The 52,544-nt window shown below is 72.0% G+C and carries 65 protein-coding genes, 1 pseudogene and 1 riboswitch (1 of these 67 running past the window's edge); of the genes and pseudogenes, 38 read left to right on the forward strand and 28 right to left on the reverse strand.

The annotated features are described in order from the left end of the window. The 11 genes and pseudogenes from ACM9LD_RS10760 to ACM9LD_RS10810 all read left to right on the forward strand — a co-directional run. Positions 1-30, forward strand: the end of a protein-coding gene (locus ACM9LD_RS10760) for a hypothetical protein (protein ID WP_415676653.1). The gene continues 324 nt to the left of window position 1, outside the view; the window shows 30 of its 354 coding nt (coding positions 325-354); the start codon falls outside the window, past its left edge; the stop codon is at positions 28-30. After that, on the forward strand, positions 27-287 hold the full coding sequence (locus ACM9LD_RS10765) for a hypothetical protein (RefSeq protein WP_415676654.1): 261 nt from the start codon (positions 27-29) through the stop codon (positions 285-287). The genes ACM9LD_RS10760 and ACM9LD_RS10765 overlap by 4 nt, the downstream gene beginning before the upstream one ends. 259 nt (positions 288-546) lie before the next feature. After that, positions 547-864 carry a hypothetical protein gene (locus tag ACM9LD_RS10770; RefSeq protein WP_415676655.1) on the forward strand — a complete coding sequence of 106 codons (318 nt, stop codon included), beginning with the start codon at positions 547-549 and terminating at the stop codon, positions 862-864. After that, entirely contained in the window at positions 861-1,241 is a 381-nt protein-coding gene (locus ACM9LD_RS10775) for a hypothetical protein (protein WP_415676656.1), read from the forward strand. The genes ACM9LD_RS10770 and ACM9LD_RS10775 overlap by 4 nt, the downstream gene beginning before the upstream one ends. Next, positions 1,238-1,489: pseudogene (locus ACM9LD_RS10780) on the forward strand (helix-turn-helix domain-containing protein); the annotation flags it as partial. The gene ACM9LD_RS10775 and the pseudogene ACM9LD_RS10780, both read left to right, overlap by 4 nt. Before the next feature lie 507 nt (positions 1,490-1,996). Then, the gene (locus ACM9LD_RS10785) at positions 1,997-2,755 is read left to right on the forward strand and encodes a hypothetical protein (protein WP_415676728.1); all 759 of its coding nucleotides are present in this window, start codon (positions 1,997-1,999) and stop codon (positions 2,753-2,755) included. Positions 2,756-2,795: 40 nt separating this feature from the next. Next, positions 2,796-3,323, forward strand: a complete 528-nt coding sequence (locus ACM9LD_RS10790; protein WP_415676657.1) for a hypothetical protein — start codon at positions 2,796-2,798, stop codon at positions 3,321-3,323. Next, positions 3,320-3,769 (forward strand): hypothetical protein, encoded by a 450-nt coding sequence (locus ACM9LD_RS10795; RefSeq protein WP_415676658.1) that lies wholly within the window; start codon positions 3,320-3,322, stop codon positions 3,767-3,769. The genes ACM9LD_RS10790 and ACM9LD_RS10795 overlap by 4 nt, the downstream gene beginning before the upstream one ends. 3 nt (positions 3,770-3,772) lie before the next feature. After that, positions 3,773-4,171, forward strand: a complete 399-nt coding sequence (locus ACM9LD_RS10800) for a hypothetical protein (protein ID WP_415676659.1) — start codon at positions 3,773-3,775, stop codon at positions 4,169-4,171. Between the two features lie 9 nt (positions 4,172-4,180). Continuing rightward, complete coding sequence (locus ACM9LD_RS10805; protein ID WP_415676660.1) at positions 4,181-4,330, forward strand: hypothetical protein; 150 nt, start codon at positions 4,181-4,183, stop codon at positions 4,328-4,330. Further along, positions 4,327-4,605, forward strand: coding sequence for a hypothetical protein (locus ACM9LD_RS10810; protein WP_415676661.1), 279 nt, complete (start codon positions 4,327-4,329; stop codon positions 4,603-4,605). The genes ACM9LD_RS10805 and ACM9LD_RS10810 overlap by 4 nt, the downstream gene beginning before the upstream one ends. 4 nt (positions 4,606-4,609) lie before the next feature. Here ACM9LD_RS10810 and ACM9LD_RS10815 read toward each other — a convergent pair whose 3' ends face one another. Then, positions 4,610-4,879 (reverse strand): hypothetical protein, encoded by a 270-nt coding sequence (locus ACM9LD_RS10815; RefSeq protein WP_415676662.1) that lies wholly within the window; start codon positions 4,877-4,879, stop codon positions 4,610-4,612. A 246-nt stretch (positions 4,880-5,125) separates the two neighbouring features. Between ACM9LD_RS10815 and ACM9LD_RS10820 the strand changes: the two genes are divergently transcribed. Next, entirely contained in the window at positions 5,126-5,308 is a 183-nt protein-coding gene (locus ACM9LD_RS10820) for a hypothetical protein (RefSeq protein WP_415676663.1), read from the forward strand. Continuing rightward, positions 5,305-5,997, forward strand: a complete 693-nt coding sequence (locus ACM9LD_RS10825; RefSeq protein WP_415676664.1) for a hypothetical protein — start codon at positions 5,305-5,307, stop codon at positions 5,995-5,997. The genes ACM9LD_RS10820 and ACM9LD_RS10825 overlap by 4 nt, the downstream gene beginning before the upstream one ends. Before the next feature lie 133 nt (positions 5,998-6,130). Here the strand turns inward: ACM9LD_RS10825 and ACM9LD_RS10830 are convergent, their stop codons facing one another. After that, positions 6,131-7,000, reverse strand: a complete 870-nt coding sequence (locus tag ACM9LD_RS10830; RefSeq protein ID WP_415676665.1) for a hypothetical protein — start codon at positions 6,998-7,000, stop codon at positions 6,131-6,133. A gap of 179 nt (positions 7,001-7,179) precedes the next feature. Between ACM9LD_RS10830 and ACM9LD_RS10835 the strand changes: the two genes are divergently transcribed. From ACM9LD_RS10835 to ACM9LD_RS10850, 4 genes are read left to right on the forward strand one after another with little or no spacing between them, the layout of a single operon-like run. After that, positions 7,180-7,749: a recombinase family protein gene (locus tag ACM9LD_RS10835; RefSeq protein WP_415676666.1), complete on the forward strand. Its 570-nt coding sequence runs from the start codon at positions 7,180-7,182 to the stop codon at positions 7,747-7,749. Beyond that, a complete protein-coding gene (locus tag ACM9LD_RS10840) occupies positions 7,746-8,060 on the forward strand; it encodes a hypothetical protein (RefSeq protein ID WP_415676667.1) in 315 nt (104 codons plus the stop codon). The genes ACM9LD_RS10835 and ACM9LD_RS10840 overlap by 4 nt, the downstream gene beginning before the upstream one ends. Positions 8,061-8,062: 2 nt before the next feature. Continuing rightward, the gene (locus tag ACM9LD_RS10845) at positions 8,063-8,653 is read left to right on the forward strand and encodes a hypothetical protein (RefSeq protein ID WP_415676668.1); all 591 of its coding nucleotides are present in this window, start codon (positions 8,063-8,065) and stop codon (positions 8,651-8,653) included. Positions 8,654-8,674: 21 nt separating this feature from the next. Then, complete coding sequence (locus ACM9LD_RS10850; RefSeq protein WP_415676669.1) at positions 8,675-8,920, forward strand: hypothetical protein; 246 nt, start codon at positions 8,675-8,677, stop codon at positions 8,918-8,920. 4 nt (positions 8,921-8,924) lie between these two features. Here the strand turns inward: ACM9LD_RS10850 and ACM9LD_RS10855 are convergent, their stop codons facing one another. The 6 genes from ACM9LD_RS10855 to ACM9LD_RS10880 form a co-directional block, all read right to left on the reverse strand. Further along, positions 8,925-9,416, reverse strand: a complete 492-nt coding sequence (locus ACM9LD_RS10855) for a hypothetical protein (RefSeq protein ID WP_415676670.1) — start codon at positions 9,414-9,416, stop codon at positions 8,925-8,927. Then, complete coding sequence (locus tag ACM9LD_RS10860) at positions 9,413-9,694, reverse strand: hypothetical protein (protein ID WP_415676671.1); 282 nt, start codon at positions 9,692-9,694, stop codon at positions 9,413-9,415. The genes ACM9LD_RS10855 and ACM9LD_RS10860 overlap by 4 nt, the downstream gene beginning before the upstream one ends. A gap of 211 nt (positions 9,695-9,905) precedes the next feature. After that, positions 9,906-11,483, reverse strand: a complete 1,578-nt coding sequence (locus tag ACM9LD_RS10865) for a VWA domain-containing protein (protein ID WP_415676672.1) — start codon at positions 11,481-11,483, stop codon at positions 9,906-9,908. 30 nt (positions 11,484-11,513) lie between these two features. After that, positions 11,514-11,711 (reverse strand): antitoxin, encoded by a 198-nt coding sequence (locus ACM9LD_RS10870; RefSeq protein WP_415676673.1) that lies wholly within the window; start codon positions 11,709-11,711, stop codon positions 11,514-11,516. A gap of 10 nt (positions 11,712-11,721) precedes the next feature. After that, positions 11,722-12,822 (reverse strand): MBL fold metallo-hydrolase, encoded by a 1,101-nt coding sequence (locus ACM9LD_RS10875; protein ID WP_415676674.1) that lies wholly within the window; start codon positions 12,820-12,822, stop codon positions 11,722-11,724. Between the two features lies 1 nt (position 12,823). After that, positions 12,824-13,558: an enoyl-CoA hydratase gene (locus ACM9LD_RS10880; protein WP_415676675.1), complete on the reverse strand. Its 735-nt coding sequence runs from the start codon at positions 13,556-13,558 to the stop codon at positions 12,824-12,826. 23 nt (positions 13,559-13,581) lie between these two features. Between ACM9LD_RS10880 and ACM9LD_RS10885 the strand changes: the two genes are divergently transcribed. After that, positions 13,582-14,685 carry an NAD(P)-binding domain-containing protein gene (locus ACM9LD_RS10885; protein WP_415676676.1) on the forward strand — a complete coding sequence of 368 codons (1,104 nt, stop codon included), beginning with the start codon at positions 13,582-13,584 and terminating at the stop codon, positions 14,683-14,685. A 552-nt stretch (positions 14,686-15,237) separates the two neighbouring features. On the opposite strand, the gene ACM9LD_RS10890 is transcribed toward ACM9LD_RS10885, so the two are convergent. Then, a complete protein-coding gene (locus tag ACM9LD_RS10890; protein WP_415676677.1) occupies positions 15,238-16,047 on the reverse strand; it encodes an aldo/keto reductase in 810 nt (269 codons plus the stop codon). Between the two features lie 66 nt (positions 16,048-16,113). On the opposite strand from ACM9LD_RS10890, the gene ACM9LD_RS10895 reads away from it, so the two are divergent. Next, a complete protein-coding gene (locus ACM9LD_RS10895; RefSeq protein WP_415676678.1) occupies positions 16,114-17,622 on the forward strand; it encodes a carboxyl transferase domain-containing protein in 1,509 nt (502 codons plus the stop codon). Here the strand turns inward: ACM9LD_RS10895 and ACM9LD_RS10900 are convergent, their stop codons facing one another. Both ACM9LD_RS10900 and ACM9LD_RS10905 read right to left on the reverse strand, forming a co-directional pair. After that, positions 17,623-18,147 carry a DUF4333 domain-containing protein gene (locus ACM9LD_RS10900; RefSeq protein WP_415676679.1) on the reverse strand — a complete coding sequence of 175 codons (525 nt, stop codon included), beginning with the start codon at positions 18,145-18,147 and terminating at the stop codon, positions 17,623-17,625. Positions 18,148-18,262: 115 nt separating this feature from the next. After that, positions 18,263-19,465, reverse strand: coding sequence for an Nramp family divalent metal transporter (locus ACM9LD_RS10905; protein ID WP_415676724.1), 1,203 nt, complete (start codon positions 19,463-19,465; stop codon positions 18,263-18,265). A gap of 138 nt (positions 19,466-19,603) precedes the next feature. On the opposite strand from ACM9LD_RS10905, the gene ACM9LD_RS10910 reads away from it, so the two are divergent. Next, positions 19,604-20,404, forward strand: coding sequence for a HugZ family pyridoxamine 5'-phosphate oxidase (locus tag ACM9LD_RS10910; protein ID WP_415676680.1), 801 nt, complete (start codon positions 19,604-19,606; stop codon positions 20,402-20,404). 7 nt (positions 20,405-20,411) lie between these two features. Here ACM9LD_RS10910 and ACM9LD_RS10915 read toward each other — a convergent pair whose 3' ends face one another. The 5 genes from ACM9LD_RS10915 to ACM9LD_RS10935 form a co-directional block, all read right to left on the reverse strand. Beyond that, positions 20,412-22,082: a hypothetical protein gene (locus ACM9LD_RS10915; RefSeq protein ID WP_415676681.1), complete on the reverse strand. Its 1,671-nt coding sequence runs from the start codon at positions 22,080-22,082 to the stop codon at positions 20,412-20,414. A 403-nt stretch (positions 22,083-22,485) separates the two neighbouring features. Continuing rightward, a complete protein-coding gene (locus ACM9LD_RS10920) occupies positions 22,486-22,845 on the reverse strand; it encodes an FKBP-type peptidyl-prolyl cis-trans isomerase (protein WP_126194976.1) in 360 nt (119 codons plus the stop codon). 51 nt (positions 22,846-22,896) lie between these two features. Continuing rightward, complete coding sequence (locus ACM9LD_RS10925; protein ID WP_068524148.1) at positions 22,897-24,189, reverse strand: citrate synthase; 1,293 nt, start codon at positions 24,187-24,189, stop codon at positions 22,897-22,899. Between the two features lie 87 nt (positions 24,190-24,276). Next, on the reverse strand, positions 24,277-25,164 hold the full coding sequence (locus ACM9LD_RS10930; protein WP_415676682.1) for an aldose 1-epimerase family protein: 888 nt from the start codon (positions 25,162-25,164) through the stop codon (positions 24,277-24,279). An 88-nt stretch (positions 25,165-25,252) separates the two neighbouring features. Further along, a complete protein-coding gene (locus tag ACM9LD_RS10935; protein WP_415676683.1) occupies positions 25,253-25,915 on the reverse strand; it encodes a TetR family transcriptional regulator in 663 nt (220 codons plus the stop codon). 114 nt (positions 25,916-26,029) lie between these two features. Here ACM9LD_RS10935 and ACM9LD_RS10940 point away from each other — a divergent pair, with 114 nt between their 5' ends. Beyond that, the gene (locus ACM9LD_RS10940) at positions 26,030-26,944 is read left to right on the forward strand and encodes an SDR family NAD(P)-dependent oxidoreductase (protein ID WP_415676684.1); all 915 of its coding nucleotides are present in this window, start codon (positions 26,030-26,032) and stop codon (positions 26,942-26,944) included. Next, the gene (locus tag ACM9LD_RS10945; RefSeq protein ID WP_415676685.1) at positions 26,944-27,318 is read left to right on the forward strand and encodes a DUF2255 family protein; all 375 of its coding nucleotides are present in this window, start codon (positions 26,944-26,946) and stop codon (positions 27,316-27,318) included. The genes ACM9LD_RS10940 and ACM9LD_RS10945 overlap by 1 nt, the downstream gene beginning before the upstream one ends. A gap of 1 nt (position 27,319) precedes the next feature. Here ACM9LD_RS10945 and ACM9LD_RS10950 read toward each other — a convergent pair whose 3' ends face one another. Continuing rightward, positions 27,320-28,546 (reverse strand): MFS transporter, encoded by a 1,227-nt coding sequence (locus ACM9LD_RS10950; protein ID WP_415676686.1) that lies wholly within the window; start codon positions 28,544-28,546, stop codon positions 27,320-27,322. Positions 28,547-28,612: 66 nt separating this feature from the next. Between ACM9LD_RS10950 and ACM9LD_RS10955 the strand changes: the two genes are divergently transcribed. Beyond that, entirely contained in the window at positions 28,613-30,025 is a 1,413-nt protein-coding gene (locus ACM9LD_RS10955) for an amidohydrolase (RefSeq protein ID WP_415676687.1), read from the forward strand. Here ACM9LD_RS10955 and pdxH read toward each other — a convergent pair. Next, positions 30,022-30,642 (reverse strand): pyridoxamine 5'-phosphate oxidase, encoded by a 621-nt coding sequence (pdxH, locus tag ACM9LD_RS10960; protein ID WP_415676725.1) that lies wholly within the window; start codon positions 30,640-30,642, stop codon positions 30,022-30,024. The two genes, ACM9LD_RS10955 and pdxH, sit on opposite strands and share 4 nt — an antisense overlap. 46 nt (positions 30,643-30,688) lie before the next feature. Here pdxH and ACM9LD_RS10965 point away from each other — a divergent pair, with 46 nt between their 5' ends. From ACM9LD_RS10965 to ACM9LD_RS10990, 6 genes are all read left to right on the forward strand, one after another. Beyond that, on the forward strand, positions 30,689-31,792 hold the full coding sequence (locus ACM9LD_RS10965) for a citrate synthase 2 (RefSeq protein WP_415676688.1): 1,104 nt from the start codon (positions 30,689-30,691) through the stop codon (positions 31,790-31,792). A 3-nt stretch (positions 31,793-31,795) separates the two neighbouring features. Beyond that, the gene (serC, locus tag ACM9LD_RS10970) at positions 31,796-32,920 is read left to right on the forward strand and encodes a phosphoserine transaminase (RefSeq protein ID WP_415676689.1); all 1,125 of its coding nucleotides are present in this window, start codon (positions 31,796-31,798) and stop codon (positions 32,918-32,920) included. A gap of 25 nt (positions 32,921-32,945) precedes the next feature. After that, complete coding sequence (sepH, locus tag ACM9LD_RS10975; protein ID WP_415676690.1) at positions 32,946-33,746, forward strand: septation protein SepH; 801 nt, start codon at positions 32,946-32,948, stop codon at positions 33,744-33,746. 3 nt (positions 33,747-33,749) lie between these two features. Then, on the forward strand, positions 33,750-34,490 hold the full coding sequence (locus ACM9LD_RS10980; RefSeq protein ID WP_415676691.1) for a DUF6928 family protein: 741 nt from the start codon (positions 33,750-33,752) through the stop codon (positions 34,488-34,490). A gap of 61 nt (positions 34,491-34,551) precedes the next feature. Further along, the gene (locus tag ACM9LD_RS10985; protein WP_224650021.1) at positions 34,552-34,782 is read left to right on the forward strand and encodes a hypothetical protein; all 231 of its coding nucleotides are present in this window, start codon (positions 34,552-34,554) and stop codon (positions 34,780-34,782) included. After that, the gene (locus ACM9LD_RS10990) at positions 34,775-35,203 is read left to right on the forward strand and encodes a TA system VapC family ribonuclease toxin (RefSeq protein WP_415676692.1); all 429 of its coding nucleotides are present in this window, start codon (positions 34,775-34,777) and stop codon (positions 35,201-35,203) included. The genes ACM9LD_RS10985 and ACM9LD_RS10990 overlap by 8 nt, the downstream gene beginning before the upstream one ends. 127 nt (positions 35,204-35,330) lie before the next feature. On the opposite strand, the gene ACM9LD_RS10995 is transcribed toward ACM9LD_RS10990, so the two are convergent. The 4 genes from ACM9LD_RS10995 to ACM9LD_RS11010 form a co-directional block, all read right to left on the reverse strand. Further along, a complete protein-coding gene (locus ACM9LD_RS10995) occupies positions 35,331-35,744 on the reverse strand; it encodes a hypothetical protein (protein WP_415676693.1) in 414 nt (137 codons plus the stop codon). Positions 35,745-36,020: 276 nt separating this feature from the next. After that, positions 36,021-37,280, reverse strand: a complete 1,260-nt coding sequence (locus ACM9LD_RS11000) for an MFS transporter (RefSeq protein WP_415676694.1) — start codon at positions 37,278-37,280, stop codon at positions 36,021-36,023. Positions 37,281-37,316: 36 nt separating this feature from the next. Further along, entirely contained in the window at positions 37,317-37,598 is a 282-nt protein-coding gene (locus ACM9LD_RS11005) for a DUF2537 domain-containing protein (protein ID WP_415676695.1), read from the reverse strand. Continuing rightward, a complete protein-coding gene (locus tag ACM9LD_RS11010) occupies positions 37,595-38,401 on the reverse strand; it encodes a TrmH family RNA methyltransferase (protein ID WP_415676696.1) in 807 nt (268 codons plus the stop codon). The genes ACM9LD_RS11005 and ACM9LD_RS11010 overlap by 4 nt, the downstream gene beginning before the upstream one ends. Before the next feature lie 24 nt (positions 38,402-38,425). Here ACM9LD_RS11010 and ACM9LD_RS11015 point away from each other — a divergent pair, with 24 nt between their 5' ends. Next, positions 38,426-39,577 carry a GNAT family N-acetyltransferase gene (locus ACM9LD_RS11015; protein WP_415676697.1) on the forward strand — a complete coding sequence of 384 codons (1,152 nt, stop codon included), beginning with the start codon at positions 38,426-38,428 and terminating at the stop codon, positions 39,575-39,577. Positions 39,578-39,676: 99 nt separating this feature from the next. Here ACM9LD_RS11015 and ACM9LD_RS11020 read toward each other — a convergent pair whose 3' ends face one another. Beyond that, positions 39,677-40,117 (reverse strand): MarR family winged helix-turn-helix transcriptional regulator, encoded by a 441-nt coding sequence (locus tag ACM9LD_RS11020; RefSeq protein WP_415676698.1) that lies wholly within the window; start codon positions 40,115-40,117, stop codon positions 39,677-39,679. A gap of 55 nt (positions 40,118-40,172) precedes the next feature. On the opposite strand from ACM9LD_RS11020, the gene ACM9LD_RS11025 reads away from it, so the two are divergent. Continuing rightward, complete coding sequence (locus ACM9LD_RS11025) at positions 40,173-40,442, forward strand: DUF2530 domain-containing protein (protein WP_415676699.1); 270 nt, start codon at positions 40,173-40,175, stop codon at positions 40,440-40,442. Here ACM9LD_RS11025 and ACM9LD_RS11030 read toward each other — a convergent pair. Genes ACM9LD_RS11030 through ACM9LD_RS11040 form a run of 3 tightly spaced genes read right to left on the reverse strand, consistent with a single transcriptional unit; the run spans position 40,381 to position 44,223 of the window. Further along, the gene (locus tag ACM9LD_RS11030) at positions 40,381-40,977 is read right to left on the reverse strand and encodes a phosphatase PAP2 family protein (RefSeq protein ID WP_415676700.1); all 597 of its coding nucleotides are present in this window, start codon (positions 40,975-40,977) and stop codon (positions 40,381-40,383) included. The two genes, ACM9LD_RS11025 and ACM9LD_RS11030, sit on opposite strands and share 62 nt — an antisense overlap. Further along, complete coding sequence (locus ACM9LD_RS11035; protein ID WP_415676701.1) at positions 40,971-43,493, reverse strand: sacsin N-terminal ATP-binding-like domain-containing protein; 2,523 nt, start codon at positions 43,491-43,493, stop codon at positions 40,971-40,973. The genes ACM9LD_RS11030 and ACM9LD_RS11035 overlap by 7 nt, the downstream gene beginning before the upstream one ends. Position 43,494: 1 nt before the next feature. Beyond that, positions 43,495-44,223, reverse strand: a complete 729-nt coding sequence (locus ACM9LD_RS11040) for a DUF3027 domain-containing protein (RefSeq protein WP_415676702.1) — start codon at positions 44,221-44,223, stop codon at positions 43,495-43,497. A gap of 86 nt (positions 44,224-44,309) precedes the next feature. Between ACM9LD_RS11040 and ACM9LD_RS11045 the strand changes: the two genes are divergently transcribed. Further along, positions 44,310-46,025 (forward strand): MFS transporter, encoded by a 1,716-nt coding sequence (locus ACM9LD_RS11045; protein ID WP_415676703.1) that lies wholly within the window; start codon positions 44,310-44,312, stop codon positions 46,023-46,025. A 2-nt stretch (positions 46,026-46,027) separates the two neighbouring features. Beyond that, positions 46,028-46,558 carry a DUF2771 family protein gene (locus ACM9LD_RS11050; protein ID WP_415676704.1) on the forward strand — a complete coding sequence of 177 codons (531 nt, stop codon included), beginning with the start codon at positions 46,028-46,030 and terminating at the stop codon, positions 46,556-46,558. Positions 46,559-46,572: 14 nt separating this feature from the next. Here ACM9LD_RS11050 and ACM9LD_RS11055 read toward each other — a convergent pair whose 3' ends face one another. Then, positions 46,573-47,961: a DHA2 family efflux MFS transporter permease subunit gene (locus ACM9LD_RS11055; RefSeq protein ID WP_415676705.1), complete on the reverse strand. Its 1,389-nt coding sequence runs from the start codon at positions 47,959-47,961 to the stop codon at positions 46,573-46,575. A gap of 44 nt (positions 47,962-48,005) precedes the next feature. Here ACM9LD_RS11055 and ACM9LD_RS11060 point away from each other — a divergent pair, with 44 nt between their 5' ends. Then, positions 48,006-48,611, forward strand: a complete 606-nt coding sequence (locus ACM9LD_RS11060; RefSeq protein WP_415676726.1) for a TetR/AcrR family transcriptional regulator — start codon at positions 48,006-48,008, stop codon at positions 48,609-48,611. On the opposite strand, the gene ACM9LD_RS11065 is transcribed toward ACM9LD_RS11060, so the two are convergent. After that, positions 48,608-49,030, reverse strand: coding sequence for a cold-shock protein (locus ACM9LD_RS11065; protein ID WP_415676727.1), 423 nt, complete (start codon positions 49,028-49,030; stop codon positions 48,608-48,610). The two genes, ACM9LD_RS11060 and ACM9LD_RS11065, sit on opposite strands and share 4 nt — an antisense overlap. 79 nt (positions 49,031-49,109) lie before the next feature. On the opposite strand from ACM9LD_RS11065, the gene ACM9LD_RS11070 reads away from it, so the two are divergent. The 4 genes from ACM9LD_RS11070 to ACM9LD_RS11085 all read left to right on the forward strand — a co-directional run bounded on the left by ACM9LD_RS11070 (position 49,110) and on the right by ACM9LD_RS11085 (position 51,546). Further along, on the forward strand, positions 49,110-49,331 hold the full coding sequence (locus ACM9LD_RS11070) for a hypothetical protein (RefSeq protein WP_415676706.1): 222 nt from the start codon (positions 49,110-49,112) through the stop codon (positions 49,329-49,331). Then, on the forward strand, positions 49,328-50,317 hold the full coding sequence (gene moaA / locus ACM9LD_RS11075; protein WP_415676707.1) for a GTP 3',8-cyclase MoaA: 990 nt from the start codon (positions 49,328-49,330) through the stop codon (positions 50,315-50,317). Before ACM9LD_RS11070 ends, moaA begins: the two co-directional genes overlap by 4 nt. 3 nt (positions 50,318-50,320) lie before the next feature. Further along, positions 50,321-50,560: a MoaD/ThiS family protein gene (locus tag ACM9LD_RS11080; protein WP_415676708.1), complete on the forward strand. Its 240-nt coding sequence runs from the start codon at positions 50,321-50,323 to the stop codon at positions 50,558-50,560. A 151-nt stretch (positions 50,561-50,711) separates the two neighbouring features. Continuing rightward, positions 50,712-50,873, forward strand: a riboswitch (cyclic di-AMP (ydaO/yuaA leader). Positions 50,874-50,883: 10 nt separating this feature from the next. After that, entirely contained in the window at positions 50,884-51,546 is a 663-nt protein-coding gene (locus ACM9LD_RS11085; RefSeq protein ID WP_415676709.1) for a transglycosylase family protein, read from the forward strand. Positions 51,547-52,544 lie beyond the last annotated feature (998 nt).

Genomic DNA, 52,544 nt, shown 5'->3' on the forward strand with positions numbered 1-52,544 from the left:
GCACGCCGAGACCTCGGAGGTCCGTCGTGATCGACCACCAGGCGCGGGTCCGGCGCGCGTTGGCCGCTCTCGTCGACGAGGGCCGGGAGTTCCTGCCCGACGACGTCCACGCCCGGGTACCGCGTTCAACGAGGGCGTGGCTCGACGCGCGCCCGTCGCACCTCGGTGCCGTGATGAAGCACCAGCACGAGGCGGGAGTCATCGAGCACGTCGGCTGGGCCGACAGCCCACGCCGACCCGGCTACAGCTCGCGCGTGTGGCGGCCGGTCGACACCGGCGGCGGGTGATGTGTACGGGGGCGGGCCCCGCCTTTCAGGCGGCCCTCTGCGATCGAGCTGGGCAAGGCACCGCCCCGCATCGCCGACGGTACGCGCAGCGACCCAAGCCGCGCCACGTCAATACATTCCCGCTCGGACCGGACGCGGTAGCCTATACGGACACGCTGCTGGCTTTGGACCGAGCACCCGCCGAGGTTCCCACGTCCATGCCACCAGCACACAATTCGCCGCTGGCGCTGGGCCGGGCCTCCCACAGCAGGAGCCCCACATGCCCGCACCCACCACCCTCACGCCGCAGCAGAAGGCCCTGACGCCGCTCCTCGAGAACCACCTCGTCCGCCCCTGGCCGGACTTCGGAACCGCCGTCGGCGTCGGCTCCGCGTCCGCCGCCCACCGAGCACTCAAGACCCTCGAGGCCGCCGGCCGGATCACCGTCGTGCGCACCGGGCACAGGCTCCTCGTCCCGACGGCGGACATCCTCCAGCTGCTCGGCCTCACTCACGCCGAAGCCGCGGAGATCGTCTACGGCCCCGGCGGTGCCGCCGCGACCGGCACCTCGGACGCCACCTCGGGCGGTGCGAAGTGACCAGCGAGAGTGGGAAGACCCGCCGCGTCGAGATGTGGGACAACCGGGCGTTCGCCGTCGACGCCGCCGGGTACGTCAACATCTTCCGCGACGGCGAGAAGTACTTCACCGAGCCCGTACCCGGGTGGATCACACAGGAGTGGACCGAGACGTACGTGTCCTACGTCAGCGCTGACGGCTTCCCCAAGAGCTACGTCGACCGCCCAGACCGCCCGGGCATCATCCGCGTGATCGCCGCCTGCGTCGACGAGGGCGGCCAGCTCGAACCGGTCAACGACCGGACCGACTTCGTCGACACCGTCTACAGCGCGCAGGCCGATCGGTACATCGCCTCCATGGAGAGGCACACGGCGCGTCGAGCGGGTGAGACGCAGTGACCGAGCACCAGCCCGGCGAACCGCCCGGCTACCGCCACCCCACCACGTCGTACGAGTGGGCCAAGCTGGTCCACCGTGGCGGCGGGCCGAAGCTGCCAGCGAAGGCCCGAGCGGTCGCGTGGGCACTCTGCGACCGCGCACACCTGGAGAACGGCCGGTTCATTGCCTATCCGTCGCTCCGTCGACTCGCGGGCGACGCCAACGTGACTCAGCGGACCGTGCAGCGTCAGCTCGTCGAGATCGAAGCGGCCGGGTGGATCATTCGGGTGCCCGGTGGCCCGAAGACCGTGACGCGGTACTTCCTGGTGATACCGAGCACCGCCGAACTAGGGACCGACGAGTCCCTAGTGGCGGGCGACGAGGTAGAGACGCACGTGTCCCTACCCGTAGAGACGCAGACGTCCGTAGAGACGCACGTGTCCCTAGGGTTCGAACGCGCTGAATCCCGCTCTGGGGTAGAGACACCAGTGACCGCGGTAGAGACGCACACGTCTCTAGGTAGAGACGCACATGTCGTGGGGGTAGAGACGCACACGTCCTCCGAAGGACCCATAGAAGGACCCAATGAAGTACCCACCGACGAAGGGCCGCTCTCTTCTCACGTAAGTAACGCGCGGGCGGGCGCGAGCAACCCCACCAACCCGAAACCCCAACCGGCAGCGGCACCCCGACTGCTCGACAACGCCGTCGCCCGCAACCGGCTCCCGGACGCCTTCCCCGACCTCCTCGGCCGGCGCGGGCAGCCGCTCGCGCACATGCACGGCATCACCGAGGCCGACGGTCGCCGGATCCTCGACGACTACAGCCGCTCCCACGCTGAGCAGACGCCCAGCGCGTTCACGGCGTATCTCCACGACCTCAACCGCACCGCGGCGGCCGCGGCGCCGGGCGAACCGTGGTGCACGCCCGTACCTGCCGACGGCACCAGCCCGGCAGACACCGCCACTGCAGAGCCGCACGGCCCCGGCAACGGAACAGCAGCTACAGCGGCGGAGCCCGGCAGCGGCGACGGTGAGGAGCCCGACACCGGTACGTCGGTGGAGTCGGCCGTGCTCGACGGCACCGTATCGGCGGCGCGTTCGCCCGTGGGCGGCCCGGAGAGCGCCGAAGGCGCCCGCGGTGCCCCCAACGCCGGAGAATCGCTCACAGGGGCGCACAGCGCCGAACGAGGGACCGGCGGCCGTGCGGGCCGCGGCGGGCGAGGCAGCACGACACCCGAGGAGCGCCAGCAGCGTGCCCTCGCGCTCATGCACACGATGACCGAGGACTCGCAGGCCGCGGCGATGCAGCGCGGCCGCACGCGGGTGCAGAAGTACCTCGACGACGGGCCGCAGACCGAGGGCCAGATCCGCGACCGGTTCAAGGGCTCGACGTTCGCCACCGGCACCGGCGACCGGATCAACGCGCCGCTGCTCGTGCCGGTGTTCCTCGCCGACCTCGTGACGCTCGGCCAGATCACCCAGCAGCACGACGGCCGATACCACCTCGCCACCAACACCAGGAGGTCCGCGTGATCGACGACGACCCGCTCGCAGTCGACGAACCGAGGACGCCATGAGCGGTGAAATCAGCGACGGTGCAGACGAGGAGGTGACGATCGTGCGCCCAGACCAGGTGGAGGACCATCTGCGTGCCGTCGAGGCCGCACGGATGCGACGCGACGGTGCCCAGTGGGCGGACATCGCCGAGCAGGTTGGCTACGCGAGCCCTGGCAGCGCACACAGGGCAGTGACTCGCCTCGTGCGGCGCGAATCCACGGAGTCGGCCGCCGAGTACCGCGAGATCGCCCTGGAGCGTTACGAGTACCTCTACGGGGAGGCTGTGCGGCGGATCCAGGCCGCGGACGACCGTGCGCTCGTCGGGTCCGCGCAGATGATCTCGACCGCGCTCAAGGCGCAGGACCGGATCGTCGCGTTGCTCGGTCTCGCCGTCGACGGGCAGCTCGCGCCGACGGTGCAGGGCCGCGAGCAGATCGACCGGGACGTCGCCGTGATCCGTCAGCGGCTGCAGCAGCTCACCGCGGGCGAGGACACCACCACCGTCGAGGCCATCGACGTCGAAGCCGAGGAGACACCATCATGAGCGACACGCCCAGCACCACAACGATGATCGACGTCGGCGAGGTGATCCAGCTCGCGCACACCGTCGCCCGCGACTACCTCGCAACGATCGCGGCCCGGGCCACCGCGGAGGAGATCGCCGACGGCCGGCGCCGGGTCGACGAGGTCGCCGAGATCGTCGTCACCGTCAGTGGACTCCTCGACGATCAGATCGCGACCGGCCAGCTCGAGGACACCGTCGCGGTCGACCGGATCCGGCACGTCGTGCGGATGTACGCGGACCTCGCGCGGTTCGACCCTGCCACCGTCGAGCGCGACGACCGGGCTGCCGAGCACGCCGCGGTGCAGCGTCTCCTCGACGGCCTGCAGCCGCTCGCCCAGCGCGACGGCACCCGCGCGTTCATCGACGGCGCCCGCACCGCCACCGAGCTACTGACCGGCCACGCGGCCACCACCGAGGAGGACTGACCAGTGAACGGCACCGACGCCATCAAGTACCTCGCTGCCCGCCTCGCCGAGCGCACCGACTGGGCCATCGACTCGATCGGCGGATCCGGCTGCGACCACGATCACGACGACGAGCTCAACGCCCTCATGGACGCCGTCGCGGAGGTCCGCACGTTCGCGGCCGAGTTCGCCGGCGACCCGCACCACTACAGCGACGGGCGGCTGGTCAAGTCCAGCGCTCAGATCGACGACGGCCTGTACACGAGCGTGGTGTGGCACCCGATCGTCGAACGCGACGAGGCCCGGTCCTGGCGAGGTGCGTTGCTCTCCGGTGCCCCTGGCGTGCCTTCGCCCGGCCTGTACGAGGTCGAGACCGATCCCACCACGCAGATGATCACCGTCCGGGTCGTCCGAGCGGTGTAGCTTGCGCTCATGAGCAAGACCGCCAGCTTCTACGTCATCACGCCCCGCGCGAACGCGCGCAGGGCGTACGACGTTGTGGCCGCGGACGCTGAGTCCGACGCGTTCTACGCGGCCAGGGCCGCGCACAGGTCCGCCGCCGCCGAGGTCCGCCGGCGATGAGACACGAAGTCGAGACCATCTGCATCGAGACCGGCCCCCGGCTCGAGCACGTGCAGGCTGCGGTCGACGCATTCCTCAGGAACTACCCGCGGACCTGGCCCGAGATCGACGACGACGGTTACAGGTGGTCAGGGGAGTGGACCTACGTGCTCGACTTCCCGAACGGCGCCGTCGTAGACGACCCACGCGCATTCGAGCGCGAAGCGATGGCGTACCTCCGCTCGAGCCTCCGCGTGCGGGTAGAGCGAGCGATCGACCTGAAATTCGCGCGCTGACCCGCTACAGCGCGTCGTACTCGCCCTCGGTGAGCACCGGGTAGCCCAGCGGTCGAACCTTGTCCATGAGAGCGGCGATCACGACGTCGAGGTCAGCGCGGTCGACGTCCACGTCGACGTCAACTTGGATGGTCTCTTCGCCGGCGTCGGCCCAGGGCTCCACGATGATGAGCCGGATGGGTCCGCGGTCGGGGATGCCCGCGCGGACGTGTGCCTCGACGTCGGCCAAGGCCGACGGCGGGGCCATGACGACGAAGGTGCAGGTCTCAATCATGCCAGGCAGCGTACCGACGTCCGGCCGGGCTCAGAGGGGGATCCGGCTGTGATCACCGAATCCGCCCTGACGTCACGGTGCGCGTATCCCGGGCCACCTGGCTGGCCCGGCCTAACGAACGCGCTGGCCCCATCCCCATCCGCCCAAAAGATGTCGGTGACCGCTGGTACAACCTGGGCATGTTGGTCCCGAGATCGGGCGATGCCTTGCATAATGTGGATGAGAACGAGACGGAGAGGGTCGGCCATGTCGGTGACGATCGAGCACACAAAGGTTCCTGAGCTTCACGAGCGCATGCAGGGCGTACTTGCGGCGATCGGCATGGAGTACGAGGAACTCGCCGACCTCGCGTCCCGGCACGTGCTCACGCCGGAGGAGCTGGCTGCGTGGGACGAGGTGCGCTCAATCCGGTACCTCCTCGGGGAATGACCGAACTCACCCCTGTCGAACTCGAACAGCGCATTAAGCAGTTCGCCGAGGACGTCCTCACGCGGGTCCTCATGTGTCTAGAAGGCGAGCCGAAGCCCGACGAGCTGGTCGTCACCGCGTCGCCGGACGGGAAGCGATTCACATTCACGTACCGGCAGACATTGCACGCCGCTGCCGGTGGCGCGGTAGTCGGGATGATGCGCCTCGACTATGCACTCGGCACCGATCGGTCTGGCCAGCACCTCGCGGTGCACTCGTCCGCGTTCAAGCTCCTCGACTCGCGCGGAAGTAAGCCGATCGTCCGCGTTGAGTACGTGCGAGATGCATCACGAGTGCCGTGCTCACACATCCACGTGCATGCCGAGAGCGGACTGTTCACACAGCTCCTCGCCGCGACCGGTCGCAAGTCGCCGGCCGCGATCGACTCCGTGCATGTACCGACCGGCGGTGATCGATTCCGGCCGTGCGTCGAGGACTTCGTCGAGTTCCTCATCGTCGAGTGCGGTGCGGCGGCTCGCGAAGGGTGGCGTGATGAGGTTAAGCAGGGCCGGGAGCTGTGGCGCGAGTTCCAGACGGCCGCGGCTGTGCGGGATCGGCCGATGGTTGCGATCAAGACTCTGGAAGCCCTCGGGCTGACGGTGACGGGGGAGGTTCCCCTGGAACGGCCGTCGGCTCGCGATCGATTCTGATCCCGCTACGGGGAAGGGCTCAGTTCCCTGCCTCAACGTACGCGTCGGTCGCCAAGGCGGGGTGCTCGATTGGCGGCGGTGGAGGCACTCCGACCGTAGCGGCGGTGCCGTGGAGGTACTGCCTCGGCGAGCTTCAGAACTCGGGCGCCTTCTTCGGCATTTGCTCGTGCACGTGGCGAATACCCGCGTCGATCCTCCCTGGGCCGTCGTACCCTGCGAGCATCAACCAGCGACAAACGCCCCAGAGTAGGACATCGCTCGCGGCCTCGACCGTCTCAGTGATGAACGCTGCGTCCGGTACCTGAATACTCCGGTAGTACCCCGGCTCGTACTCGTCGCCAATCTCATTGTCGTAGCCCACCATCCCAAACCAATTCTGCCCGTGCCCGGCTCCGCTGGCCGCATTCCACAGGAAGCTCCACCGGTCCGCGTCTCCACCAACAGTCGCGGCGGCTTCTCTCACCAACTTCTCGTAGCCTGGCGGCTTATCCTTAGGCGAACTCCCGATGCGGAGTTCAGCAGCGCGAGCGACGGTCTTCTCCATCCGTGCGGTGATGCCATCGGTCGACTCACCGCCAGCTTCATACGCCTTCTGGTGATACTCGAAGTCCTTGTACATAAGTCGAAGGTGGCGACGGACGCAATCTCTTGGGTCCTCAACGTCAGACAAGAGCCAGACCGCGTGAGAACCAGACTCGAGCCCGGCTCGCCCGATCAGCAAGTACGGCCTGAATCGCACGTGATTCACACGGGACTCGTCGAACTCGTACGGCGCGACTAAGTCTGCCCACAGCGACATGTGCTCAATGCCCGCGGAAAGGTAGCTGCGCGACCAAGCCGACACCTTTTCCCAGGGATAGAGCTGGTCGGCGTACTCGAGCAGGCTCCCCTCCCGAGGATCGACCGCACCCTCCAGAGCCAGAGCGCTGCCGCGGACCTTATAGGTTGCCGCCGCCCAGCGTTGTCGCTGGTCCTCGACCAGGAAGCCTTCTGGCGTCACCATCGTTCCCCCTCGTCCGACTTGTACCTCTGAGTGTAACTATGGGTGTACCCGTACTGGACACCGGACGGTCCCGGTCACCGCGTACAAATGAAGTGCCGATCCGAATTGTTTGACAGACGTCCAGCAACTCCATAGAGTCCAACTAGACACCGCCAAGCACCGCCCCTCCGGAGGACACCATGACCGCGACCGCCACCGGCCAGCGCATCGGGTACACCCGCGTCAGCACCGTCGACCAGAACGACGCCCGGCAGCTCGACGGCATCGCGGTAGACCGCACGTTCACCGACAAGGCCTCGGGCAAGACCGCGGACCGGCCCGCGCTCGCCGAGGCCCTGCGGTTCGTCCGCGACGGCGACACCCTCGTCGTGCACTCCATGGACCGGCTCGCCCGCAACGTCGAAGACCTCCGCCGCATCGTCCGCGAGCTCACCGCCGCCGGCGTGCGCGTCGAGTTCGTCAAGGAGGCCCTGACCTTCACCGGCGACGACTCCCCTATGAACAACCTGCTGCTGACCATGCTCGGGGCGGTCGCCGAATTCGAGCGCTCGCTGATCCTCGAGCGGCAGCGCGAGGGCATCGCGATCGCCAAGGCCGCCGGTCGGTACCGCGGTCGCAAGGCCAAGCTGACCGACGACCAGGCCGCCGAGCTGCGCGCCCGCCTCGCCGCGGGCGAGAGCCCGTCGAAGCTGGCCGCCGACTACGGCATCAGCCGCGCCTCGGTCTACAACTACCGAGCCGCGGCATGACCGGCCGCGATCCCTGGATCACCCTCGAGCAACACCGCGCCCGCCGGGACATCCTCGTGGCGATCGCCGAGGCGATGGACCACCACCGCGACGTCCTCGAGGTCATGTTCGCGGCCGACGACATCGACAGCGCGGTCGCCGAGCTCCAGGCCCGCTACGACTGGACCGCGCACCAGGCCGCCGCGGTCACGGACCTACAGTGGCGACGCCTACCGAAAGCCGAGCGGGAGCGGATCACGACCGCACTCCGCGACCTGACCGCCGAAATTGCGCGTGCCGAGGCCGAGCAGCACAACCTCCGGGAGCTGTGACGATGCGCCCCATCGAGCCGGGCGGCACGCTCGACGAGACGATCCGCCACCTGTACCACCGGATCCTCGCCGCGACCGGCGTCATCGAACTGGTCACGGACGAGAGCCTCATCGACGTCGGCGACCCCGCCGACGCCCTGTTCTGGCTCCTCTCCTCCGTCGACAAGGAGGGCCGCCGAGTCCCCGCCGATCTCGCGGACGAGGTCGTAGCGGTCGCGGAGTCGTTGATCGAACGCGGCGGCCACCTCGACGCGAAGGACGGAGCCACCTTGCGCGACGCCGTCAACGGCCTCCGCGCCATGACCGACGAGGACCTCCTCGAGGCGCTCCTCGCCGCGGGTGCCGGCGTCCTGAGCCCCACCGAGATCGGCATGGTCACCACCGACCGCGATGCCGGCGAGACCCTCGACGCCGTCGAAGGCGCGGTCTACTTCCTCGCGCTCAACGACGTCACCCTGACACCGGAGGTCGCCGCCGCGGCGCGGGCCGTCGTCGACGCCGACTTCCCGACAATCCCCGGTGCGAGCGAGATCTACCAGCGCGCCGTGAGCCGCCTCAACGAGAACCTCGCGAAGATCACCCCTCGGACCTGAGCCCGACCGTATCGTCGACCGATGAACGATCCTCAGGTCGCCAGGATGCTCGCCTCGATCGAGGGCCGCGCGCGCAACTACCTCGCCGGGCATCCCGGCAGCTCGTCGCATCGGGAGCACGTCGACTTCCAGCGCCGGTACCTGGCCGAGCACCAGCCCGAAGGCGGCGCCTACGGGGCCCCGTGCCTCGGCGCCCACAACACGCCGACGGCGTGGCCGTGCGAGGAGGTCAAGAACCTCGACCAGCCGGGCGCCTACCTCGACTGAGCTGCTACGCGTCCTCGAGCGGCACCCGCACCGCGACCGGCACGTCCTGGCCCTCCCACACGAAGTGCAGCTGCGGCGGAATCGGCGCGCCCCAGGCTCCAGCCATCATGAACGTCTCACCCGCGCCAGGACCGAGCGTCAGGTCCGGCGCCAACCGGAACAAGCCGCCGACGTCGTCCGCGCACCGCACGCCCGCCGCGGCGGCATCGCCGACGTTTCGCAGTACCCAGGTGCTCCCGCCGGCCTTCTCGATGACCAGCTGAGCGGCTGCCGGAGGATGCAGCGCCTCGTCGGCGAGATCGGCCGATCGTTCGGCAGCTGCAGCGGCCGCAACCGCGGCGTCAGCACTCCGACGGTTCTCGACCAGCGCATCCGCCGCCGTGCTCGCGCTCTCCTCTGCGGCGATCGTGCCCCGGCGCGCGTAGACGAACGCCCCGATGGACACGCCCAGCGCCACCACGGCGATCACCGCCGTCACCCACTCGGCCACGCTCACCGCGCGGCCGCCAGGTCCGCCAGGAGCTGCTGCAGGCCCGCCCACGTGTCCGGCAGCGGCAGAGGCACCGGCCGGTCGGCCTTGTCGAGGATCGTCCCGGGGCGCTCATCGAGGGGGCGGTCAGCGACGATGCAGGCTGCGCTGCAGTAGTACCTCGGCTGGAGTGGCGCGCCGGTGCGCGGCCGCTTCTTCACGACGTACTCGACCGGCGCGCGGCCACCGCCTCGGCACCGATGTCGGTACTCCTCGATCCGCCCGTGGGCCCAGATCTCGTTCATCGCCGGAGGCTATCTCGATCCCTGCGCTTATTCGGCGCAATTGCCCGGAATCCGGCCGAATTCAGCGATACGCCGACGAACGACCATGAAAGCCGAACCTGTTATCCCGCAACACCTAACGAGATTCCGCGACACCGAACACGAAGCATCGAATCAGAAAGATCAGGTCGCAGGTTCGATTCCTGTCGGGGGCACCACCTGCGCCGCGCGCCTACTTCGCGCGCTTGGCGACCGCGTTCACGAAATCTGCGAGCATCTGCTGCTCGGTGTCGGCCGACTGCGCGGTGCCGCCGGTGGCGTCCGCGATCTTCTTCAGGGCCGGCAGGTCGGCGTCCTTGCTGATGCCGACCGTGTGGATGTTCACCGGCCGTGCCGGGTCCACCAGCTTCTTCAGCTCCGCCACCAGCTGGTCGAGGGTGGTGCCGCCGTTCTTCTCGTTGCCGCCGTCGCTGAGCAGGATCAGCGAGTTCGAGTAGGCGGGGTCGAAGTCCTTGACGGCCTGCCGGTAGGCGGCGAGCGTCGTGTCGTAGAGGCCGGTGCCGCCGCGGACGCGGCCGGGCAGGGAATTCACCCCGTCGAGCAGCGCCTGCCGCTGGGTCGTGGGGCCCCGCTTGTCGGAGAGCCGCGCGGTGGGCACGACCTCGGTCCAGTCCTTGCCGCCGTTCGTCGCGAGGGAGAAGGTCCACAGGCCGACGGCGTTCGCGTCGGGGATCTGGGTCACGACCTTGGTGAAGCCCGACGCGAGCATCCCGATGCGGGTGGTGTCGCCGACCTTCTCGTTCATCGAGCCGGAGGTGTCGACCACCACGAGCGCCTTGAGCGGCACGGCGAGGGTCGAGTAGGTCTGCTCGGCGCGGGCCAACCGGGCAGGATCGGGGTCCGGGAGCGCGGTCACCGCGCCCACGCCGCCCGACGGTGCCTCCGCCAGCGCGGTGCCGCGCAGGCCGTCGCGGGCGAGGGCGGCGACGCCGTCGCCCGAGGTGAAGGCCTCGACGAGGCGCTGGCCGGCGTCGGTGGCCGCGGCCTTCCGGTCGCCGGTGGCGGCGACGGCGAGCAGCAGCTCGTCGCGCGGGGCGCCGGTCTTCGGCACGACGGCGGCGAGCTCGCCGCGGCCCTTCTTCTCCGCGAGATAGGCGTATTCGGGCACCGCGACGACGCCGCCGTCGGCGGCCGCGGCGGCGACGGGCTCGCCGGTCACGCGCTTGGCGGCCTGGGCGTACTGGGCCAGCACCGCGTTGAGCGCCTGCTCGTCGCCGCCGGGGCGGCTGGACTCGGCGACGGCCGCGGCGACGGGCGCATCGGCGTACGGGGAGTCCGCGGGCACCGCCCGGATCGTGGCCTGGGTCATGGCCTCGGACCAGCTCGCGGGCTGCGGGATCGCAGTGCCCGCCAGCACGATCGGGGAGCCGGCCACGACGGTGGTCGGCAGCTCGCGGCCGAGCTGGGCGGAGACGGCGTCGGCGCGCAGCCGCGACGGGGCGAGCCACAGGTCGACCCCGCCGCTCGCCAGGCGACCGGCGGACTCGCGGTCGGGCGCTTCGGTGACCGCGATGGTGGTGCACCTGTCGGAGGCGAGTGACGCCTGCGAGCGCGCGGCCGGCGCGAGCGCCGGATCCGCCATCACCGTGACGGTGGTCGTCGCGCCGCAGTTCGTGAACTTCCCGCCGACGATCGCGACGATGCCTGCCACGAGGATCGCGACGAGCCCGGCCCCGAGCAGAAGCCGCGCGAGATTGCGCCCGCGCGGCTTCTCCTGCGCCGAGTCACCCGGCGCGTCATGACGACCCATGAGAGCAGTGTCGCCCTTTCTGAAGGTGTGTTACTGCTGCTGGCCCTGCTGGTCCTGGGGGCCCTGCTGGCCGCCGGCGAACTTCTTCGCGGCGTCCTGCGCCTTGTCCACCTGCGCGGAGTACTTGCCGCCGGTCTTGCCGTCGATGAAGTCGCCGGCCTTGTCGATGACGCCCGGGTTCTTGCCGAGGGCGTCCTTGGCCTTGTTCGCGAGATCCTTGAAATCCATGCGTGCCAGGCTAGCGGACCGTCGACCACCAGTCGCCCGTACCAGGCGTGATCGCCCCGCCGGCACCGTCGACGCGGCCGCCCGGCATGGGGATGATCGTGGCAACCCCGGCCTCCTCCGCGGCGGCGAGCAGCCGCTCGACGGGTTCGGACCAGTCGTGGAAGGCGAGGTTGAACGTGGCCCAGTGCACGGGCACGAGCGGGGCGCCCGGCTTGGCGATCATCGCGTGGATCGCGACGGCCTCCTCCGGATTGGTGTGCACGTCGGGCCAGAGCGGGTCGTAGGCGCCGATCGGCAGCAGCGTGAGGTCGAACGGGCCGAAGTGGTCGCCGACCAGCTTGAACCGTTCGGTGAAACCGGTGTCGCCGCCGAAGAAGACGGAGTGCTCCGGGCCGACGAGCGACCAGGACGCCCACTGCGTGGAGTTGCGGGTGAGCCCGCGGCCGGAGAAGTGCCGGGCCTCGGTGCACACCACCTTGACGCTCTTCCCGTCCCGCGTCAGCGTGTGCGCCTGGTCCCAGTCCAGTTCGACGATCCGGTCCTCCGGCACGCCCCACGCGCGCAGGTGTCCGCCGACGCCGACGGGCACGCAGAAGGGCACGTCGCGGTCGCGGGTGAGCTCGTCGATGGTGGGGAGGTCGAGGTGGTCGTAGTGGTCGTGGCTGATGATCACCGCGTCGAGGTGCGGCAGCGCGCTCAGCGCCACGGGAACGGGGTGCAGCCGCGCGGGGCCGATCGTCGGCGACGGTGACACTCGCTCACCCCAGACGGGGTCGGCGAGGATCCGGAAACCGTCGACCTCGATGAGCACCGACGAATGGCCGTACCAGGTGACGGCGAGATCGGAGGCGCGTTCCGGGCTCGGGTCCGCGGCCAGCGGGATCGGGCCCGACGGTGCGCCGAGCCCGTGCCGGGCCCGGCCCACGACGCCGCGGGCGATCTTGGCCGCGTCGAACCGCTGGTGCGGGCTGTCCGGGTCGGTGTTGGTGTACACGGTGTCCACCTGCGCGCCCATCGACCGCTTCAGGCCGTCCGCGGCGCGGAGCCCCGCGGCGCCGGCGATCCCGGCGGCCGCGCCGGCGGCGAAGGTGACGACGGTCCCGAACCTCATGTCAACGGCCCTGGAAGCGCGGCTCGCGCTTCTCGATCCGAGCCATGATGGCCTCCTTGAGGTCCTCGGAGTCCCACACCGCGTGCAGCCGGGCCTCCTCGGCCTCGGTGAGCGGCTCGACCGCGACGTCGCTCTTGAACAGCGCCTTGTAGTTCTGCAGCGACAGCGGCGCGAGGCCGGCGATGCCGCGGGCGAACTCGAGCGCGGCCTCCCGGTCGCCGATCGCGTTGGCGAAACCCAGGTCCAGCAGCTTCTCTGCGCCGATCTTCTGCGCGGCCATCAGCACGCCGCGGGCATGGCCGCCGCCGACCAGATCTTCGAGCCGGCGCAGCGTCCACTTGTCGATGGTGACGCCGAGCTTGGCGGCGGGGATGGCGATCGTCGCGCTGAGATCCAGCACGCGCAGGTCGGCGACCATCGCCATCTGCACCCCCGCACCGACGGCCGGCCCGTTGAGTGCGGCGACCACGATCTGCTTCATCGCCTCGACCCGGCGGTAGAAGCGGATGACCCGCTCCATGAAGTTCTTGTCCAGCACCGCGCCCGATCGCAGATCCGCCCCCGCGGAGAACACGGTGCCCTGCCCCGTGAGCACGATGACGAAGACCCCGTCGGCCTCCGCGCGGTCGAACGCCGCCTCCAGGCCGTCCATGATCTCGGGGTTGAGAGCGTTCCGCGCTTCCGGGCGCTGGAACTCGATGACGGCGACCTTCTCCTCCAGCGTGTAACCAATCATGGCCCGCAATCTACGCTACGGGGGTGAAGGATGTCGTCGTGGTCGGTGCTGGCCAGGCCGGTCTCTCGGCCGCCTACTTCCTCCCCAGGTTCGATATCGAGAATTCCATTGTTCTCGATCACAACGCCGGTCCCGGGGGCGCGTGGCGGCAGCGCTGGCCGTCGTTGACGCTCCGCTCGGCGAATCACGTCCACGACCTGCCGGGCTGGGGCCTGCAGGACGCGCTGGGCACCGAGTGCGATGACATCCCGGCCGCCACCGGCGTCGCGCAGTACTTCGGCGACTACGAGAAACGGTTCGGGATCGACGTGCACCGGCCCGCCCACGTCGCCTCGGTCTCCCGCTGCGACGGCGGCTACCTCGTCGCGGGCCACGGCGCCGAGGGCCCCTTCGAGTACCGGGCCGCCGCCGTCATCAACTGCACGGGAACGTGGGACCGGCCCTTCTGGCCGACGGTGGCCGGCGCACCGTCGTTCCGCGGCACCCAGCTGCACGCGCACGACTACCGCACCGCCGAGCCCTTCGCCGGGAAGCGGGTGGCCGTGGTCGGCGCCGGGATCACCGCGGTGCAACTGCTGCTGGAGATCGCCGAGGTCGCGGAGACGTCCTGGTTCACCCGCCGCGAGGTGCAGTGGGACACCACCCCCTTCGACCCCGACAAGGGGAGGCGTGCGGTCGCCCGCGTGGAGGAGCGGGTGCGGGCCGGCCTGCCGCCCGGCTCCGTGGTCTCGGTGACCGGACTGCCCATGACCGACGCCATGCGCCGCGGCATCGAGGCGGGGGTGCTGGTCCGGCGCCCGATGTTCGCGTCCCTGACGCCCGACGGTCCGCTGCTCGCCGACGGAACGCTCGTGCCCGCCGACGTGATCCTGTGGTGCACCGGCTTCCGCTACTCGATGGACCACCTCGCGCCGCTGAACCTGCGCTCCCCCGGCGGCGGCATCGTCATGACCGGCCGGCTCGCGACCGAGGTCGCCGGCGAGCCGCGGCTACATCTGCTGGGGTACGGGCCGTCCGCGTCGACGATCGGCGCGAATCGCGCGGGGAGGGAGGCGGCGCGAGCGATCGCCGAGGTTCTGGGCGGCGTGGACGCGTCCGGTGCTCAAGGCCGGGTGGAGCGGGAATGACGCGGCTCGCTTAGACGTCGGACCGCTCGCCTAGCGGCTCGGGGCCTCCGATGCGCTCGACCCCGTCATTCCCGCCCCACCCTCGTTTCGTTCGTGGTCGCGTCCGGTACGGCCGTCGTCTCGCGTGGGCCTTGGGGACCAGGGGGGGTCGTGTGCGGGCGGCTCTCCGATTGTGTCCGAGATGGACAGGGTTGCCGCGCATCATCTTTCGAAGGGTTCTGCGACGGCCGGCGTCGCATTCGTCGCAGAACGCTTCGAAAAGTGTCGGTGGGTGTGGTGGCGTTCCCGCGCCGCGCCGATGCGGGACCTGCCGTGGCGCCGTNCCCCGCGCCGCACCGAATCCCCNCCCCGGCGTTCCGTCCCCCATCAGGCGCCGTTCCTCCGGTGGGGGCTCGAACGTCCCCCGCGCGGCGCCGAATCCCCCACCGCACGCCAGCGGCGAGAGGCGTCAGCAGGGGCCGTTGTCCGAATCGGACAGGATCCGAGAGTCGGCCGCAGGGCACCGTCGGACCCCGGGGACCGCGTGGCGGCGCCTGGGGTCGGACCGGCGGATCAGCGCAGGTTGAACGTGGCCGGATCCGGCCCGATGCGCTTGCCGGGCAGGGCGCTGATGCGGGCGACCTCGTCGTCGGAGAGCGTGAAGCCGAAGACGTCGAAGTTCTCCGCGATGCGGGCGGGCGTCACCGACTTGGGGATCACGACGTTGCCGAGCTGCAGGTGCCAGCGCAGGATCGCCTGCGCCGGGGTCACGCCGTGGGCGGCGGCGACCTCGACGACGGCCGCGTCGGTCAGCGACTCGCCCTGCCCCAGCGGCGACCACGCCTCGGTGGCGATGCCGTGCTCGGCGTGGAAGGCGCGCAGCTCGTCCTGGGGCAGGCCGGGGTGCAGCTCGATCTGGTTGATCGCCGGGGTCTCGCCGGTCTCGTCGATCACGCGGCGCAGCGCCTCGACGGTGAAGTTGCTGACGCCGATCGCCTTCGCCCGACCGGAGTCGCGGATCTGCTGGAAGGCCTTGAAGGTGTCGACGTAGCGGTCGTACTCGAGGACGGGCCAGTGGATGAGGTAGAGGTCGACGTAGTCGGTGCCGAGCCGCTCGAGCGAGGCGTCGAAGGCGCGCAGCGTCTCGTCGAAGCCCTGGTCCGAGTTCCACAGCTTGGTGGTGAGGAAGACCTCGTCGCGGGCGAGGCCGCTCTCGGCGATCGCGCGGCCCGTGCCGGCCTCGTTCTCGTAGACCTTCGCCGTGTCCACGCTGCGATAGCCGACCCGCAGGGCCTCGGCGACGGCGTCGTGCGCACCGTCGTCCGACACCTGCCAGACGCCGAAGCCGAGCTGGGGGATCGAGGTTCCGTTATTGAGCTTCACGTTCGGTACGGTCATGGCCCGAACAACGCGGCCGGAGGGCCGGGTGTTCCCAGTAACCTGAATTCCATGGCGATCACCGCGCAGGACCTCATCGATGCGATCCTCGACCGCGGCACCTTCACCAGCTGGGACGGCCCGCTGCCCGACGTGGCGCCGGACGCGGAGTACGCCGCCGCACTCGAGCGCGCGCGGGAGCGCGCGCACCACGACGAGGCCGTCATCACCGGCGAGGGCCGCATCCGCGGGCAGCGGGTCGCGCTCATCGCCTGCGACTTCGCCTTCCTCGGCGGCTCCATCGGCGTCGCCGCGGCCGAGCGGATCGTCACCGCGGTCGAGCGCGCGACCGCGCTACGGCTGCCGCTGCTGGCGACGCCCACGTCGGGCGGCACGCGGATGCAGGAGGGCACCGTCGCCTTCCTCCAGATGGTGAAGATCTCCGCGGCCGTCACACTGCACAAGCAGTCGGGGCTGCCCTATCTCGTCTACCTGCGCGATCCCACGATGGGCGGGGTCTTCGCCTCGTGGGGCTCGCTGGGGCACGTGACCATCGCGGAGCCGGGCGCCCGCATCGGCTTCCTCGGGCCCCGCGTCTACGAGGCGCTGCGCGGCGAGCTCTTCCCCGACGGGGTGCAGACCGCGGAGCACCTCTTCGAGCGCGGCCTCATCGACGGCGTGGTGCCGCTCCGCTTCGTCCGGCTGCTCGCGCACCGCACGCTCCGCGTCCTCGCCGGGGCGCAGGACGCCGACCCGCTGGCACCGCACCTCGGCGTGCGCGAGGAGCTCGACACCGCCGACGACGACACCCCCGCCTGGGAGTCGGTGCGGATCAGCCGCGAGACCGGGCGCCCCGGCGTGCGCGCCTTCCTCCGGCACTCGGCCACGGACCGGCTGCCGCTGTCGGGCACGGGCGAGGGCGAGACCGACCACACGCTGCTGCTCTCGCTGGCGCGGGTGCAGGGCTATCCGTGCGTCGTCGTCGGGCAGGACACCACGCGCGCCGACGGTGCCGCTCCCCCACTGCTCGGTCCGGCGGCGCTCCGCGCCGCCCGGCGCGGCATGCGGCTGGCCGCGGAGCTGAAACTGCCGCTGGTCCTCGTCATCGACACCTGGGGCGCGGCGCTCTCCCCCGAGGCCGAGGAGGGCGGGCTCGCCGGCGAGGTGGCACGCAGCCTCTCCGACCTGGTCACCCTCACCGTCCCGACGGTGTCGGTCCTGCTCGGGCAGGGCACGGGCGGCGGCGCGCTCGCGATGCTGCCCGCCGACCGGGTGCTGTGCGCGCAGCACGCCTGGCTCGCGCCGCTGCCGCCGGAGGGCGCGAGCGCGGTGATGTACCGCGACACCGAGCACGCCGCCGAGATGGCGGACCGGCAGCGGATCCGCGCGGCCGACCTGCTGGCGGACGGCATCGTCGACCGGGTGATCCCGGAGCGGCCGAACGCGGCCGACGAGCCGACGGAGTTCTCCCGCCGCGTGGGCCTCGCGGTGAGCGACGCCCTCGCGGAGCTCTCCCTCATCCCCGACTCCATCCGGATCAGCCGGCGGCTGGACCGCTATCGGTTCCTGGGCGGCCGCTGATCAGTCCGTGACCGTCACGCCCCACTGGACGCGAGCGGGGTCGACGGTCGTCACCGTCACGGTCACGTCGTGCCGGTGACCACCGGTGGTCATGACGCAGCTCTGCCGGGCCCCGACGGTGCCGGCGAGCGCGCCCGCGCAGCTCACCGAGTCGACGCGCCGATTGCGCTCGAGCACCTCGTGGGTGCGCTGCTCGAGCTCGCCGATGGCGACCCGCCGTCCGGACTGGGGCGCCCCCGCGACGGTCGAATTCCAGTGCACGCGGTCACCGTCGACGTCGGTGACCTTGAGGGCCACGGCGAAGTTCTCACCGTCGCGCGTGAGGACGCACGATTGCGCCGCTCCCACCTCGGCCTCGAGGCCGCCGTCGCAGTGCAGGTGGTCCGACGGTGCCGCCGCCACCTGCGCGAGCGTGCCGGACTCGACCTGTTCCTGCGCGACCTCGGTGGGCACGAGCAGGGACCAGCACGCGGCGATCGCGACGCCGGCACCGCCGACGACGACCGCCACCGCGCGCAGACCCATCACAACTCGTTTCCGTGACTAAACTCCGCCTTCACGATATGTGAATTGCGTTTATTGAATCACGGTCGGGTTGCGATCTCAACACGTCAGTGACGCGAGTCGCAGTATGTGCGCCTCAGCCCGCGTCGGCGACGGTGAGGTAGATCAGCGCGACATTGAGGGCGACGATCAGCGCGCCCGCGGCGGCCGACGCCCAGCGCAGGGCCGACCGGTCGGCGAACTCCCCCATGAGCGCCCGGTCGGCGGTGTAGCGGCGCAGCGGCAGCAGCGCGAAGGGGATGCCGAAGCTGAGCACGACCTGCGAGATGATCAGGGCCTCGGTCGGCGGGACGCCGAGCGCGAGCACCCCGATCGCGGGGATCATCGTGACCAACCGGCGGACCACGACGGGGATCCGCTTGTGCAGCAGGCCCGCCATGATGGTGCCGCCCGCATAGCTGCCGACCGAGGTGGACGCGAGTCCCGAGGCGAGCAGGCCGACGGCGAACAGCCCGGCGACGACCGGCCCGAGGGCGTCGCGCACCGCGGCGTGCGCGCCCTCGATCGAGTCGGTGCCCTCGACGCCGTAGAGACTCGACGCGGCGAGCACGAGCAGCGCGATGTTCACAGCGCCGGCGATGATCAGGGCCAGTACCACGTCGACCCGGGTCACCTTGAGCAGCCGGCGCGCCCGCTCGACGGCGCCCTCGGCGGGCGGCGCCCCGTGCCGGTCGACGACGAGCGCGGAGTGCAGGTAGATCGCGTGCGGCATGACGGTCGCGCCCAGCATCGACGCGGCGAGCAGCACCGTCTCCGTGCCCTGCAAGCGCGGGACCAGCCCGCCGAGGAAGGCGGCACCGTCGGGCGGCGCGGCGATCAGCCCGGCGACGAAACCGACCACGATGATCGCGAGCATCGTGATGATCACCAGTTCGAACCGGTATTGGCGACGACCGTCGGCCAGGGTGAGCAGCAGCGTCGAGATCACGCCGACGATGAGACCGCCCCACACCAGCGGCACCCCGAACAGCAGGTTCAGTGCGAGGGCGCCGCCGATGACCTCGGCGATGTCGGTGGCGGCGGCGACCAGCTCGGCCTGCCCCCAGAAGGCGAGGCGCGCGCGGCGCGGCAGCCGGTCCCCCAGCACCTGCGGCAGCGAGCGGCCCGTGACCACGCCGAGCTTCGCGGACTGGTACTGGATCATCACGGCCATCACGTTGGCGAGCACGAGCACCCAGACCAGCAGGTAGCCGTACTTCGCGCCCGCGGTGACGTTCGCGGCCACGTTGCCCGGGTCGACGTAGGCGATCGCGGCGACGAAGGCGGGGCCGAGCAGCATCAGCGCGCGAAGGGGAGGGCGCTTCGTCGGCACGACGGTATCGGTGAGCACGATAGAAGGCTAAGCGAACACAGAGTTTCGGTCAACCGAAACCTTTGGTGCGCCGTGCCGGGAACCAGCACGTCCTAGGCTGCTCCCATGACTGTTCGCGACCACGGCGACCCCGGCGACGCCCCCACCATCGCCCCGCCCCTGACCGAGGTCGCCGAACCGCGGCGCCCGTCCGCCGCCGAGGAGGCGCGGACCGTGGCGGCGTCGACCAACACCGCGACGCTCGGCAGCCTCTCCTCCGACGGCGGCCCCTGGGCCTCGCTCGTCACCTACGGCCTGCTCGGCGGCGACCCCGTGCTGTGCGTCTCGCACATGGCCGAGCACGGCCGGAACCTGCAGCGCGATCCCCGCGCGAGCGTCTCGATCGTGGCGCCCGACGCCTCGTCGGATCCCCTGGCGAACGCGCGGATCACCCTGGCGGGCACCGTCCGCCGCCCCGAAGGCGAGCAACTCGCGGCGGCGCGGGAGGCGCACCTGGCCGCCGTCCCCGCGGCGAAGTACTACATCGACTACAGCGACTTCACCGTGTGGCTGCTCGCCGTGGAGCGGGTGCGCTGGGTGGGCGGCTACGGGCGGATGGACTCGGCGTCGAGCGCGGATTACGCCGCCGCGGAACCGGATCCGGTGACCCCGCACGCGGCGGGCGCGGTGCGCCACCTCAACGACGACCACGCCGCGGCGCTGCTGGACATGGCCCGGCAGTTGGCCGGTTATCCCGACGCCACGACGGCGCGCTGCGAGCGCGCCGACCGGTACGGTCTCGACCTGCGCGTGGACACCCCGCGCGGCTGGGCCGTGACCCGCGTCGGCTACCTCGCACCGCTGAACGCGCCCGCGGAGCTACGGCAGGCCACCGTCGCCCTCGCCCGCCTGGCGGCAGGGCGGTAGCGCAGGATCAGTTCGCCGGCGGCGGCGTGGTGGTGGTCGGGACCGGCTTGGCGACCGTCGGCTCGGGCACGACGGGCTTGGGCGCCACCGGCTTCGGCGCGACGGGCTTCGGCGCGACGGTCGTGGTCGGCACCGGCGCGACGGTGGTGGTGATCTTCGGCGGCGTGATGACGGGAGCCTGCGTCGTCGGCGGCTGCGTGACCACCGGCGCCTGCGTGGTCGCGGGCGGCTGCGTCGTGACGGGCGGCGGCGCCACCGTCGTCTGCGGGGCCGGCGCGACCGTGGTCTGCGGGGGCGGAGCCAGGGTCGTCGTCGGAGCCGGCGCGACGGTGACGGCGGGCGCCGGCGTCTGCGGCGCCGGGGCGGCGGTGGTCGCCGGGGCGGGAGACCCCGCCGGCGGGGTCTCGCCCGGGGCGACCGTGGGCGCGGCCGAGGTCGGCGCACCGCCGGTCGACGCGCCGGGGGCCGGCGCGGTCGACGGTTGGACGGCCGCGGACGTCGGCGAACCGGACGGAGCCGCCGCGCCCGGCGACGTCGCGGCGGTGGTGCCGCCCGGCGTGCCGGCGGTCGCGCCGCCCGTGGCAGCCGGCGTGGTCGCGGTGGTGGTGGTCGGGCTCGCGACGGCGACGGAGACGCTGGTCCCGATCGCGTCCTCGACGGACGAGCGGCTGCCGGCCTGGACGGTGGCACCCTGCAGCGCGGCGGCGACGGGCACCGTCACCGCGGGGTCGGTGTTGACGTTGCCGGGGACGGCCTGGCCGGGCAGCGCGACGACGGGCGTCACCTTCGCCGACGTGGGCAGCGGCTGCAGCACGACGCCCGGAGCCACGGGCGCGGTCACGGTCGTCGTGGTCGTCGACGTGGTGGTCGACGTGACGGTGTACACCGGCGCGACGATCCGGCCCTGATCGCGCGCGTCGACGACGCGGCCGGGCGTCACCGCCCAGACCGGGTAGAACGGGTCGGTGAAGCGCGGCGGGACGCGGCGGTACGGGTTGCTGAGAATGTTGATCGTGATGGACACGGAGATGATCGGCTGCGGCCGCGGGCGGGTCCAGTTGCGCGGGTAGATCCAGATCACGGGCACGTCGGCGCGGAAGCCCGGATCGAACCAGGGGCGCGGGTAACCGGGCCGGAGCCACGGGCGGGGCTGGTCCGGGGTCCACGGCCGCACGCCCAGCTGGCGGCCGTACAGGGTCCAGCAGGTCTGCGACTGCGCCTCGACCCCGGCGATCCACGAGCCCCAGCGGCCGGTCTCGCAGATGGCCCGGTAGGCGTCGATCTGCGGCTGCGTGTACTGCCACGGGCGCGTGTTCGCGGGCCGCGACATCGGTGCGGGCGGGGTGGGCTGCGGCGCCACCACGAGGCCGGGCACCGCGGGCGCCGGAGGGTAGTAGACGGTGGTGTTGTTACTGGTGGAGGTGATCGTGCCCTGGGGCAGGCCCGCGTTCACCGCGGCCTGGGCGGGGATCGGGTCGCCGACCATGGTCACGTCCTTGGGCGGGACGACCACGCCGTCGGTCTGGAAGGCGCCGGGGTTCGACGTGTACTGGTCGCCCGTCACCGGACTGAACGCGACCGGCGAGTCCTCGCTCGACGCGTCCTTGCCGCACCCCGCCAGCAGCCCCGCCACCGAGAGCACCGCGACCGCCGCAGATCCGGCCTTCACCCTGTTCATCTGTCCTCCGACCCCGCTCGCCGACGCGATTCGCGGCGATATCCACCCATTCTTATCGGCCCGGCGACCCGCGCGCCATCGCCGGGACAGGATCGGGACCGATTCGAGACCGACAGCGATGACAGCATTGCCAGCATTGCTGTCGTGGTGACGCTGACGATCCGCAACCTCCCCGACCGGGTCCGAGCGCAGGTCAGCGGGGTCGCCCATCGGTCAGACGGACGGCCTGATCGCCGCCATTGCCCGGACCACCGGTGCCGGCATCGCGACACGGAACATCAGCGATTTCGACGGCCTGGGCCTGCGTCTCGTCGACCCCTGGACCGCGGGCGCGCCCGGGGCCTGAGAAACGCAAGGGCCCCGCACCGTCGGACGACGGTACGGGGCCCTGAACGCGCGAAAGCTACTTGACGCCGAGCAGGTCGATGACGAAGACCAAGGTCTTGCCCGACAGGCGGTGACCGCCGCCGGCGGGGCCGTAGGCCAGGGCGGGCGGGCAGATCAGCTGGCGACGGCCGCCGACCTTCATGCCGGGGATGCCCTCCTGCCAGCCGGCGATGAGGCTGCGCAGCGGGAAGTTGATGGACTCGCCGCGGCTCCACGAGGAGTCGAACTCCTCGCCGCTGTCGAACTCGACGCCCACGTAGTGCACGTCCACGACGCTGCCGGGCTGGGCCTCGGCACCGTCGCCCACCACGATGTCCTTGATGACGAGCTCGGTGGGCGCGGGGCCCTCGATGAACTCGATCTCGGGCTTGGTCATAGAGACTCCTTTGATCAGGCGGTGCAGATTGTCGCGCCGGATGGGCGGCATCTACGCGCCGGGGTAATCACGGGCGGTCGAGCCCGTGTAGATCTGCTGAGGACGGCCGATCTTGGTGGTCGGGTCCTCGTGCATCTCACGCCAGTGGGCGATCCAGCCGGGCAGCCGGCCGAGCGCGAACAGCACCGTGAACATGCGCGTCGGGAAGCCCATCGCGCGGTAGATCAGACCGGTGTAGAAGTCCACGTTCGGGTACAGCTTGCGCTCGATGAAGTAGTCGTCGTGCAGCGCGACGTCCTCCAGGCCCTTGGCGATGTCGAGCAGCTCGTCGGACACGCCGAGCAGCTCGAAGATGCGGTCCGCGGTCTGCTTCACGATCGCCGCACGCGGGTCGTAGTTCTTGTAGACGCGGTGCCCGAAGCCCATGAGCTTCACGCCGTCTTCCTTGTTCTTGACCTTGTTCATGAAGGCCGTGGTGTCGCCACCGGAGGCCTTGATGTCGTCGAGCATCTCGAGGACGGCCTGGTTGGCGCCGCCGTGCAGCGGGCCCCACAGGGCGTTGATGCCGCCCGAGATCGACGTGAACAGGTTCGCGTTCGACGAGCCGACCAGGCGCACGGTCGACGTGGAGCAGTTCTGCTCGTGGTCGGCGTGCAGGATGAGCAGCATGTCGAGGGCCTTGACGATCTCCGGGTCGACCTCGTAGGGCTCGGCCGGGAAACCGAAGGTCATGCGCAGGAAGTTCTCCACCAGCGACAGCGAGTTGTCCGGGTAGAGGAAGGGCTGGCCGACCGACTTCTTGTAGGCGTACGCGCAGATCGTCGGGAACTTGGCGAGCAGGCGGATGGTCGAGAGCTCGACCTGCGCCGGATCGTTGTGGTCCAGCGAGTCCGGGTAGTACGCCGAGAGCGCGTTGACCGCCGACGAGACCACCGGCATCGGGTGCGCGTTGCGGGGGAAGCCGTTGAAGAACAGCTTGAGGTCCTCGTGCAGCAGGGTGTGCCGCTGGATCTTCGCGGTGAACTCGGCCAGCTGCTCCGGGGTCGGCAGCTCGCCGTGGATCAGCAGGTAGCTGACCTCGATGAACGTCGACTTCTCCGCGAGCTGCTCGATCGGGTAGCCGCGGTAGCGCAGGATGCCCGCGTTGCCGTCGATGTAGGTGATCGCGGACTTGCACGAGGCCGTGTTGACGAAGCCGTTGTCGAACGTGCTGTAGCCCGACTGCGCGAGGAACTTACCGAGCGCGATGCCGTCTGCACCCTCGGTCGCCTTGACGATCGGCAGCTCGATCTGGCCGCCGGGATAGGCGACCGTAGCGTTCGCGGTGTTGTCATCAGTGGACAATGTTCGTATCCCCTCGCTGTGGTCGGCGGATAAAAGCTACCTGGCTAGAACCTAGCGGTATCGCGGTTCCGCGATGAAATCGGGCCGTCACCGGATGCCCCATTCGGTGCCCCATCGGGCGCCCGGAGCCAGCCGGATCACGTCGGTTCCCGTGTGGAGGGCGTTGCCCGGGGCGGACATCGGCTCCACCGCCAGCGCGCGGCCGCGGCCGGGGTATCCCTTGCCGTTGACCGGGTCGGCGATGAACACCTGGGCCCACGGCAACGACGGCGCCGTCCACAGCTCCGCCTCCCCCGACGGTCCGCGCAGCACGGTGGTCCTCGCCACGTCGGTGAAGGGAGTGTCGATCTGCACACCGTCGAGCGAGCGCGGGGCGCGGTAGTCGTAGTCCGTCCCGTCGACGGTGCGCGGCGGACCGTCGGGCAGCAGGCGCCCGTCGAGGGGCTGCCACCGCCCGGCGCCGAGCTCGAGGGTGCAGGCGTCGACGGGGTCGTCGCCGACGCGCAGGTAGGCGTGGAAGCCGACGGCGAGCGGCAGGTCCGCCCCGCCGTCGTTGCGGGCCCCGAAGGCGCAGGTCAGGCCGTCCTCCGCGACGCTGTACCGGATCCGCAGGTGCAGGTCGAAGGGCCAGCCGGGGTGGCGCCCCACGTCGCGGACGAGCGTGACCGCGTCGTCGGCGACCTCGACGTCGTCCCAATCGACGCGGCGCACGAGGCCGTGGTCGGCGGTACCGGTGACGTCGCTCGTGACCGCGAGGTGGTGGACCTCGCCGTCCCAGGTGTAGATGCCGTCCTCGGTGCGGCCGGGCCACGGCGCGAGCACGAGCCCCGCCGACAGCGGCGGCTTCTCGCCGAGCGGCCATTCCTCGGTGAGGGCGACGCCGTCGCGGCGGAGGCCGCGCAGGCCCGCGCCGGTCCGCGCGATCTCCGCGACGTAGCCGCCGGCGGCGATCGTGAACCCGGGTTGCACCGACATGGGCGCAATAGTACGGGCGGGGACGGGTGCGGCGAGCGGCGTCCGCCCGACGGCCGCCGGATGCAACCCTCCGCAACGTGGGCGGGCCTCAGCGGGCGAGCGTCCCGGCGATCACGGTCGCGACGGCGGACTGCAGCGCGGGCACGAGCTCGACGCGGAAGACCGCGAGGGACGGGTCCACGCGATAGGCCGATTCGCACAGCCGCGACTGCTCGGCCTGCGCGTAGACCGCACCGGAGAGGGTGAGCATCAGCGAGCCCACCGCGGGTGCGGCGTCGCCCAGCTCGGGGATCGCGCGGGTGATGACGGCCGCCAGGGTGTCGAGTCCGGCGAGGGCGGCGCGCTTGAACCGGACGATGGCGTCGGTGGAGACGTTGCGCTCGAGGACGGAGGCCTGCGCGGAGACGAGGTCGAGCAGGTCGGGGTGCGCGGCCGCGACGCGGGCGTAGACGGCGGCGAAGGCCTCGATCCGCTCGGCGAGCGGGGCGTCGGCGCGCCCCTCGGCTGCCCAGGCGTCCTCGAGTTCGACGATGCAGTCGGTCGCCGAGCGCATGAGCACCTCGAGGAGCACCTCTTCGCGGGACTCGAAGTAGCGCAACACGTTCGACTTGGCGAGGCCGACGCGGCGGCTGAGCTCGCTGAGCGTGAGCGAGGCGACCGGCATCTCGCAGAGCATGCCCGCCGCCGCGGCCATGATCGCCTCGCGCCGCTCCTGCCGCTGCTCCGCGTTGCGCGCCCGCTGAAAACCCACGGACCGATTTTACAGACCGCCGGTCTATTGACAACAGAACGACGGTCTTTTACCGTGGAGGCACCCAACAGACCGACGGTCTCTTAACCCGTCGCGGACTCCCGAGGAGCGCACATGAGCTGGACCGAGAACGACGTCCCCACCCAGGCCGGACGGGTCGCCGTCGTCACCGGCGCGAACACCGGGCTCGGCTTCGAGACCGCCCGGGTGCTCGCCCAGAAGGGCGCCGAGGTCGTCCTCGCGGTGCGCAACACCGACAAGGGCGCCGACGCCGCCCGGCGCATCGCCGCCGTCGCCCCGGGCGCGACGGTCCGTGTCCAGCGCCTCGACCTGGGCTCGCTCGCCTCGGTCCGCGACGCCGCGGCGGAGCTGCGGGAATCGACCCCGCGCGTGGATCTGCTGATCAACAACGCCGGCGTCATGTACCCGCCGAAGCAGACCACCACCGACGGCTTCGAGCTGCAGTTCGGCACCAACCACCTGGGCCATTTCGCATGGACCGCCCAGGTGCTCGACCTGCTGCTGGACGTGCCCGGCTCGCGCGTGGTGACCGTCGCCAGCATCGCGCACCGCATCCGCGCGGCCATCCACTTCGACGACCTGCAGTGGGAGCGCTCCTACGACCGCGTCGCCGCCTACGGGCAGAGCAAGCTCGCGAACCTGCTCTTCCACTACGAGCTGCAGCGCCGCCTCGAGGCCCGCGGCGCCGAGCGCGGCACCGTCGCGCTGGCTGCGCACCCCGGCATCGCCGACACCGAGCTGGTCCGCAACCTCCCGGCCGTGCTGCAGAAGGCGCAGGCCTTCGCGCCGCTGTTCTCGCACGATGCGGAGCACGGCGCGCTCCCCCAGCTCCGGGCCGCCACCGATCCCGGCGCGCTCGGCGGCCAGTATTACGGCCCCGACGGCCTCGGCGAGCGCCGCGGCGCCCCGAAGGTCGTGGCGTCCAGCGAGCAGTCCTACGACCTGGACCTGCAGCGCCGCCTGTGGGCCGTGTCGGAGGAGCTCACCGGCATCGCCTTCCCCGTCTGATGTCGACCGTGGAGGCCGCCCTCGCGGCGATCGCCCGCACCGAGACGGTGGAGCTGCGCACCGTCACCCGCGACGGACGGTCCATCGCCACGCCCGTCGGCGCGACGGTGGTCGGCGGTCGCGTCTACATCCGCAGCCAGCGCCGCGAACGCAGCATGTGGCTGCGGCGCGCGATCCGCACGCCGGCGGGTGCGATCGCGGCGGACGGTACGTCGCTACCGGTGACCTTCACCCTGGTCGACGACCCCGCGGAGCTGCGGCGCGTGACCGCGGCGACGCTGGCGAAGTACGGCGGCCCCCTGCGCTCGCTCCTGCTGCGCCCGGCGCTGTGGTGGACGCGGCGGTTCGTGGTCCGCGCGACCCCCGCCGGCTGATTCAGCGCAGGACGCGGTAGCGCACGAAGGCGGGCACGGCGAACGCCGCGAGCACGGTGAAGACGATGACCAGCACGCCGCCGCCGGCCGCGGCCATCGCCGCGCCGGCGGAAGCGGCCGCCGCGCCGTGCAGCGCGTCGCCGATGCGCGGCCCGCCGGCCACGACCACGGTGAAGACGCCCTGCAGGCGCCCGCGGACGTCGTCGGTCGCGGCCTCCTGCAGCATCGTCGAGCGGAAGGCCGCCGAGAACATGTCGGCCGCGCCGCCCAGCGCGAGCAGCACCAGCGCCGCCCACAGCCAGCTGACGTGCGCGGCGACGCCGAAGCCGGCGATCGCGAGACCCCACAGCACGATCATCACCACCACCGCGAGGCCCTGCCGCGAGACCCGCGACGTCCAGCCCGAGAGCACGCCGCCGAGCACCGCGCCCACCGACATCGCCGCGAACAGCGCGCCGAACACGACACCGCCCTCGATCGGGTCGCCGAAGTTCTCGTGTGCGATCTGCGGGAACAGGGCGCGCGGCATGCCGAAGACCATCGCGATGATGTCGACCACGAAGCTCATGAGCAGCACCTTGTGGCCCGCGAGGTACCGGAAGCCGTCGATCACGGAGCGCAAGCCCAGCGACTGTCCCTTGTCCTCCGGCTTGATCGAGGGCAGCCTCCACACGGCCCAGAGCGTGACCATCAGCGAGGCCGCGTCGAGCGCGTACAGCCAGTGCACGCCGATGACCGGGATGAGCGGAGCGCCCAGCATCGGGCCGGCGATGGCACCGAACTGCATCACGGTCATGTTGAGCGAATTGGCCGCGGGCAGCTGCTCCGGCGGCACCAGCCGCGCGTAGATCGCGGACCGGGTCGGCTGGTTCACGCCGAAGAAGGCCTGCTGCAGCGCGAAGGCGCCGAGGATCAGCCACACGTTATCGGGGAGCAGCGCGAGCAGCAGGGCGGTGCCCGCGAGCCCGAGGGTGGTGCCGATGATGACCAGCCGGCGGTCCAGCGCGTCGGCGATCGCGCCGCCCCACAGGCCGAAGATCACCAGCGGGACCAGGCCGAAGATGCCGGTCAGGCCGACGTATGCGGACGATCCGGTGATCGCGTAGATCTGCGCCGGCACCGCGACCGCGGTGAGCTGCGCGCCGATGACGGTGACGATCCCGGTCCACCACAGTCGCCGGTAGTCGGGGTTCTGGAGTGGCCGCGTGTCGGCCAGGAGTCTCGGCACTCGAAAGATCCTACGACTACCTCAGCATCTCCCGCGACCCCGCGCGCACCCGCTACCGTGGCGCCGATGAGGCTGGCACGCGCACGCATCGACGGCGACGCCCTCGTGGACGTCGACATCGCCGGGGGCCGGATCGCCGCCCTCTCCCCCGCCGGCGCCACCCGCCCCGCGGGCGACGTGCTCGACCTCGACGGCCGCCGCCTGATCCCCGGCCTGTGGGACGAGCACGTGCACGTGCGGACGTGGGCCGTCTCCACGCGCCGCATCGACGTGCGGTCCGCGACCGGCCCGGAGGAGGTGGCCGCGCTGGTCCGCGCCGCGCTCCCGGACGCGGAGCCGGGCCTGCCCGTGGTCGCCGTCGGCATGCGCGACGGGATCTGGGACGGCGCACCGTCGCGCCTGCTGCTCGACGAGATCGCGCCCGACGTGCCCGTCATGGTCGTCTCCTCCGACCTGCACAGCTCCTGGTCGAACGCGGCACTCGGCCGGCTCCTCGGCATCGACCTCGACGAGACGGGCATGCTCCGCGAGGCGGCCAGCTTCGCCGCGGCGACCCGCGTCGAGTCGCTGGTCGCGGATCGCGCCGACACCTGGGTGATCGAGGCGCTCGCCGGCCTCGGTCGACGGGGCGTCGTCGGCCTCGTCGACCTGGATTTCGACGATGCCGTCGGCGCCTGGGAGCGACGCCCCGCCCCGCCCGTGCGGGTCGACGCGGGCGTGTACCCGCAGCACCTCGACGCCGCCGAGGCCCGCGGCGCCGGCACGGGCGCCCCGATCAACGGCCTGGCCCGGGTGGGCCCGCTCAAGGTCATCACCGACGGTTCCCTCGGCACGCGAACCGCGTTCTGCCACGCGCCGTACCCCGGCACGACCGATCGCGGCGTGCTGGAGGTGCCGCCGGAGCGCCTCGTCGGGCTGCTGCGCCGGGGCGCCGCGCTGGGCCTGACCCCGGCGATCCACGCCATCGGCGACGCGGCCAACGCGCTGGCGCTCGACGCCTTCGCCGAGGCGGGGGTGCGCGGGCGCATCGAGCACGCGCAGTTGCTCACCGAGGCGGATCTGGCGCGGATGGCGGCGTTGCGGATCGGCGCGTCGATCCAGCCGGAGCACATGCTCGACGACCGCGGCCTGGTCGCACGATTCTGGGGCGACCGCGCCGCGGACGCCTTCCGCGTCGGCTCGCTCGTGGCCGCGGGCGTCGAGGTGGTGTTCGGTTCGGACGCGCCGGTCACGCCGTTGGACCCGTGGTTCGCGATCTCCGCCGCCGTGACCCGCACCCGCGACGGAGATCCGCCGTGGCAGCCGTGGGAGGCGGTCGACGCGGAGACCGCGCTGCGGCTCTCGGCGCGGTCTCGGATCGCGGTCGGCGAGCCCGCCGACCTGGTGGCCCTCGGCGCCGACCCGACGCCGGAACGCCTGCGCACCATGCCCGTCGACCTCACGCTGGTGGCCGGCGGGATCACCCACAGCGGTCTCTAGGGCTGCAGGCGGAACGGCGCGTAGTCGGGCGCGACGAGCCGCACCCGGTTGTGCACCCGGTTCTCCCGGCCCTGCCAGAACTCGACGACCTGCGGCGCGATCCGGTAGCCGCCCCATTCCGGCGGCACCGGCACGTCCTGCCCCTCGAACCGGGCCTCCACCTCGGCGAAGCGCTCCGCCATCGCGGCGCGGGAGGCGACCGGCCGGGATTGGTCCGAGGCCCACGCCCCGAGCTGCGAGCCCCGCGGCCGCTCGGTCCAGTAGGCGGCGGTCTCCTCCGGGGTGACCTTGGTGACGGCGCCGCGCACGTGCACCTGCCGGTGGATCGCGATCCACGGAAAGGTCACGGCGGCAACGGGGTTCGCCTCGACGGCGCGGGCCTTGTCGGATCCGTAGTTGGTGTAGAACACCACGCCCCGCTCGTCGAGGCCCTTGCACAGCACGGTGCGGGTGGCCGGGAGCCCGGTCTCGTCGACGGTGGCGAGCACCATCGCGTTGGGCTCCGGCGCGCCGGCGGCGACGGCCTCGTCGAACCAGGACCGCCACAGCGGCACCCAGCCTCCCGCCAGGTCCTCGGGCTGGAGGTCGAAGGAGTCGCCGTCGTACTTCTCGCGCATCGCCGTCAGGTCCACGAAGCCGAGACTACTCATTAGGCTGCACAGCATGACTGAGATTCCGGGTGGGCTCGAAGGCGTCGTCGCGTTCTCCACGGAGATCGCGGAGCCGGACAAGCAGGGCGGGGTGCTGCGGTACCGCGGCGTCGACGTGGCCGACCTGGTGCGCGACCGGGTCGCCTACGGCCAGGTGTGGGGCCTGCTGGTGGACGGCGAGTTCGGCAACCCGCTACCCGCGGCGGAACCCTTCCCACTGCCCATCCACAGCGGCGACGTCCGCGTCGACGCGCAGGCCGGCCTCGCGATGCTGGGCCCGCTCTGGGGCTTCGAGCCGCTGCTCGACATCGACGACGCCACCGCCCGCGAGAACCTGGCGCGCGCCTCGGTGATGACGCTGAGCTTCGTCGCCCAGTCGGCCCGCGGCCTCGAGCGCCCGGCGGTGCCGCAGCGGATCATCGACCAGTCCCCCACCATCACGCACCGGTTCATGACCCGCTGGCACGGCGAGCCCGACCCGGATCACGTGCGCGCGATCGACGCCTACTGGGTCGCGGCCGCCGAGCACGGCCTCAACACGTCGACGCTCACGGCGCGGGTCATCGCGTCGACGGGGGCCGACGTCTCGACGGCCCTCTCGGGCGCGGTCGGCGCGCTCTCGGGCCCGCTGCACGGCGGCGCACCGTCGCGCGTGCTGCCGATGCTCGACGAGGTGGTCCGCACCGACGACCCCCGCGGAGTCGTGGCCTCCCGGTTGGACCGCGGCGAGCGGATCATGGGCTTCGGCCACCGCATCTACCGCGCCGAGGACCCGCGCGCCGATGTGCTCCGCGCGGTGGCCCGCGACCTGCACGCGCCCCGCTACGAGGCCGCCGCGGCGCTGGAGCGCGAGGCGAACGCGCTGTTCGCGGAGCGGCGGCCGGACCGCGCGATCTCGACGAACGTCGAGTTCTGGGCGGCCGTGATCCTCGACTACGCGGGCGTCCCGCCGCGGATGATGCCCGCCATGTTCACCTGCGCGCGGACCGCCGGCTGGTGCGCCCACATCCTCGAGCAGAAGCGGGCGAACAAGTTGATCCGCCCGTCCGCCCAGTACACCGGGCACGGCCCGCGGCAGCCGGAGGACGTGCCCGGGTGGGACACCATTAGGATTTAGGGCATGACGATCGAGATTCCCGCCGCGCTCAAGCCCGTCGACGGCCGCTTCGGCTGCGGCCCGTCCAAGGTCCGCCCCGAGCAGCTGCAGTCGCTCGTCGACACCGGCGCCTCGGTGTTCGGCACCAGCCACCGCCAGGCCCCGGTGAAGAACGTCGTGGGCCGCGTGCGCGAGGGCCTGAAGGATCTCTTCTCGCTCCCCGAGGGCTACGAGGTCGTGCTCGGCAACGGCGGCACCACCGCCTTCTGGGACGCCGCCGCCTTCGGCCTGATCCGCGAGCGCAGCCAGCACTTCACCTACGGCGAGTTCAGCAACAAGTTCGCGAGCGTCGCCAAGGGCAACCCGTTCATCGGCGACCCGATCGTCGTCTCGAGCGACCCGGGCTCGGCCCCCGAGCTGGTGGCCGACGGCACCGTCGACCTCATCGGCTGGGCGCACAACGAGACCTCGACGGGTGTCGCGGTGCCGGTCAGCCGCCTCGCGGGCAGCGAGAACGCGCTCATCGCGATCGACGCCACGTCGGGCGCCGGCGGCCTGCCGGTGAACGTCGCCGACACCGACGTCTACTACTTCGCGCCGCAGAAGTGCTTCGCCGCCGACGGTGGCCTCTGGGTCGCGCTGATGAGCCCCGCGGCCCTGGCGCGCGTCGAGGAGATCAAGGCCTCGGGCCGCTACACCCCCGAGTTCCTCTCGCTGCCCATCGCGGTGGACAACTCGAGCAAGAACCAGACCTACAACACCCCCGCGCTGGCGACGCTGCTCCTGTTCGCGGATCAGATCGAGTGGATGAACGGCAACGGCGGCCTGGACTGGGCCGTCTCGCGCACCAAGGATTCGAGCGACCGCCTGTACCAGTGGGCCGAGGCCAGCGAGTTCGCGACGCCCTTCGTCACCGATCCGGCGCTGCGCAGCCAGGTCGTCGGCACCATCGACTTCGACGAGAAGATCGACGCCGCCGCCGTGGCCAAGACGCTGCGCGCGAACGGCATCGTCGACACCGAGCCGTACCGCAAGCTGGGCCGCAACCAGCTCCGCATCGGCATGTTCCCGGCGATCGATCCCGAGGACGTCACCGCTTTGACCAAGTGCATCGATTTCGTGGTCGAGCGCGTGTCGGCCGACGCGTAGCGAATCGAACAACTACCCTTGCACCATGCAGGAACTGCGGGTTGTGGGACTGGACGACGACGGGACGTCTGTGGTCTGCGAAGGCCCCGCGGGACGTTTCCGCCTGCCGATCGACGACACCTTGAAGGCGGCCGTGAGCGGTGAACTAGAAGGCGGCACCCAGACCGAGATCGAGCTGGGCGCCGACCTGTCGCCGCGGGAGATCCAGGCCCGCATCCGCGCCGGCGCCACGATCGAGGAGATCGCAGAGTTCACGGGTGCCCCGAATCACCGGATCAAGCGCTTCGCGGGCCCGGTGCTACTGGAGCGTTCGCGCGCTGCGGAGATGGCGCAGTTGGCCCATCCCGTGCGCGGCGACGGCCCGATGCACGCGACCCTCGCCGAGGTGATCCGCACGGCGCTCGCCGAGCGCGGCCACGCCGACACCACCGAGTGGGACGCCTTCAAGGGCGCCGACAACCGCTGGGTGGTCTCGATCAGCTGGAGCGTCGGCAAGTCGCGCAACCAGGCGCACTTCAAGTACGCGCCGGGCGCGCACGGCGGCACCGCCAGCCCCGTCGACGAGACGGCCCGCGGCCTGCTCGATCCCGATGCGCGGCAGGGGCTGCGGAGCATCGACCGCTCCGCCGACGAGCCGCTGCGCGCGGTCCCCGGGCCCGTGGCCCCGGGCCCCGTCGTCGAGGGCACCGTCGAGGAGCGTTCCGAGCGTCGTCCCGCCCAGGCGCCCGCGGCCGCGGCTGCGGCGGGCCAGCACGGCCGCCGGCATCCGGAGATGCCGTCGTGGGAGGACGTGCTCCTCGGCGTCCGCGGCGGGAAGAACGGGTAGGTCGTGGGCGCGACAGCTGCGACGCTCTGGTTCATCGACGTCGCGGAGCCGAAAGGCATTCTCGCGATCGTCGGCCGGCCCGACGAGGCCGCATCCCGCGCGATCGCCGAGCAGGTGCTCGGCGAGCCCGTCGTGGGGCGCCCCGAGTCCCTGGCCCGCGCCGCGGACCCGCTGCCCGGGCACGTCTACGTGGCCGCCTGGGGCGGGCTGACCGTGGTCACGCACGCCGGCCTGCGCGTGGACAAACCGAGCGAGCTCGACGAATCCTGGTGGAACCTGATGCCCGCGCACCGCGCGTTCCTGCTGGTCGCGGCCCCGGAGCGGGCGGTCGGCGGTTTCGCGCTGCGCGCCGACGGTGCGCCCAAGCGGTCGTTCTCCGCGCACCCCGTCGACATCCTGGAGGACGAGGGCCTGCCCGAGCTGTTCGAGGGGCCCTTCTGGGCCGGCGAGCACCCCCTCACCTACGCCGAGGGCGTCGTTCCCGACCCGCGGGCCCTGCCCTTCCACCCGATGGAGTTCGCGGAGCAGGCGAACCGCGAGATCCTCGGTTTCCGGTTCACGCACCCGCTCGCGCTCACGGACCTCGATCCGGCCCGCATCCAGGTCATCGACTTCGTCCCCGCCTCCCAGCAACAGCAGGCCCAGGCCCAGACCCAGACCGACGGTGCGCCGCAGCCCCCGGTCGAGCAGCCCGACCCCGGCTACGAGGACCGCGGCAAGGTCCGCAGCTTCTTCGGTTTCTGATTCTGGCTCACCGTGTGACTAGTTCGATGCGTGATGCGTGATGCGCGCGTATCCTGATCTCATGAGGACGACGCTCGACATCAGCCCCCGCGTTCTCGCCGCTGCGCGAGCGCGGGTGAACGCCGGGCTGAACACGAGCATCGGGGATGCAGTGTCGTACTTGGCCACTGTTGGACTCGAAGGCACTGCGACGAGCCCTGAGCCGTCCCGTCGCGGCCTGGTCCTGCTCCCGTCGGCGCCCGACCATGTCATCACCAATGAGATGGTCGAGGACGCGATGCTCGATGACTGAGCTCGAACTTCCGGATGTGAACGTCCTCGTCGCTCTCGTCAGCGCCAATCACGTCCATCACGACACGGCTCGCGGCTGGTTCGAGTCCACCGCACGCTTCGCCACCACACCGATCACCGAGGCCGGGCTCGTCCGGATGGCGCTGAACCGGGCCGTCATGGGGACCGCCGTCACTGCGCAGCAGGCGCTCGCGTCGCTCGCCTCCCTGCGCGCGGACGAACGTGCCGAATTCGTGCCGGACGACTCATCGCTCGCCGGCCCGTCCATCGATCTCGTGGGTCTCGCCGGCCACAAGCAGGTCACCGACCTCCATCTCGTGAACCTCGTAGCGCAACACGCGGCCGTGCTTGTCACCCTCGACACCAAGATCCGGCCCGTTCTCGCACCCGACGACCAGTCCCTCGTCCGCGTCCTCCTCTGAGCCCGGCGCCGCAGCTCCGTCGGTTTCTGATCGCCCCGCAGTCGTCAGGAGTCCGGCTGTGCGGAGCGACGTTCCTTTGCGCGGTGCCTATGCAGAACCTGCATAAGCACGCCGGCCCGGCCCTCGCTCACCCGGCGAGCGCCGTGTCCGCGTTCGAGACTCCGACGAGGAGTGCGACCTCCCTGTCCGCGAGTTCGGCGCCGTTCCGGAAATAGGAGATCGTGCGCGAGACGGAGTCGTTCACCCCGTGGGGCCGGATCTCGTCACGCACGAGGAAGTGGTCCTCGGTCGCGGCGCGGCCGAGCGCTTCGGGCCCCATCCGACTCGCGGGGATGCGCGCGAAGTAGCGGTACGTCTGGCCGTCCGGCGCCGAGTACGACTCCAGCCACGCGATATCGCCCGGGCTCACGTAGGCAGCGAGGCCGGACCATTCGATCGCGGAACGCTTGTCGGCCTCCACCCACAGCGCACGGACGATGCCGGCGACCGCGAGCGCCGCCGCCGCCGCCGCAAGGATATGTACGCGACGCCGTCCCGGCATCGACTTGTTCGGCCTGATGATGTCACCGCCTCGTCGTTGTTCACAGCGACCGCGCCGTAGCCGTCAGTCGGAACCTTGATGCAGGATCACAACATCGAAATAGCCAGATCGCGCATTCAGGGTATCGCCGTCCGCAGCAACCCGGCCGGGCACAACGGCGACGGCAGGCCATCCGCACCCGAGTTGACTGCGGAGCGCTGCATCTCACGCAGGGCACGAGCACAGAGAGGCAACCGAGCAGGCGTTATGCGCGCAGCGCATCGCTGTTCAGCGCGACTACTGCTCCCCGCGCGCAGCGGCCTCCCCGGCCGGCGCTCCCCGCAACGCCTCGGCGGCGGCGGACCGTCGGAGCGCGTAGGCGCCGCACAGGGCGCAGGTGACCGCGGAGATCACGCCGCCCACGAGCAGCGGCGCGGCGGGCGTGGTCACGTCGGCGATGGCGCCGAGCAGCGGCGCGCCCAGGGGCGTGCCGCCGAGGAAGGCGAGCATGTAGATGCCCATCACGCGGCCGCGGTACTCGGGGTCCACGGACAGCTGCATGATGCTCATCGCGGAGGTGGTGAAGGCCATCTGCAGCAGCCCGACGAGCGTCAGCAGCACCGCCACGAGCCAGAACCACGGCGCCAGCCCCGCCAGCACGGACGCCACGCCGAAGGCGCAGCCGCCCACCAGGCAGGTGCGCAGCGAGGCGATGCCCGTCCGCTTCGCCGCAAGCAGCGCGCCGGTGAGCGTGCCGACGGCGAGCAGCGTCGACAGCAGCCCGTAGGCGTCGGCGCCCAGCCCGAAGCCCTGGCGCGCCAGCAGCGACAGCGCCAGCGGGAAGTTGATGCCGAAGGTGGAGACGAAGAAGACCGCGATCATCACCAGCGCCAGCTCGCGGCGCCGCCGCACGTAGGCGAACCCCGCCCGCAGCTGCCCGCGGGCGCGCTCCACCGGCGGCGACGGGAACAGCTCCCCCACCCGCATAGCCAGCAGCGCCGCGACGATGGCGCCCGTGAACACCGCGTTCACCGCGAACACCCAGCCGGTGCCGACGCCGGCGATGAGCAGGCCGGCGATCGCTGGACCCACGATGCGGGCGGCGTTGAACACCATCGAATTCAGGCCGATCGCGTTCGGCAGCAGCTCCGGCCCCACCATCTCGATCGTGAAGGCCTGCCGGAAGGGCCCGGCGATCGCCGTCACGCAGCCGAAGACGAACGCGAGCACGAAGACGTGCCACAGCGCGACCACCCCGGTGAGCGTCAGCACCGCCAGGACCGCCGCACACGCCGCCGCCGCGGTCTGCGTGCACATGAGCACGCGGCGCTTGTCGTAGCGGTCCGCGAGCAGGCCCGCCCAGGCGGAGAGCAACAGCGTGGGCCCGAACTGCAGGGCCATCACCACGCCGAGCACCCAGCCTCGGCCGTGCGCGAGGTCGAGCACCAGCCAGTCCTCGGCGACGCGCTGCATCCACGTGCCCACCAGGCTCACCGATTGGCCGCCCGCCCAGAGCCGGTAGTTCCTCGTTCGCAGGGAAACGAAGACGCTGGGCACTCGTCCGATAGTAGTCCTAAGTTTTCCGCCGGGTTCTCAGACCAGCCCACTGGAGAGGGCCACGACGGCCCCGAGCCAGGCGATCACCATCGCCCCCGCGAAGCCCGCGCAGAACCACCGGGCCACGGGGCGCCGACGGTACGCGGTCAGCACCGGCACGGCGCCCGCCGTCCCGAGCGCCAGCAGGAACAGCCCGAGCCACCTGTTGACCGCCATCACCGCCACGAACAACCCCGACAGCACGCCGCCCGCGAGCAGCGCCACCACCACCGCGACCGCGGTGCCGGTGATCCAGGGCGTGTAGCGGGGGCCGGTCACGTGCGGGCGCGCTCGTACAGGGCCAGCGCCGCCGCGGTGGCGACGTTGAGCGAATCGGTGCCGCGGGACATGGGGATCCGCGCGCGCACGTCCGCCGCGGCCATCGTCTCCGGGTCGAGCCCCGGCCCCTCCGCGCCCACCAGGTACGCCACCCGGGGAGGACCGCCGTGCACGGCCTCCGCCACCGTCGCCTCCCCCGACGGCGTGAGCGCCACCGTCCGGAATCCGTGCTCCGCCAGCACGCCCAATCCCTCTGCCGGCCAGCCGGACGCGGGCAGGTGCGCGAAGGGCACCAGCAGCACGTGGCCCATGGACACCCGCACCGCGCGCCGGTACAGCGGGTCCGAGCAGCGCGGCCCGAAGAGCACCGCGTCGGCACTGAGGCCCGCGCCGTTGCGGAAGATCGAGCCGAGGTTCTCGTGGTCGTTGACGCCCTCGAGGACGACGACGGTGCGCGCACCGTCGAGGAGCTCCCCGGCCTCCAGCGGCGCGGGCCGGCGGGCGGCGGCGAGCACCCCGCGGTTGAGGTGGAAACCCACCACCCGCGCCATGAGGTCGGCGGTCACCAGGTACCGCGGCACGTCGGGCGCCAGGCCCTCCAGCCGCGCCAGCTTGGACTCGACGCCCATGATCGCGTGCGGCACGAACCGCGAGGCCAGCATCCGCTCCACCACGGGCACACCCTCGGCCAGCACCACGCCGCGCGCGAGGTCGGGCCGCTTGTCCGCGGCGGACAGGTCGCGGAAGTCGCTGAGCCGCGGGTCATCCGCGTCGTGAATCGGATAAATCGGTTGCGCCGGCACCCCACCAGCCTAATATCGAACTACGTGATCGAGATCCGTACCGCCACCGAAGCCGACTGGCCCGAGATGTACGCGCAGGACGTACACGCCTTCGGCTCCCCCTTCGAAGCCGAAGCCGCCCCGCTCATCCGGCGCACCCTGGACCTGGACCGGTTCGTCGTGGCCCGCGACACCACCGACGGCGCGCTCGTCGGCGTGGCGGGCTCCTTCGCCCTCACGCTGACGGTGCCCGGTGGCGCGCAGCTCGACGCTCCCGGCGTCACCTGGGTGTCGGTGGCGCCCAGCCACCGCCGCATCGGCGTGCTGCGGAAGATGATGGACGAGTTGCACTCCCGCTATCGGGACGCCGGCAACGCCGTCGCGATCCTCACCGCGAGCGAGGGCACGATCTACGAGCGCTTCGGCTACGGCGTGGCCACGTACATCGACGAGGTGACCATCGCCCGCCGCACCGCGCGGCTGCGCGACCCGCTCCCCGGCCCGCTCCGCACCCGCATCACCGGCGCCGCCGCGGCGCGCGAGGCCGTCGAGGACCTGTACCGCCGCTGGCACGCCGCCACGGCGGGATCCGCGTCGGCGGAACAGTTCTGGGAGCTCTTCCACGCCGACCCGGAGTGGGCGCGCTGGGGCGGCTCGGCCCGCCGGTTCCTGGTGCACCCCGACGGCTACGCGACCTATCGGGTGGACGAGAAGGACCGCGCGGAGATCGAGGACGTCAAGGCGCTCACCGCCGAGGCGGCCGCCGACCTGTGGCAGACCGTGCTCGGGCTCGACACCTTCGACGAGGTGACCGTCGACCTGCCGCCGGACCACCCGCTGCGGGAGATGCTCGTCGACCCGCGCTCGGTCAAGGTCACTGCCCGCAAGGACCGGCTGTGGCTGGCGTTCCTCGACGTGCCCGCGGCACTCGAGGCCCGCACGTACGAGGCCGACGGCGAGCTCGTGCTCGGCGTGGACGGCGCCGCGTACCGGCTCACCGTCTACGGCGGCGTCGCGACGTGCCGCCCGACGGATGAGGCACCGTCGGTCTCCCTGACGGGCCCCACGCTCGCGGGCCTGTACCTCGGCGCTGTGACACCGGACACGATGGCGCGGGCCGGCCGGATCGCGGGCGATTTCGGCGCGCTGTCGGTTTTCCGCACGGACCGGCAGCCGGAACTCGGGACCACGTTCTGAAAGAACGAGGAACCTGACGAATCAATACCGGAAAAGGAACGGCCCTCTCGGAATCAATCCGAGAGGGCCGTTCGATATTCGATGGGAAATCGATGGGATTCAGCTTTGCTTCTCTTCGGCGGCGATGAGGCCGTTGAGAATTCCCACCGCGTCGCCGAGCGTCGCGCGCTGCTCGGGAGAAAGGTCGTCGAGCTTGCCGCGCAGCCATGCCTCGCGCGCGCGGGCCTCGCCCGTGATGATCTGTTCGCCTTCGTCGGAGAGGCTGACGATCACCTGGCGGCCGTCAGTGGGATGCGGGGCGCGCCGGACCAGCCCCAGGTCGGCGAGGGACGCGATGACCCGCGTCATCGACGGCGGCTGCACGCGCTCGCGCGCCGCGAGTTGCCCGGGCGTGAGCGGCCCGTCGTTCGCGAGCGCGTTGAGCGCGGACAGCTGCGTCAAAGAGACGAGCGAATCGCGACGCCGGCCGCGAAGGTGGCGGGCGAACCGCACGGTGGCGAGAGCAAGATCTCCCGCCAGCCGATCGTCATTGTCAGTCACGGCGCTAGAGTACATCTGCTAAGTGCAATTCCGCGCATGAACCCCGGGAGTAACGATGAACCTTCAAGGGAACGAGCCGGGAAACGCCGTCGCGGCGCCCGCACTTCCCCGCGCGGCGACGGAGCCGCGGCCCGTCGTCATCGCCGGGACCGTTGCGTTCGCAGTCGCCCTCGTCATCGCGCTCCTGGCCCGCGAGACCTTCGGCGACGCGTGGATCGTGTGCGCCTCCGGCGTGGGGGTGGGGCTCTTCGGGGCCGCGGTCCTCACCCTGCAGCGGAGGGCGGCCCTGCGCGGCGATCGGGGGGCGCAGCGCGGCCTCGTGTGAGCCGCAGCACAGCCAGCCCGAGCGCGATCACGATCGCGCCGATCGCCCAGCCCGCGAGCACGTCGAGGAGCCAGTGCGCGGCCAGGTACACCCGGCTCAGGCCGATCGCGAACGTTCCGAGCAGCGCGGCTGCGAACGGCCACCGTCGGCCCGTGAGAGCGTGGGCCGCCACGGCGAAGGTCCCGAGGACCACCATCGAGTTGAGCGCGTGCCCGGACGGGAAGCTCTCCGACGAGATCACCACCAGCCGGGGCGGCACGGGCGGCCGCTCCCGCCCGAAGAGATCCTTGAGCACGACCATCAACCCGAGCCCGAACAACTGGGTCAGGCCGCAGTACAGCGCCCATACCCGTTCCCTGCGGCGCACCAGCAGGTAGAGGAACCCGGCGATGCCGATCGCCCACATCGAGGCGGTGTTGCCCACCGTCGTGATCACGCGCATCACCGCGGTCAGCGCGTCGCCGCGGATCGAGAGCATCCAGTCGAGCGCTCCCCGATCGACGGGATTGGGCCATGCGTCGCCGTCGGTCACCACCGTCTCGACTGTACGTGGAGCACGCCGTCCGTCACGACGTACGGGACGCGGCGCTCGGCCCCGCCGACCACGACCACGAGCTCGTCGTGGACGTGCACCTCCGCCGCGTCGGGCAGTTCGCCGAGCGCCTGCGCGAGGGTGACACCGGGATGCGCGCCGCGCGCGAACCGCGCGCCACCACCCAGGATCTCGACCGGCTCGGCGCCTGCGAGGGGCAGGTCCAGCGTGTCGGCGAGGTCCGCGGCCACGTCGAGCCCGCCGAAGACCAGGCCCGACGCGGTGAACCGCGCGTACGGCACGTCGAGCACCGCGGCGTCGTCGGCGTCGAGCACCTCGCCGTCGATGCCCCGGACCCGGGCGGGGAGCTCCGCGAGCCGGTGCCCCGCGATCGCGCGGTGCGCCGCGATCACCACGGCGGGGGTGGGCGTGCGGGCGGGGTCGGCGAGGGCGTCGGCCAGCACCTGCGCGTCGGCGTCGGTCCGCACGGCGTGCAGCAGCGCGGCCCGCAGCCGCGGCGCGGCGGGGTGCGTGCACGGGTCGAGCAGACCGGCGAAGGCCTCGTCGTCGGGCGATCGCAGCCGGCCCAGCTCGGTGCGGGTGTGCAGCCACCAGGCCGTGTAGCCGTCCGGATCGTCCAGCACGCCCGGCAGTTCCGCGAGCAGCGCGTACGCGGGCTCCCAGTGCTCGACGAGGTCCAGGTCCCGGACGGCGACGAGCTCGTCGGGCTCGGCCGGGAGCTGCGCCCACCAGTCCTCCGCGCCGTCGAGCGTCGCGTCGGGCCCGGTCGGGAGCGGCTCTCGGAGCACCCCGAACGACCAGCCGACGCCGATCGCCCGCAGCGCCTGCGCCGGGTACCGCGCCTCGAAATCCGGGTCGACGGTGCCGTACGGGTGGTCCTCGCCCAGCGCCTCCCGCAGCGGCGCGGCCGCGGCGAGGAGTTCGTCCGCGGGGTACAGCGCACCGTCGTCGCCCGGGACGGGGAGCGCGCCGAGCCACGTGGGCCCGACGGTGCCGCCGTCGCCGAGCAGGCCCAGCACGGCCTCGGTGAGCTCGAGGTCCTCGTCGCCGGCGCCCGCCTCCCAGTCGATGCGGCCCACCTCCTCGCGCAACGCGGGATCCCCGAGCAGGTCCGCGGGGCTCAGCCGCCGCGCGCCCGCCCGCTCCAGCAGCGGGTGCGCCGCCGCGGGGTGCACGATCCGGGCCCACGTGACCAGCGCCAGCGCATCGGCGTCGCCCGCCACGAGGCTCGCGCCGCGCGCCCCGGTGACCACGCGGCCGTCGGCGAGCGGGACGGGCAGTGCGCCCAGGTCGTCGGCGGAGAGCCGCGCGGCGTCGAGGGCGGCGTACAGCTCGCCGTACCAGGCCGGATCGCGGTCGCGCGGCGCCGCGTCGGCGAGGTCCGCCGCGGTCAGCTCGCGGGCGCCGAGCGCCACCAGGCGCGCCGCGTCCGGCGCCGACGAGTACTCGGGCGGGACCAGCGGAAGCGCCTCGCACAAAAGAGTATTCAGCTCGGCGGTGAGCCCGGGCAGCACCGCGGCGCGGTCCGGGCGCAGCCGCGCACCGTCGGGCCCGGGGACCCAGGCGTGCCCGCGCAGCTCGTCGTCGATCGCCTCCCGCAGCAGCGCGTCGACGGGGCCCGCGGGCGGCCGGCGCGGCGGCAGCAGCGGCATCGGGTCGGGCTGCGCGGCGACGAAGGCGGCGTAGCCGCGGGCGGCGAGCGCGACGTCCGCGTCGGGGTGCAGGCGGCGCCGGTCGGGCGTGGTCGGCAGGTCGGCGATGACCCGCACGGGCAGGGTCAGGGGCTCGTCGGTGCGGGTGGGCGCATGCAGGTACCGCGCGTCCGCGCCGATCACCCAGCGCGCGTGCGGGCCGTGCCCGACGACGAGATCGGGGGCCGCGAACCGCTCCTCGCCGACGGTGACCGCCGCGAGCGCGGGCAGGTCGAGCAGCAGATCCGCGGCCTGGTCCGCGAACTCGGCGAGCAGCGCGGGGTCGGCGCCGACGAGCACGACCTCGGTCGCGAAACCCGCGCGCGGCGGCGTGTCGACGGGGTACGGCAGGCGCATCGCGGCGACGTCGTCCAGCCCGGCGTCCGCGCGGGAACGCTCGGCGGAGAAGGCGATACCACCTTCGGCCGAGCGGATCTCGACCTCGTCGGTCACCGTCAGAACGGCGGCGAAGCCGACCCCGAACCGGCCGACGGAGGCACCGTCGGACTTGGGCGAGACGCGCAGCGCGGCGAGGGAGGCGACCCCGGACTTCGACAGCGGCGCGCCGGTGTTGGCGACGTGCACCCCGTCGGCCTCGGCCCAGGCGGCGAGTTCGCCGGGGATCCCGGCGGCGGTGGCGGCGTCGGCGGCGTTCTGCGCCAGCTCGACGGCGACGCGGTCGCGGTAGCCGACGGTGACCAGGTCCCGTTCGGCGGCGAGATCCTCGGCGGCGCGGGTGGGTGAATCGCGCCAGGCGGCGAGGGTCGCGCGGCGCAGCGCGGCGGTACCGAACGGATCGGCGGCCATGTCAGGCCTGCTCGGCGGGGACCTTCTCGACGGCGCCGTCGTCGTAGGGCTCGTACGCGGGGCTCCCCTGGCCCGACGGTGCCGTGACCGAGGAGTGCGCGCCGCAGCCGTAGTGCGCGTGCACAACGTGGCCGTCGGCCGAGTACTCGTTGCCGCAGGCGCCGAAGGCCGCACCCAGGGCGCCGGCCAGCGGGAGGAAGAAGGCGCAATCGCCGCAGTGGTAGCGGGTGGCGCGGGCCATCTCCGACTCCGGGCCGAAGTCGCCGGCCAGCCACCGCTCAGCGGCGTCGATCCGGCCGAACCGCGACATCACGCGCTCGAGGTTCACGCCGATCTCGCCCGCCACCTCGTCGACGGCCGGGTCGCCGGAGAGGGTGTGGCCGGGCTCGATGCGGGCGTCGTTCTCGCGGGGCGGCAGCACGTCGCCGGGGGCCAGGTCGCCCGCGCGGATGCGCTCCTCCCACGGCACCCACTCGGGCGCGGTGAGGGAACCGGGGCCCGGCAGCAGCGCCGTCTCGGACACCGTGAGCTCGCCGCCGGGGGTGGCGGCGATCACGGCGCACCACTGCCAGCCGCGGTACGCGGGCAGGTCGGCCTCGAAGTAATGGGCCACCGCGAACTCGTCCTCGACCACCGTGGCGACGTGCGCGCCCACCCGGGCGCCCTCGTCGGCCTCCAGTACGGCGCGCGCGAGGTCGACCGCGGCACCTGACTGCAATGCGGAACTCACCCGTCCGATTGTGCCGGATGCCGGAGGCGCAGGTGCAGGCGGGCGGCACACGCCCCTGCGGACGGCACCGTCGCGGATGCGGAACAATGGTCCGTGTGAGCGGTCATCCGGGGCAGCAGCAGTACCCCCCCGACGAGCCCCGGCGCCGTCCGGGGCCGACGCCGCACGCCCACAGCGGGCAGTCCGTGCGGCAGGGGGCGGGCGGTGAAACCCGCCCGCAGTACACCTCCAACCACCACCTCCCCCCGCTCGAGGACACCCCGTCGGCCTCCGACCGGCGCGCGGCGGAGGAGGAGCAGCGGCGGATGCCGCGCAAGATCACCGTCACCCGGGTGGCGGCCATGCGCAGCCGCGAGATCACCGAGGCCGGGATCGCCAAATGGCACCAGGCCACCAAGGCCGACGGTGCCGACAAGTCCGGCCTGACCGCGCTCACCTACCCGGTGATCCTCAACAACGCCGTGGATGCCGCGATGATGGTCGCGCTGGCGAACACCCTGTTCTTCGCGGCGGCGCAGGCCGAGTCGAAGTCCAAGGTCGCGCTGTACCTGCTGGTGAACATCGCGCCCTTCGCGATCATCGCGCCGTTCATGGGGCCGTTGCTGGACCGCATCCAGCACGGGCGCCGGGTGGCGCTGGCCGCGTCCTTCGGGATCCGCGTCGCGCTGGCGGTGCTGCTCATCACGAACTGCGAGTACGACCCGATAGCCAACACCGTCAACTTCGATCCGTGGGTGCTCTATCCCTGCGCTCTCGCGATGATGGTGATGAGTAAATCGTTCTCGGTGCTCAAATCCGCGGTGGTCCCGCGGGTGCTGCCCCCGTCGATCGATCTGGCCCGGGTGAACTCGCGTCTTACGCTGTTCGGGCTGGTCGTGGGCTCGGGCCTGGGCGGCGCGATCGCCACGGGCGCCGAGTTCGGGCTCAGCCGGATGCTGCACATCCCCGGCGGCATGTACGCGCTCATGGTGTTCGCCGTGCTCGGCGCGGTGCTGTGCATGCGCATCCCGAAGCGGGTCGAGAGCACCGCGGGCGAGGTGCCGACGACGCTGTCCTACACCGGCGCGATGGCCCGCGACGCGGAGCGCGCGCAGGCGGACCGGGGGCGGACTGATCGCGGGCAGGATGCGGAGAGCGGGCGCACGAAACTCGGCGCGGCGTTCAAGAACCTGCGGGTGCCGCTCGGCCGGAGCGTGGTCACCGGGCTGTGGGGCAACACCACCATCCGCGTGCTCACCGGCTTCCTCACGCTCTACATCGCCTTCTACAGCAAGGCCCAGCAGGCGGCGGGCGGCTCCGCCACCGAGTCCCTGCTCATGATCGGCGCGGTCGGCGCCGCCGCCGGCATCGGCAACTTCATCGGCAACGGCATCGGCGCCCGACTGCAGCTGCCGCGGCCCGCGCGCATCGTCGTGCAGGCAACGGTCGCGGCCACCGTCGGCGCGATCGTCGCGGCGGTCTTCGGCAACCTCGTCGTCATCGCCGCCGTGACCTTCGTCGCATCCGGGGTCTCGGCGCTCGGCAAGGTCTCGCTCGACGCGTCCATCCAGGACGACCTGCCCGACGAGTCCCGCGCCTCCGCCTTCGGCCGGTCCGAGACGGCGCTGCAGCTCGGCTGGGTCGGCGGCGCCGCGCTCGGCGTGCTGCTGCCGCCCACGCTGTGGATCGGCTTCGCGACCGTCGCCGCGATCATGGTCGTCGGCACCGTGCAGACGGTGCTCACCTACCGCGGCGGCTCGCTGATCCCGAACTTCGGCGGCAAGCGGCCGGAACACGTCCCACCCACGATGAACGGTGTCTGAAGATGATCAAGCCCAGCCCGAAGCTCCTCCTCGCCGGCGCGGTGTTCGTCGTCGCAGCGGCGGTGCTGTTCGCCTTCACCATCGTCGCCGGGCTCGAGAAGCGGGAGGAGCCGAAGCCCCGGCCCACGCTGCAGGCCACCGTCGGGGACCGCCTGCTCAACGTCGCGCCGATGCAGTTCTGCACCAACGTCCAGGCGTCGGCGTGCGACACCGCGCAGCGCCCCGTGAAGCTGCCGGTGGAGTTCGGCCAGGCGATCGTCATCTCGCTGCCCGAGTACATCACCGAGCGCCCCTGGTTCCTCACGGTGCAGCGCTACGACGCGAAGCGCGGCCAGGCGAAGCTCGACACCATCACCCACGTCGATCCCGCCGAGGCGACGCTCGTGCTCAAGTCGACCGAGGACCTGTGGGTCGCGGCCGTCGAGATCAACGTCCCGTCGCAGTACCAGGACGCGTCGGGCAACCTCATCGCGCAGGCCGTCTGGGGCATCGACACGACGCCCAAGGACTTCGCGCTCGTCCAGAAGCCGTGACCGACCACTGAGCCTCACCCGGTCCGGTCCGCCCGCCCCGGCAGGCGGAGTGCGGGGACGACGCCGAGCGCGGTGACCGCCGCCATCACCCAGAACGCCGGGTGCAGCGCGGCCTCGGCGGGGCCGTCGGCGAGACCCGCGTGCAGGACGACCGCCACCGCCGCGACGCCGATCGCGCCGCCGAGCTGCTGCGCGCCGCGGGTGAACATCGAGGCGTGCGGGAACTGATCGCGCGAGAGCCCGGTGTACGCCGCCGACAGGATCGGGACGAGCACCGCGCCGAGTCCCAGCCCGCGCACGAACAGCACGAGCGCGAGCACGACCGGGTTCGTGCCGGCCGTGACGAAGGCGAAGGGCACCGTCGCGGCCGCCATCAGCGCGAGCGCCGAGACGGCCACCGGACGCGGACCGAAGCGGTCCACCAGCCCGCCGACGAAGAACCGCGGCACGAACGCCCCGACGGCCTGGGGCGCGAGGAGCAGCGCCGTCGCGAGCGCGCCGTCGCCGCGGACCGTCTGCCAGTACAGCGGCAACAGGAACATCGTTCCCATGAGCGCGCCACCCGCGACGAGGCTCGCCAGCGTCGACTCGGCAACGGTCGGGACGCGCAGCAGTCGCACGCGCACGAGGGCGCGGTCGCCGATGCGCCCTGCATGCACGCCGAACGCTGCGATCAGCGCCGCCCCCGACGCCACGACCACCAGAAGAACGCCCGACGTGCGGCCCTCCGCCAGCTCCGCGAGCCCGTAGAAGGTGAGGACGATCCCCGGTGCGAGCAGCGCCAGACCGGTGCGGTCCAGCGGCGGGACGGACCCGCCCGGCGCATCGTCCGGCAGTACCCGCAGCGCCGCCACGACGGCGAGCACGCACAGCGGGACGTTGATCGCGAACATCCAGCGCCAGTCCGCCCAGTGCAGCAACGCGCCGCCCACGACGGGGCCGATCAAGGGCCCGAGCGCGATGGGCACGCCGAGCGCGGCGGTGACCCGCGCGACCGAACCGCCGCCGGCCGCGCGCACGGCGATCGTCTGCATGTTCGTCATCAGCACGCCGGCGGCGGCGCCCTGCAGCGTGCGGAAGACGATGAGGCTCAAAGGACTCCAACTCGCGGCGCACAGCGCGGAGCCGACGGCGAAGACGACGAGCGCCGCCACCCACAGGCGGCGGCCCCCGAGGCGGGCGTCGAGCCAGCCGCACAGCGGGATCGTGACGACGAGCGCGAGCAGATAGGAGGTGCTCACCCACTGGATGGTGGCGATGTCGGTACGCAGGTCGATCACCAGCGTGTGCACCGCGATGGTCAGCATCGTCGTGTCCAGGATCGGGGCGAAGGCGCCGAGGACGAGGGTGGCGATGAGCGCGCGCATCGAGCGCGTCGAGGTCGCCGCATTAGATACAGTCACGTATCTAATGTGCGCCACGTTGATAAGATACGCAAGTGGACTCAATGCCGGATGCGCCGCGCACCCGCCGCCGCGGCGCGGCGCTCGAAGAGGCGATCCTGGACGCGGCGTGGGACCAACTCGCCGACGGCGGCTACGGCGACTTCACCCTGGAGGCCGTCGCCGCGCGCGCCGGGACGTCGCGCTCGGTGCTGTACCGCCGCTGGCCCGGGCGGGTCGAGCTCCTGCGCGCCGCGGTGACCCACCGCGGCGGCCCGCCCGTGGCGGACCCGCCCGACACCGGCACCCTGCGCGGCGATGCGATCGCGCTCCTGCGCGCGATGTCGGAACACCGCGTGGAGCTGATGATCCTGCTGCAGACACGCCTCGGCGACTTCTTCGCCGAGTCCGGGGACTCCCCCGCGGACCTGCGGGAACTCATGGTCGGGCCGCGTGCGGGGTCCATGCAGGAGGCCGTCACCCGGGCGATCGGGCGCGGCGAGGTCGACCCGGCACGGGTCACCGACCGGATCGTGCGCCTCCCCGCCGACCTCGTGCGACACCAGATGGCGATGACACTACGCCCCGTGCCGCCCGAGGACATCGCCGAGATCGTGGACGAGTGCTTCCTGCCGCTACTGGCCCCCCGCGCGGCGGGAGCGGAAAGCTAGGAGTCCAGCTCCCGAGCGATCTCGCGGAGCACCTTGGCGATCTGCTCGGAGGCCTTGCGGTCCGGATAGCGCCCCTTGCGCAGCTCGGGCTGCACGCCCACGTCGAGCAGCTGGATCATGTCCTCGATCAGCACGTTCAGGTCCTCGGCAGGTCGACGGTTTGCCGCCGGCCGGCGGCCGCGCTGGGCAGCCGCGCCGCCGCGGGAGACGCTGGGGGCGGGCTCGAGCACGGTCACCGTCAGCGCCTGCGGGCCGCGACGTCCCGCGGCCATGCTGAACTCGACGCGCTGGCCCTGCTTGAGCCCGTCGGTACCGTCGGGCAGCGCGGAGGAACGGACGTACACGTCCTCCCCGCCCTCCTGGGAGAGGAAGCCGAAACCCTTGTCCGTGTCGTACCACTTGACCTTGCCGGTAGGCACCGTCATCACCCGCTCTGCACTAAGAACAACAAAACGCGCCCCGCGAACGGCGGGACGCACTGGGACTAGTCTAGAGGGCATGGGCAAGTTCGTTTCCGTCGCCGTCTCCGCCGCGATCGCACTGTTCGCGATCGGGCTGATCGCGATCGCGGCCCTCTTCCTCACGCCGCTCCTCTCGGACGGAACCACCGCCCCCACCTGGGTGTACGCGCTGACGCCGCTCGCGCCCGTCGGTTTCCTCGTCGGCGTGATCGCGGTGGTCCTCGGCGGTCGGGCCGGAGACGGCGAGCCCCGGCCATGAGGCCGCTGGTCGACCGCTACGGGCGCGTCGCACGCGACCTACGGGTCTCCCTCACCGACCGGTGCAACCTGCGGTGCACCTACTGCATGCCCGCCGAGGGCCTCCCCTGGCTCGCCAACGACCACGTGCTGACGGGGCCGGAGATCGACCGGCTCATCACCATCGGCGTCCGCGACCTCGGAATCACGGAGATCCGATTCACCGGCGGCGAGCCGTTGCTGCGCGCCGACCTCGACCGCATCGTCGCGCACGCCGCGGCGCTGGAGCCGCGGCCCGAGCTCTCGCTGACCACGAACGGGCTGTCGCTGGCCCGGCACGCGGCCAAGCTCGCCGGCGCGGGCCTGGACCGCGTGAACGTCTCCCTCGACACCGTCGACCGGGAGGAGTACGCGAAGGTCACCCGCCGCGACCGCCTCGACGACGCCCTGGCCGGTCTGCGCGCCGCCGCCGACGCCGGCCTCACCCCGGTGAAGGTCAACGCCGTCCTCGGCCCCGGGCGGCTCGACGACGCGCGCCCCCTGCTGCGGCTCTCCCTCGACGCGGGCTACGAACTGCGGATCATCGAGCACATGCCGCTCGACGCCGACCACACGTGGGACCGGAACACCATGATCACGGCCGAGCACATCCTGGCCGAGCTGCGCCGCGAGTTCACCCTCACGCCCGACGGGGAGCCGCGCGGCAGCGCCCCCGCCGAGCGCTTCCTGGTCGACGGTGGCCCGGCGACGGTCGGCGTCATCGCCTCGGTCACGCGGCCGTTCTGCGGGGACTGCGACCGCGTGCGCCTGACGGCGGACGGCCAGATCCGCACGTGCCTGTTCGCCGCCGACGAGACCGACCTCAAACCCCTGCTCCGCGGCGGCGCGTCGGACACCGAGATCGCCGACGCGTGGCTCGCCGCGATGCTCGGCAAGCAGGCCGGTCACGGCATCGACGATCCGTCCTTCCTGCAGCCCGCCCGCCCCATGAGCGCGATCGGGGGCTGACGGGTGCTGATCCGTTACTTCGCCGCCGCGCGCGCCGCGGCCGGCGTGCCGGAGGAGACGGTCCCGGTGCCCGACGGTGCCACGGTCGCCGACGTCGCCGACCTCCTCGCCGCGCGCCACCCCGACCTCGGCCGGGTGCTCACGCGCTGCAGCTTCCTGCTCGACGAGGTGGCGGTGCGCGACGTCGCGGCGCCCGCGGCCGGCGCGATGCTCGACGTGCTGCCGCCCTTCGCCGGCGGCTGACCCATACCCGTACGACGAGTGACATCAGTCACACATCGCAAAATCACGGTCCGGTAACGGTTGGGCCACGGGGCGGGTTCTGTTACCGTCGCTGAGGGCCGCAGCAGCAGCCACCCGATCGTTCGCAGCGCAGAGCTTCGTCCAGTGTCCGATTCGGGAAGTGCACCACGATCTACACCTGGACGAAGGCGGAGGAACCATCCGCGGCCGCGAGGCCGCAGGGCACACGCCCTAGGGGTCAAGCCGGGCAACCGGCCGAGCAGCCTCTCGCTCGAACCCGACAGCTAACTTCGCACGCGCGTAGAGAGGAAAGACTTCACACGATGACCGGTCGTCACCGCAAGCAGTCCACCACCAGCCTGAGCGCCGCCAAGGTCGCCGCCGCCGGCGCGATGCTGGGTGGCGCGGGTCTCGCGCTCGCCGCCCCCGCCGCGAACGCCGCCCCCGATTCCCAGTGGGACCAGGTCGCCGCGTGCGAGTCCGGCGGCAACTGGGCCATCAACACGGGCAACGGCTACCACGGTGGCCTGCAGTTCAGCCCGTCCACGTGGGCCTCCTACGGCGGCACGCAGTACGCCCCCACCGCCAACCAGGCCAGCCGCGCGCAGCAGATCGCGATCGCCGAGAAGGTCCTCGCCGGCCAGGGCAAGGGCGCATGGCCCTCCTGCGGCACCGGCCTCGGCTCGCCGACCCCGCGCACCGTCTCCCCGACGGACACCGGCACCACCAAGCCGGTCACGAAGCCCGTCAGCAAGCCCGCCGCCAAGCCGGCTACGAAGCCCGTGGCCAAGCCGGTTGCGAAGCCCGTCGCCAAGCCGGCGGCGAAGCCCGCCGCCAAGCCCGTCGCGCAGGCCGTCGCGCAGGCCGGTCAGTCGGTCAACTCGCAGTACATCAACCAGGTCATCTCGCAGGCCCAGAGCGGCGGCCAGCAGGTCGACCCCGCCGTGCTCGCCATGCTGCAGCAGGCCGCGGCCAAGGGCTACTGAGCCCCACTGCACCACGCACGTCCCGAGAGGGGCCGTTGGCATCACGCCGACGGCCCCTCTCGGCGTTTCCGGCACCGAGACCGGCCCCCGCGCGACGACACTCCGGCGATCACGGCGAGATAACGTTTTGCATTCGCACACGACCTGCTAAGTTCACTCCCGTCGTATTCGCGACTGCAAAGTCTGCAGGAAAGAGAGTTCCGATGATCGCTCGCCACCGCTCCTCGCGCGCCGCTGGCAGGATCGCCGCAGTCAGCGCCCTGATCGCCGCCGCTGGCCTCGTCATCGCCGGGCCGGCCGGAGCGGTCCCCGGCTGCCCCTGCAACCCCGTGGTCCCCGTCCCGGCCCCGGNCGCGCCCGCGAAGCCCGNGGCCGCCAAGCCCGGGCCCGCGAGGCCGGCAGCCGCGAGGCCCGCGGGTGTGTCGGGTGGCAACGGTGCCGTGAACGTCCCGGGCGTCGGCGCGGTGGCGGTCCCCGNCCTCGGTGNCGTCGGCGCCCGCTCGGGCGCCGTCGCGCCCGGCGGCCGCACGGGCGGCGCGGCCATNCCCGCCGGCATCGNCGTGCCTGCCGGCATCGCCGTGCCCGCCGGCATCGGCGGCGCGACAGTCCCCGCCGCCACGGGCGCCACCCGCGCCGCCGGCACCGGCGCCGCGGCCGTTCCCGCGGGCACCGGCGCTGCGAACGTCCCCACGGGTCGCGTGGGCGGCGTCCCCGTCCCCACCGGCATCGGTAGCGCGGCCGTCCCCGCCGGCATCGGTGGCGCAGCGATCCCGGTCGTCGGCGGCACGGCCATCCCGGCCGGCATCGGCGGCGCGGCCATCCCCGCCGGCATCGGCGGCGCAGCGGTCCCCGTCGTCGGCGGCACGGGCTTCCCGATCGCCACGGCGAACGGCATCGGCAGCACCGGCGGCGTCACCACGAACGGCGCGGGCGCGCGCGGCATCGGCAGCGCGGCGGGCGTCGGCACGAACGGCATCGGCGCGCAGGGCCTGACGGCC

Origin of the sequence: Tsukamurella hominis (assembly GCF_965137015.1) — a bacterium.
In the GTDB taxonomy this organism is placed as follows: Bacteria; Actinomycetota; Actinomycetes; order Mycobacteriales; family Mycobacteriaceae; genus Tsukamurella; species Tsukamurella hominis.

Bases quoted from the DNA above. Each gene is read 5' to 3' on its own strand.
- ACM9LD_RS10770 (WP_415676655.1), top strand. From the start codon at position 547: ATGCCCGCACCCACCACCCTCACGCCGCAGCAGAAGGCCCTGACGCCG.
- ACM9LD_RS10785 (WP_415676728.1), top strand. From the start codon at position 1,997: ATGCACGGCATCACCGAGGCCGACGGTCGCCGGATCCTCGACGACTAC.
- ACM9LD_RS10790 (WP_415676657.1), top strand. From the start codon at position 2,796: ATGAGCGGTGAAATCAGCGACGGTGCAGACGAGGAGGTGACGATCGTG.
- ACM9LD_RS10795 (WP_415676658.1), top strand. From the start codon at position 3,320: ATGAGCGACACGCCCAGCACCACAACGATGATCGACGTCGGCGAGGTG.
- ACM9LD_RS10805 (WP_415676660.1), top strand. From the start codon at position 4,181: ATGAGCAAGACCGCCAGCTTCTACGTCATCACGCCCCGCGCGAACGCG.
- ACM9LD_RS10810 (WP_415676661.1), top strand. From the start codon at position 4,327: ATGAGACACGAAGTCGAGACCATCTGCATCGAGACCGGCCCCCGGCTC.
- ACM9LD_RS10815 (WP_415676662.1), bottom strand. From the start codon at position 4,879: ATGATTGAGACCTGCACCTTCGTCGTCATGGCCCCGCCGTCGGCCTTG.
- ACM9LD_RS10820 (WP_415676663.1), top strand. From the start codon at position 5,126: ATGTCGGTGACGATCGAGCACACAAAGGTTCCTGAGCTTCACGAGCGC.
- ACM9LD_RS10825 (WP_415676664.1), top strand. From the start codon at position 5,305: ATGACCGAACTCACCCCTGTCGAACTCGAACAGCGCATTAAGCAGTTC.
- ACM9LD_RS10830 (WP_415676665.1), bottom strand. From the start codon at position 7,000: ATGGTGACGCCAGAAGGCTTCCTGGTCGAGGACCAGCGACAACGCTGG.
- ACM9LD_RS10835 (WP_415676666.1), top strand. From the start codon at position 7,180: ATGACCGCGACCGCCACCGGCCAGCGCATCGGGTACACCCGCGTCAGC.
- ACM9LD_RS10840 (WP_415676667.1), top strand. From the start codon at position 7,746: ATGACCGGCCGCGATCCCTGGATCACCCTCGAGCAACACCGCGCCCGC.
- ACM9LD_RS10845 (WP_415676668.1), top strand. From the start codon at position 8,063: ATGCGCCCCATCGAGCCGGGCGGCACGCTCGACGAGACGATCCGCCAC.
- ACM9LD_RS10850 (WP_415676669.1), top strand. From the start codon at position 8,675: ATGAACGATCCTCAGGTCGCCAGGATGCTCGCCTCGATCGAGGGCCGC.
- ACM9LD_RS10860 (WP_415676671.1), bottom strand. From the start codon at position 9,694: ATGAACGAGATCTGGGCCCACGGGCGGATCGAGGAGTACCGACATCGG.
- ACM9LD_RS10865 (WP_415676672.1), bottom strand. From the start codon at position 11,483: ATGGGTCGTCATGACGCGCCGGGTGACTCGGCGCAGGAGAAGCCGCGC.
- ACM9LD_RS10870 (WP_415676673.1), bottom strand. From the start codon at position 11,711: ATGGATTTCAAGGATCTCGCGAACAAGGCCAAGGACGCCCTCGGCAAG.
- ACM9LD_RS10875 (WP_415676674.1), bottom strand. From the start codon at position 12,822: ATGAGGTTCGGGACCGTCGTCACCTTCGCCGCCGGCGCGGCCGCCGGG.
- ACM9LD_RS10880 (WP_415676675.1), bottom strand. From the start codon at position 13,558: ATGATTGGTTACACGCTGGAGGAGAAGGTCGCCGTCATCGAGTTCCAG.
- ACM9LD_RS10895 (WP_415676678.1), top strand. From the start codon at position 16,114: ATGGCGATCACCGCGCAGGACCTCATCGATGCGATCCTCGACCGCGGC.
- ACM9LD_RS10900 (WP_415676679.1), bottom strand. From the start codon at position 18,147: ATGGGTCTGCGCGCGGTGGCGGTCGTCGTCGGCGGTGCCGGCGTCGCG.
- ACM9LD_RS10905 (WP_415676724.1), bottom strand. From the start codon at position 19,465: ATGCTGCTCGGCCCCGCCTTCGTCGCCGCGATCGCCTACGTCGACCCG.
- ACM9LD_RS10910 (WP_415676680.1), top strand. From the start codon at position 19,604: ATGACTGTTCGCGACCACGGCGACCCCGGCGACGCCCCCACCATCGCC.
- ACM9LD_RS10915 (WP_415676681.1), bottom strand. From the start codon at position 22,082: ATGAACAGGGTGAAGGCCGGATCTGCGGCGGTCGCGGTGCTCTCGGTG.
- ACM9LD_RS10920 (WP_126194976.1), bottom strand. From the start codon at position 22,845: ATGACCAAGCCCGAGATCGAGTTCATCGAGGGCCCCGCGCCCACCGAG.
- ACM9LD_RS10930 (WP_415676682.1), bottom strand. From the start codon at position 25,164: ATGTCGGTGCAACCCGGGTTCACGATCGCCGCCGGCGGCTACGTCGCG.
- ACM9LD_RS10940 (WP_415676684.1), top strand. From the start codon at position 26,030: ATGAGCTGGACCGAGAACGACGTCCCCACCCAGGCCGGACGGGTCGCC.
- ACM9LD_RS10945 (WP_415676685.1), top strand. From the start codon at position 26,944: ATGTCGACCGTGGAGGCCGCCCTCGCGGCGATCGCCCGCACCGAGACG.
- ACM9LD_RS10955 (WP_415676687.1), top strand. From the start codon at position 28,613: ATGAGGCTGGCACGCGCACGCATCGACGGCGACGCCCTCGTGGACGTC.
- pdxH (WP_415676725.1), bottom strand. From the start codon at position 30,642: ATGCGCGAGAAGTACGACGGCGACTCCTTCGACCTCCAGCCCGAGGAC.
- ACM9LD_RS10965 (WP_415676688.1), top strand. From the start codon at position 30,689: ATGACTGAGATTCCGGGTGGGCTCGAAGGCGTCGTCGCGTTCTCCACG.
- serC (WP_415676689.1), top strand. From the start codon at position 31,796: ATGACGATCGAGATTCCCGCCGCGCTCAAGCCCGTCGACGGCCGCTTC.
- sepH (WP_415676690.1), top strand. From the start codon at position 32,946: ATGCAGGAACTGCGGGTTGTGGGACTGGACGACGACGGGACGTCTGTG.
- ACM9LD_RS10985 (WP_224650021.1), top strand. From the start codon at position 34,552: ATGAGGACGACGCTCGACATCAGCCCCCGCGTTCTCGCCGCTGCGCGA.
- ACM9LD_RS10990 (WP_415676692.1), top strand. From the start codon at position 34,775: ATGACTGAGCTCGAACTTCCGGATGTGAACGTCCTCGTCGCTCTCGTC.
- ACM9LD_RS10995 (WP_415676693.1), bottom strand. From the start codon at position 35,744: ATGCCGGGACGGCGTCGCGTACATATCCTTGCGGCGGCGGCGGCGGCG.
- ACM9LD_RS11025 (WP_415676699.1), top strand. From the start codon at position 40,173: ATGAACCTTCAAGGGAACGAGCCGGGAAACGCCGTCGCGGCGCCCGCA.
- ACM9LD_RS11035 (WP_415676701.1), bottom strand. From the start codon at position 43,493: ATGGCCGCCGATCCGTTCGGTACCGCCGCGCTGCGCCGCGCGACCCTC.
- ACM9LD_RS11045 (WP_415676703.1), top strand. From the start codon at position 44,310: ATGGTCCGTGTGAGCGGTCATCCGGGGCAGCAGCAGTACCCCCCCGAC.
- ACM9LD_RS11050 (WP_415676704.1), top strand. From the start codon at position 46,028: ATGATCAAGCCCAGCCCGAAGCTCCTCCTCGCCGGCGCGGTGTTCGTC.
- ACM9LD_RS11060 (WP_415676726.1), top strand. From the start codon at position 48,006: ATGCCGGATGCGCCGCGCACCCGCCGCCGCGGCGCGGCGCTCGAAGAG.
- ACM9LD_RS11070 (WP_415676706.1), top strand. From the start codon at position 49,110: ATGGGCAAGTTCGTTTCCGTCGCCGTCTCCGCCGCGATCGCACTGTTC.
- moaA (WP_415676707.1), top strand. From the start codon at position 49,328: ATGAGGCCGCTGGTCGACCGCTACGGGCGCGTCGCACGCGACCTACGG.
- ACM9LD_RS11085 (WP_415676709.1), top strand. From the start codon at position 50,884: ATGACCGGTCGTCACCGCAAGCAGTCCACCACCAGCCTGAGCGCCGCC.